The sequence below is a fragment of the Aeromonas diversa CDC 2478-85 genome, assembly GCF_000819805.1.
Taxonomy (GTDB): domain Bacteria; phylum Pseudomonadota; class Gammaproteobacteria; order Enterobacterales; family Aeromonadaceae; genus Aeromonas; species Aeromonas diversa.
In genome coordinates, this window is the sequence record NZ_CDCE01000037.1 from 283,252 (window position 1) to 339,303 (window position 56,052).

Sequence of the window (56,052 nt, forward strand, 5' to 3'; positions counted from 1 at the left end):
CCGATATCATCGGCTCGGTCGGAGCCGAAAACGTGCAGGGAGAGGTGCAACAGAAGCTCGATGTCTATGCCAACGAGCGCTTCAAGGCGGCCCTCGAGGCCCGCGGAGAGGTGTGTGGCATGGCCTCGGAAGAGGAAGAAGACTTTGTCGCCTTCGACTCGGCGCTGGCCAAGAACTCCAAGTATGTGGTGCTGATCGATCCGCTCGACGGCTCTTCCAACATCGATGTCAATGTCTCGGTCGGTACCATCTTCTCCATCTATCGCAGGGTCAGCCCGGCCGGCTCCCCCGTGGTGCTGGAGGACTTCCTGCAGCCGGGCCATCGCCAGGTGGCGGCCGGCTACGTGGTCTATGGCTCCTCGACCATGCTGGTCTACAGCACCGGCTACGGGGTGAACGGCTTCACCTATGACCCCTCCATCGGCTGCTTCTGCCTCTCTCACGAGAATCTGCGTATTCCCCAGGAGGGCAAGATCTACTCCATCAACGAGGGCAACTACATCAAGTTCCCGGACGGGGTGAAGAAGTACCTGAAATATTGTCAGGAGCTCGACGAGGCGACCCAGCGCCCCTATACCGCCCGTTACATCGGCTCCCTGGTGTCGGATTTTCACCGCAACCTGCTCAAGGGCGGCATCTATATCTATCCGTCCGGCACCAATGCTCCCAAGGGCAAGCTGCGCCTGCTTTATGAGTGCAATCCCCTGGCGTTCCTGATTGAGCAGGCTGGTGGCAAGGCCTCCGATGGCTTCCGCCGTATCCTCGACATCGAACCCACCGCCCTGCACCAGCGTACCCCTTACTTTATCGGCTCCACCAAGATGGTAGAGCGGGCGGAGGCCTTTATGCGGGAGTTCTCTTCCCACGAGGCGCCGACCGAGTAAGGCATTCACAGGGGCTTAGGCCCCTGTTGACTTGGTGAGTGAGGCAACACAAGGAGCCCCCATGCCGCTGGCCGTGACCCGTGATGGGTTGTTGGCTGACTTTGACAAGGCCAGTATCCGGCTGTCGGGGTTGGTCGATGGGATCTCTGCTCCCCGGGCTCGCCTCGGCCCACTCGGGGAGAGCCCATGCGATCGGCTCTCTTATTTGCTGGGATGGGGGGCCTTGCTGCTCTCCTGGGAGGCGACCGAGTGTGCCGGTGGCGTGGCCGTGATGCCGGCTCCGGGTTTTCGGTGGAATGAGCTGGGGCGGCTCAATCGGTCGTTTTATGAGGGCCGGGCGGCCGCAGATTATGTCGAGCTCAGAGGCCAATGGAAGGCGCAGGTTGCCACCCTTCGCGGCTGGATCCTGGAGAGCAGCGAAGAGGTCTTGTTTATGCGCCACCAGAGGGTGTGGTGCGGTGACAAGTGGCCGCTGGCCAAGTGGTTGCAAGTCAATACAATCGCCCCATATCGGCGCATCGCCACCGAGCTGGGGCGATGGACCAAAGAGTGGGGGTGATAAAAAAAGAAGGCCGCATCTGCGGCCTTTTTCTATCCGATCACAAGGTGGGGAGCAGGCCCGCCGAGACGCCTATCTGCACCACGACGATAAGACTCCCCAGGGTGGCGGCGCCGGCCAAGGCCAAGGTGCCGCCGGGGGCGCGGTAACTCCCCTGCTCGGGCACCTTGCGCGCCTGCCACACCAGCGCCACCGGCAGCAGCACGGCGAGCACGGCCAGCGCGATGGCGGCGTAGCCCAGAGCCATGATGAAGCCCTGCGGGAAGTAGAGGGCAAACAGCAGGGGCGGCACGAAGGTGATGAGGCCGGTCTGGGCCCGACCCACGGCACTCTCCTTGCGATCCAGCGCCTTGGCCATGAAATCGAACAGACCGAGAGTCACCCCGAGGAAGGAAGTGGCGAGCGCCAGATCCGCAAACAGGTGCATGGCCTGGCTGAAGGCGCCCCAGTCGATCACCTGGCCGACGCTGGCGAGCAGGCCATCCAGGGCGCCGCCGCTGGCGAGCAGGCTCTGCTGGCCGAGCAGACCGAGGATGGCCACCTGCCACAGCACGTAGAGGATGAGCGGCAGGGCCGAGCCCCATACAAACACCCGGCGCAGCTGGCGCGGATCGCGACCGAGATAGAGCATCACGCTCGGAATGGAGCCGTGGAACCCGAACGAGGTGAAGATGACCGGCAGGCCCGCCAGCAGGAGTCCCTGCTCGAGCGGCATGGCCAACAGGTGCTGCCCCTCGGTGCGCGGCAGCAGCATGGCCAGCACCGCCACCATGATCACCAGCTTGGTGGCGAACATCAGGCGATTGATGTAATCGACCGAGCGGGTGCCGACGCAGACCAGGCCGCCAAAGAGCAGGGTGAAGATCCAGGCCGCGCGCTCCTGGCTTAAGGCGAAACCCTCATCCTGTACTGCCTGGGCGAGCAGGCTGCTGCCGCCGCTGATGTAGGCCGCGGCCAGTGAGTAAAACAGCATTAGCATGCAGAAGGCGGCGATGCGCTTGCCCCAGGGGCCGAGCAGATGATCCGCCAGCTGATGCAAATGGGTGTGGCCCGTGGTGAGGCTTGCCTCGACCTGCAGCATGGCGGTGTAGGCCATCAGGGCCCACAGGATCACCATGAGCAGCAAGGTGGCAGGGCCGCCGAGGGAAGAGGCCGCCAGCGGCAGAGCCAGCATGCCGGCGCCTATGGTGGTGCCGGCGATGAGCAGGGTACAACCGAGTGTTCTGGATCGCATGAATTCGTTTCCGTAAATATTTTTATACACAAAAATAGGGATGGAATGGATGCCGCCACCAGCCTCAGGCTGGTGGCTAGAGATATCGGTTGTCGAGAAGAAGCGACATAGCATAACCCGCTGTAAGAGAGGGTTGCCACTGTAAACAAGGGAGAGGGGCCCTGGCAAGCAAAAAGGGACTGTTCGTCCACTTTTGTGGCCAGGGTGTGGAAAGAAAAGATGACGCCGGTGCGGCCGGCGTCCGGATCAGCGCCGGTGCAGGCTGCGACCGATGGCGTGCACGCCGCAAGGGTAGTGGCCTCCGATGGAGGCGATGGCCAGCTGCAACGCCTTGGCGGCGATCTCGTCGTGGCGTTGGGGCAGGGAGTGGATGGCACAGGGTAAGAAATCGAGCAGGCGATCGTCGCCGAAGGTGGCCATGGCGAGGCTGCTCATCTCGACCTCCTGCTCCAGCAGGTAGTCGAGCACCCCCTCCATCAGTATGTAGGAGGTGGTAATGAGGGCCGCCGGCAGGGCGCCGCGCTGCTCGTGCAGCTGCTTGATCAGGCGATAGCCCTCGCGCCGATCGAAGTGGGCGCCGGCACACTCCCAGACTTGGGCACCATGCCCCTCGAGCGCCTGCACGAAGCCCTCGCGGCGCTCCTCGCTGATGGTGAGCCCCGGCATGGCGGTAATGAGGGCGATGCTCGGCAGGGTTGGGGAAAGCAGGGAGCGGGTCAGCTCCTCGCATGCCTTGCGGTTCTCGCTGGCCACCGACACGAAATGAGCCGGGTCGAGCACCCGATCGATGGCGATGATGCGGGCTCCCTCGCGCTGGCGCTCGCGATACCAGGGGTCGTCCGGCGGCAGGCAGCTGGCCACCAGCAGGGCGTCCACATGGCGCGCCAGCAGCATCTGGGCCAGCTCACGTTCGGTCTGTGGCTCGTCTTCCGAGCAGACGATGAGCAGCTGATACCCCTCGGCACGGGCCCCTTGCTCGAGACGCTTGGCCAGTTTGGCGTAGCTGGCATTCTCCAGATCCGGCAGGATGAAGCCGAGGGTCTTGGTCTGCCCGCCGCGCAGGGAGGCGGCCCGGCTGTCGGGCTGGTAGTGGTGGGCCTGCACCACGGCCATCACCTTGTCGCGGGTAGCCTGGCTGATGCGGTACTGCTCGGCCTTGCCGTTGATCACATAGCTGGCCGTGGTGCGGGATACCCCCGCCAGTGCGGCAATCTCTTCGAGCTTCATTGTCTCCTCACTCGGCTCCACGTCCCCGTAAATTTGTGCGCCCGATCATACCATTGGAATGTTGCCGCTGGCGTGGGCTTGATCAAATCGCTGAAACGATTCAGTCTTGAGTGTAAGTGAAACGATTCAGCTTGTCAGCGTTCAGTATCAGAATCGATGGTGACGCCAGAAGACGAAGGGCAGGGGCGATGATATGAGTCCCTCTGCTGACGCAGAAAGCTGAAACGTTCCAGCCGCTCTTGCCTGGTGATCTACACTTGGGCGGGCACAACCAGATTGATGATGACGGAGAGTATCTATGTTGACCTTGGCACCTGAACAGATCCTGCTCGGCCAGCGCGCCGCGAGCAAAGGCGAGGCCATCGCCCTGCTGGCGGGCCGCCTCGAAGCCGCCGGTCTGGTCGAGTCCGGCTACCTGGCCGGCATGCAGGCTCGCGAAGCCCAGCACGCCACTTACCTCGGCAACGGCATCGCCATTCCCCACGGCACGACCGACACCCGCCACCTGGTGCGCCAGACCGGCGTGCAGGTGGCCCAGTTCCCGGACGGGGTGGAGTGGGACGACGGCCAGAAGGCCTATCTGGTGATCGCCATCGCGGCCAAGTCCGACGAGCACCTGGGGATCTTGCGCCAGCTCACCCACGTGCTGGGGGACGAGGCAGCCGCGCTGCAGCTGCGCGCCACCACCGACGTGGAGGACATCATCCGGGTGCTGAGCGGGCAGGGCGGTGGCACTGAGCCGGGTTTTGAGACCCTGCAACGCTTCCCTGCCAGCGGCCTCGACGAGCTGCGGCTGGGGGCGGCCGCCCGAGCCAAGTCCGCCGGTTGGCTCGACAGCGCCACCCTGGCGACCCTGCTGGATGACGTGCCCATGCACCTGGGGCAAGGGTTGTGGCTGGCGCGCACCCGCGCCGCCCAGGCCGGCTGGTTGCTGGCTACCCCCGAGCAGGCGTTCGAATCGGCCGGCAGTGCAGTCAACGCCCTGCTGCTGCTGTGTGCTAACGGCAGCGGACACGAGGTCCAGTTGACCCGTCTGGTCGAGTTGGCCGGTGCCGGTCGCCTCGGCGAGCTGGCCCAGGGCGGGCTGGCCCTGCTGCGAGGGGAGGTCGCTCAGGCCGCAGAGAGCGACGGCCACAACGCCACCTTCACCATCGTCAACCCTCACGGGCTGCACGCCCGTCCCGGCGCCATGCTGGTCAAGGTGGCCAAGGAGTATGAGGCCGACATCCGTGTCGCCAACCTCGACGGCAGCGGTGAAGAGGTCAACGCCAAGAGCCTGATGAAGGTGATCGGGCTCGGGGTGAAGTGCGGTCATCGCCTGGCGTTTCGCGCCAGCGGCAGTGACGCCGACGCCGCCCTCAAGGGGCTGGGCGAGGCCATCGCCGCCGGCTTGGGTGAAGGGGTCGCCGCATGAAGATCGCTACCATCACCCTCAACCCCGCCCTCGACCTCACCGCCCGTCTCGGCGAGCTGGTAGCCGGGGAGGTGAACATGGTGGAGCAGGCCTCCCTGCGCGCCGCCGGCAAGGGGATCAATGTGGCCATGGTGCTCAAGGATCTCGGCTGCGACGTGACCGTCACCGGCTGGCTGGGGGAGGGCAACCAGGCGCCCTTCGTCGAACTGTTTGGTCGCAAGGGGCTCACCGACGTCTTCGTACGGGTACACGGTGAGACTCGCATCAACGTCAAGGTCGCCGAGCTTTCCGGGCGCGTGACCGATCTCAACCTGCCGGGACTGAGTGTGGATGAAGAGGCCCGCGAGGCGCTGCTGGTTACCCTCGACCGGCTCTGCCTCGATCACGACTGGTTCGTGCTGGCCGGCAGCCTGCCCAAGGGGATCGAGCCCGAATTTGCGCGCGATCTCATCGTGCGTCTCAAGGCGCGCGGCAAGCAGGTGATCTTCGACTGCAGCGGCGCCGCCCTGCGTGCCGGTCTGGACGGGGCCCCGACCTTGGTCAAACCCAATCGTGAGGAGCTCGGCCAGTGGGCCGGGCGTCCCATCGAAAGTGACGCGGATCAGCAGGCCTGCGCCACCACCCTGCTGGCGCGCGGGGTCGGTCAGGTGGTCGTCTCCGACGGCAGCCGTGGCCTGCTCTGGTTCAGTCAGGAAGGGGTGCTGCGCGCGGTGCCGCCGCGCATGCAGGTGGTGAGCACGGTCGGTGCCGGTGACTCCCTGGTCGCGGGTCTGGTCTATGGGCTGGCCACCGGATTACCCAAGGAGGAGACGGTGCGCCTTGCCACCGCCGCCTCGGCCCTGGCGGTGAGCCAGGTCGCGGTTGGATTTGCCGGGCGCGAGCAGCTCGCGCCCCTGATGGAACGTGTGGTGATCACACAATTGATGACTCAAGGAGATGCCCAATGAAAGCACTCATAGTGACGGCCTGCCCGGCGGGCATCGCCACCGGTTTTCTCGCCGCACGCCGCCTCGAACAGGCGGCCAAGGCACTGGATTGGGAGGTCAAGGCCGAGGCCCGCGGCCATGCCCAGGTGGTGACTGACGCCGACGTGGCGGCCGCCGAGCTGGTGGTGGTCGCCGCCAGTAGCGACATCGACCTGGCCCGTTTTGACGGCAAGCGCCTCTATCGGGGCGAGCTGGAGCAGGCCATCCAGGCGCCGGAGGCGCTGCTGCGCGCCGCCGCCGAGCAGGCCAAGCCCTATGCCCATGTGGCCAGCACACCTGCGTCCACCGGCAAGGCCGGCAAGCGCATCGTGGCGGTCACCGCCTGCCCGACCGGGGTGGCGCACACCTTCATGTCGGCCGAGGCGCTGGAGAACACCGCGCCCCAGCTGGGTTACGGGATCCGTGTCGAGACCCAGGGCTCGGTCGGTGCACAAAATGCCCTGACCGCCGAGGAGATCGCCACCGCCGACCTGGTGCTGCTGGCCACCGACATCGAGGTGGACATGGCACGCTTTGACGGCAAGCCGGTCTATCGCACCAGCACCGGCGCCGCGCTCAAGAAGACCCGCGCCGAGATCGAGCGTGCCTGGAGCGAGGCCAAGGTCTATCGCCACAGCGGCGCCCAGAGCGAGGTCAAGAAGGCCGAGAAGGCCGGCCCCTACAAGCACCTGCTGACCGGCGTCTCCTTCATGCTGCCCATGGTAGTGGCGGGCGGCCTCATCATCGCCCTGTCGTTCGTGTTCGGCATCGAGGCGTTCAAGGTGGAAGGCACCCTGGCGGCGGCCCTGATGAAGATCGGCGGCGCCTCGGCCTTTGCCCTGATGATCCCGGTGCTGGCCGGTTACATCGCCTACTCCATCGCCGACCGCCCGGGTCTGGCCCCGGGCATGATAGGTGGCATGCTGGCCAGCTCGCTCGGCGCCGGCTTCCTCGGCGGCATAGTCGCGGGTTTCCTCGCCGGTTACAGCGCCAAGTACTTGAGTGACAAGGTGCGTCTGCCGGTGACCCTGGAGGCGCTCAAGCCCATCCTGATCATTCCGCTGGTGGCGAGCCTGTTCACGGGCCTGGTGATGATCTACGTGGTGGGCGGCCCGGTGGCAGGCATCATGAACACCATGACCGCCTTCCTCAACAACATGGGCTCGGCCAACGCCGTGCTGCTCGGGGTGATCATCGGCGCCATGATGTGCTTTGACATGGGTGGCCCTGTCAACAAGGCGGCCTACGCCTTCGGGGTTGGCCTGTTGGCCTCCAAGACCTACGCCCCCATGGCGGCGGTGATGGCCGCCGGCATGGTACCGGCGCTGGGAATGGGTATCGCCACCTTCCTGGCAAGCAAGAAGTTCATCAAGGCGGAGCAGGAAGCGGGCAAGGCCTCCTTCGTGCTGGGTCTGTGCTTCATCTCCGAGGGGGCCATCCCGTTCGCCGCCAAGGATCCGATGCGTGTCATCCCGGCCTGCATGGCGGGTGGTGCCCTGACCGGGGCCCTCTCCATGCTGTTCGGCTGTGAACTGATGGCGCCCCACGGCGGCCTGTTCGTACTCTTCATCCCGAACGCCATCAGTAACGTCATGATGTACATTGGGGCGATTGCGGCGGGGTCGCTGCTGACCGGCGCGGCCTACGCCATCCTCAAGCGCACCGAGCAGCCGGCGGCCAACCTCGCCACCGCCTGAACCCGGTAAGATGAAAAGCGGCCCCGGGGCCGCTTTTTTCTTTGCCATCGCTCACAGGCGTTAGGCAACGAGGCTAGAAATCCCATCCGTCCGCAGGCGAGGAGCCCTCCTGCGCTGGCTCCTGCGTCTTGCGTCTGGCCGCCTCGACCCGTGCCTTGCGTCCCCGGCACAGGCGCATCACCTCCTGCTGCTCGGCCGCCGTCATCATCTGCCAGTTAAAACGCTCTTCACGGCTGCGATAGCAGCCCTTGCAGTAGCCGCGATTATTGGCCTCGCATACCCCGATACAGGGGCTCTGCAGAGGAAAAAACTCGAGCTGCTCCATCATGGCCCCCGTCTATTCCTGCTCATGTTATAACCCATGGGGTAGCGCTTGTAACTTATTGATAACTACCTGCAAAAAAAGGCACCTCACGGCGCTCGGCGGGTTTGCTTTGTCACGCTCTTTTTGGCATCTTCCCGCCCATCGTGGTGTGGTGTTGAACGAGGACCAAATGAAGAGACGAGCCTGTTGGTGGTTGGCAATCCCCCTGGCACTGGGTGGCTGTGCCGGCTCGGGGGAGGCCCCGAAAAAACCGCCCAAGTCAGAGAGCTGCTTCGTTGATTGTAATCCGCAAGAGAACCTGGGCCGTCAGTATCTCGACGGGACCTTGCCCGGTGATCTCAATCATGTCACTCGGGTGAACAGCAACCGCCCCCACAACTTTCGCATGTTCGGCCCCCAGAGCCAGCTGGTGGTCGATCGCTCCAAGCGCATGGCGAGCCGCTACGGGGATCTCTACTACAAGCTCAACCGCTGGATAGCGGGCGGCGGTGATCCCGCCAGGTTGCCGAACTACGGCATCTCGCTGGCCCAGATGGGCGGGGCCGATCGCCAGGGCAACGTCCTCTTCACCGGTTACTTCTCCCCGGTGCTCGAGGTGCGCCGCCAGAAGGGCGGGGAGTTTAAATACCCCCTCTATGCCATGCCCAACTGCGGCGGACGTTGCCCGAGCCGGGCCGAGATCCATCAAGGGGTCCTGGCCAATCGCGGACTGGAACTTGGCTACAGCAAGTCGCTCATCGACAATTTCCTGATGGACGTGCAGGGCTCGGGCTTTGTGCACTATGGGGAAACGGATCAACTGCAATACCTCGGCTATGCCGGCAAGAACGGCCACTCCTACGTCAGCATCGGCCGGGTGTTGATCGACCGGGGCGAGGTCCCCAAGGAGAAGATGTCCCTCAAGGCCATCAAGGAGTGGGCGGACAGCAAGTCCGAATCCGAGGTCAAGGAGCTGGTGGAGAACAACCCCTCCTATGTCTTCTTCCAGCGCCGCCCGACCAACGACGTGATCGGCGCCGCCGGCATTCCGTTGCTCGGCATGGCGGCGGTGGCGGCCGACAAGCGGCTGCTGCCCATGGGGACGCCGATCCTGGCCGAGGTGCCCTTACTCGACAAGGAAGGTAACTGGACCGGACGCCATGAGCTGCGCCTGCTCATCGCCCTCGACACAGGCGGGGCGGTCAAGGGCGGCCACCTGGATCTCTACCACGGCATGGGAGAGAAGGCGGGGTTGGATGCGGGCCACTACAAGCACTTCGGCCGGGTCTGGAAGCTGGGGCTGCACAGCGGCCCCACCGCCGCCCCCTGGGTCTATTGATGGTTGCAGGCTGCCCTCGGGCAGCCTTTTTTATGTCATCCTGAATGCAACGAGGAGGTGGCCATGAGACGAGTGCTATTGGCGCTGCTATTGGCGGCGCTCCCTCTGCGCGCCGAGGTGATGGTGCGCGACATGTTCGATGCGCCCGGGGCCGCGCAGACCTTGCGCGAGCTCTATCCGGATCTGGGGGTGAGCCATCTGGGTAGCCAGCTGGTGGTGAGCGGCACGCCGGCGCGTCTGGCCGAGGTGAAGAGCACCCTGGATGCCCTCGACCGGCCACCGGCCATGCTCAATGTCGAGTGGCGGCTGGTGGGGGAGGCGAGCGATCAAGGGTGGCAGCTTGGCCTCGATCAGGGCAACCTCACCCTGAACGCGGGGCGGCGCAGCGCGACCACCAGCGGTCACTGGCAGGTGAGCGGTCTCTCGGGCAAGCCGGTGCGACTCACCCTCGGCACCACTCGGCCCGTGGTGCTCTATGGCTGGCGCGGTGAGCGCTGGGTGCAGCTCGCCGAGGAGCGCGAGGGCATTGCCGCCGTACCGACCCTGGTGGGGGAGCGGGTGAGCGTGGCCATCGGCGCCAGCAACAAGACGCCAGGCGGGGCCAGTCGTCAACAGCTCTCCAGCGAGGTGAGTGGTCGGCTTGGCGAGTGGATCGAGCTCGGTGCCATCACTCAGGCAGAAATCGCGAGTCAGCTGGGCACCACTCTCGGGCAGGGGAGTGAGGCCCTGCGTCAGCGGCTTCAGGTTCGGGTGACGCGGCGCTAGGCGGTGGGGACGATGAGCAAAGAGGGCGGCCAGTGGCCGCCCTCTTCGTCTGTGCGCCACTCAGTCATGAGGCACGAGGCGATCGCTGGCATAGTCGCGCAGCTGACGGCTGCGCAGCAGATACCAGATGGCCCAGAGGTTGCCTACCAGGGTGAGGGCGCTGGCCCAGTTAAAGTCCCAGCCCTGGGTGTCGAGGGTGGCGCCTTGCAAGAGCAGGCCGCCGAGGGCCGAGATGAGCAGCAGGGCGCGCGTGTGACGGCGCAGCCAGGCGCGCAGCGGGTGGGATTGCAGCCCGCCGCAGGCGAGCAGGGCGAGGGCGGCCGGCAGATCGCTGGTCATGGCCAGATAGAGGCTCGGCTTGTCGGGGTAGAGCAGGGTGAGGATCTCGCTTCCCCCCTGATGGGTGACGCCGGCCATCAGAAACAGCCAGAGAGAGCGGGTGAGCAGCAGGGCAATGGGCCAAAACCAGAAGGGAGGATTGAGCTGGCCGTGGCGATCGTATCTGTGTTCGGGATAGAGGGTCATGAGCATCTCCAGGGGCGATGACAACCATATGGGGATGCCAAGCCGCGGATGCAATGGGTTGAAGCCGACCCGGGCGCGAGATAAAAAAAGTCCCTCGCGGGGAGGGACTAACTGCACACAGATACAGGAACACAAGCCAGCAGGCTAGTGACACGAATTATGGGCTATTGAGGCAAAATGCCTAGCTGTCAGATGTGACATACGGGGCCACCATCGGGCCACAGAAAGCGAAAAGGCCCAGTCATAAGACTGGGCCTTTTGCGGGGAATGATGGTCGGCGTGAGAGGATTTGAACCTCCGACCCCTGACACCCCATGACAGTGCGCTACCTGGCTGCGCTACACGCCGACGTGGTCAGCTTGGCTGACGGGGGCAGAGTCTATGGGGATGGCCTCTGCCTGTCAACACGAAATCGGCCACCTCGGTTTGTTTGCCTGCTTTGTGATCTATTGACGATCAAAGGTTAAGCGCTTGCCTAAAAGTGCATCGGTGACCTGGCCGCCCTGATAGGCGATCTGGCCATTGACCAGGGTGGTATCGATGCTGCTGTGGAAGCGGTAGCCGTTGAACGGGGTCCAGGCGCAGTGATAGAGGATGTTGCTGTCGTTCACCACATAGGGTTTGCCCAGATCGAGCAGCACCAGATCGGCGTAGTAGCCCTCGCGAATATAGCCGCGATCTTCAATCTCGTAGCGTTCGGCCACCGCATGGGAGGTCTTTTGCACGATCTTCTCCAGGGTGAAGACGCCGTTGTGGTAGAGCTCGAGCAGCGCCAGCAGGGAGTGCTGCACCAACGGGATGCCGGAGGGGGCCTTGAAGTAGCTCTGCTGCTTCTCCTCCCAGGTGTGGGGGGCGTGGTCGGTGGCGATGATGTCGAGCACGTCGCTGCGCACCGCGTCGAGCAGGGCGTGCTGGTCGGCCACCGTCTTGACCGAGGGGTTGCACTTGATCTGGCTGCCCAGGGTCTCGTAGTCCTCCTCGTTGAAGAAGAGGTGGTGCACGCACACCTCGGCGGTGATCTGCTTGGTGCGCAGCTCTTTGACGTCCTGGCTCGGGGTGAACAGCGACAGCTCCTTGGCGGAAGTCAGGTGCAGCACGTGCAGCTTGGCGCCGTGCTCCTTGGCCAGCGCGACCGCCAGCGACGAGGAGCGATAGCAGGCCTCGTCACTGCGGATATGGGCGTGCTCGCGCATCGGCACCTGCTCGCCCCAGCGTTCGCGGGCGGCCTGCTCGTTGGCGGCGATGGTGGGGGTATCCTCGCAATGGGTCACCAGCAGCACCGGGCTTTCGCGGAAGATGGCGGCCAGGGTCTCCTGGTTGTCGACCAGCATGTTGCCGGTGGAGGAGCCCATGAAGATCTTCACCCCGCAATTGCGCTTGGGATCGAGGCGCTTGATCTCTTCCAGGTTGTCGTTGGTGGCCCCCAGATAGAAGCTGTAGTTGGCCACCGAGGAGTGCTCGGCGATGGCGTATTTGGCTTCGAGCGCGTCTATGGTGGTGGTCTGGGGATTGACGTTGGGCATCTCCATAAAGCTGGTGGTGCCCCCGGCGACGGCGGCGCGCGATTCGCTTCGAATGGTGCCCTTGTGGGTCAGTCCGGGCTCACGAAAGTGAACCTGATCGTCGATCATGCCGGGGATCAGGTGCTTGCCCCTGGCGTCGATGACGATGGCGTCGGCAGGCGCCTCGATATGAGGGGCGACACGGGCGATCCGCTCCCCCTCGATCAAGACATCGGCGGCGTAGATCTGTCCTTCATTGACGAGAGTGGCCTGGGAGATAAGCAGCTTGTTCATGGGGGTCCAGTTCCTTTGCAGAAGATCGCGCGTCATAATACCTGAAACCCGTTTACTGCTGTAGGCAAGAGATAGTGATGAAATTGTTCGTAAGAGACCTCACCGTGATTGACTCCAGCTACCTGTGTGAGCGCCGTGGCATGGTGGGCGAGAGCTGGGTAGTGGACATCGAGCTCGGCGGTGAACTCAACGAGATGAGCATGCTGCTTGACTTTGGTCGGGTTAAAAAGCTGATCAAGGCGATCATCGACCGGGAGGTGGATCACAAGCTGCTCATCCCCGCTGACAACCCCCTGCTGCGCCGCGCCGCACCTGCCGCCGGTGAGGTGTGGGTCGACTGGCTTCGACCGGGGCACACCATTCATCTGCGTAGCCCGGAGCAGGCGTTTGCCTTTATTCCCGGTCAACAGGTCGACAAGGAGAGCCTGGTCGCCTATTTGATGGAGATCCTGGCCCGTGAGTTGCCCGGCAATATCAAGGATCTCGCCCTGACCCTGCGTCACGAAAAGATTGAAGGCGCCTTTTACCACTACAGCCATGGCCTCAAGAAGCACGATGGCAACTGCCAGCGCATCGCTCACGGCCACCGCTCTCCCATCGAGCTCTATGTGGACGGGGAGCGCGCCCCCGAGTTCGAGGCCGCCTTCGCCGAGCGCTGGAGCGATATTTACCTCGGCACCCTTGAGGATGAGGTGGCGCTCGAGACGCTGGCCCTGAGCCCACAGGCCGCCCTGATCGGCCCAGATAGCCACATCGGTTTTGCCTATGAGGCCCCTCAGGGTCGCTTCGAGCTGGCCATGCCGCGTGCCGGGGTGGAGATGATCGACACCGACACCACGGTCGAGCTGCTTGCCCACTACATCGCCCGTGAGGTGAAAAAGCAGGTGGGGGAGAAGTTTCTCAAGGTGGTCGCCTATGAAGGGGTCGGCAAGGGCGCCATCGCCTGGGCCTGAGCCTTGATGCCGAAAGGCAATAAAAAAACCACCGCATGAGGCGGTGGTTTTTCTTTATGGGCAACCCGGATTAGAACAGGGTGCTGGAGAGGTTGTAGAGCTCCTGATCGAACGGGCGCTTCATGTTCTCGATGCAATCGATGATGTCATGGTGCACCAGCTCGTTTTTCTGGATCCCGATGCAGCGGCCGCCATGGCCCTCCATCAGCAGCTCGACGGCGTAGGCACCCATACGGCTCGACATGATGCGATCGCGCGCGGTCGGGGCGCCGCCACGCTGGATGTGGCCGAGGATGGTGGCACGGGTTTCACGGCCGGTCATGGCCTCGATGTCTTTGGCCAGGGCGTTGACGTCGGTGACGTGCTCGCAGATGGTGATGATGGCGTGCTTCTTGCCTTTGGCTTCACCGGCACGGATCTGCTCGAGCAGCTTCTCTTTGTCGAAGGCCACTTCCGGCACGATCACGTATTCGGCACCACCGGCGACGGCGGCAGACATGGCCAGATCGCCGCAGTGACGGCCCATGATCTCGACCACAGAGATGCGGTGGTGAGAGCTGCAGGTGTCGCGCAGACGGTCGATGGCATCCACCACTACGTTCAGGGCGGTGTCAAAGCCGATGGTGAAGTCGGTGCCGGCGATGTCGTTATCGATGGTGCCGGGCAGGCCGATGCAGGGGTAGCCCATCTCGGTCAGCTTCTTGGCGCCCATGTAGGAGCCGTCACCGCCGATCACCACCAGGGCCTCAATGCCGTGCTTTTTCAGGTTTTCGATGGCCTCGGCGCGCACTTTCTCCTCCTTGAAGGCGGGGAAGCGGGCAGAGCCGAGGAAGGTGCCGCCGCGGTTCACCACGTCGGAGACGCTGTGACGCTCGAGCTTGACGATGCGGTCCTGGTGCAGGCCCAGATATCCGTCCTGGATACCATAGACCTCGAGCCCGTGGTGCAGGCCGGCGCGCACCACGGCGCGGATGGCTGCGTTCATACCCGGGGCGTCGCCACCGCTGGTCAGTACACCAATACGCTTGATCTGTTTGGTCATTGTCTGCCTCTGGATCTGAGTTTACGAATCAGGATAGCCTGTTTTTATTGGCTTCGGCTTTCCCATGGGTCAGTGGGGGAGGCCCATGGGAAAGCCAACAAGAGGGGGCACAGGCCCCCTCTTTATATGCGCTTATTTGGCAGCGCCGGCGATGATCTGGGAGAAGTCTTCCACCTTCAGGGAAGCACCACCCACCAGGCCACCGTCGATGTCCGGCTGACCGAACAGGTCGGCGGCGGTCGCGCCAGTCACGGAGCCACCGTACAGGATCTGCACCTTGGCGGCGACGTCGGCGTCGAAACCGGCCAGGTACTGACGGATGTGGGCGTGCACGGACTGAGCGATCTCGGGGGTCGCGGTCTTGCCGGTGCCGATGGCCCATACCGGCTCATAGGCGATGACGGCGTTGGTGAAGGAAGCGATGCCGGAGCGGTCGATGACGGCCTTCAGCTGGGTCTCAACCACCTGGTTGGTGGTACCCGCTTCGAACTGCTCCAGGGTCTCGCCGATGCACAGCACCGGAATGAGGCCCACTTTCTGGATGGCTTCGTACTTGGCGGCGACCACGGCGTCGGTTTCGGCGTGCAGGGTGCGGCGCTCGCTGTGACCGACCAGGGAGTAGGTGCAGCCGAACTCTTTGAGCATGACGGGGGAGTTTTCACCGGTGAAGGCGCCGGCTTCGTGCACGTCGGCAGACTGGGCACCGTAGGCGATCCGGGTGCCGGCGGTCAGTTGCTCGACCTGGCCCAGGAAGATAACCGGGGGGCAGACGGCGACTTGAACGGAGGGGTGGGCGGCGGCAGCCGGAGCCAGACCCTTGATCAGGGCTTCGACGGAAGCCTTGGTGCCATTCAGTTTCCAGTTACCCATTACCAGATGCTGTCTCATTTCTTCTTCCTTCTGAGATGTTTGACTGCGGGTCATTATAAGAAGTGAACCGGGACCAAGATAGCCGCGTCGACGGCTATTGATGTAATTTTTTTTCGTTTTATCTGATCCAGGTCAGTTTCCAACCCCTTGATTGTTCACTCGTTGCTCTGTCCGCGCAGCCGGCTCCAGAGCTGACCGATCCACTCGTGCAGGGCCGCCTCCGAATACATCAGATAACGCCCTCTTGGCAGGTAACTATAGAGAGGCAGCGGCTCCTGGCTCTCCTTGGCGGTGTAGTCGGTGGGGGCCGGGATGGGGTTCATGCCCTGGGCCCGGTAGAGGGCCAGCGCCCGCGGCATGTGGGTGGCTGAGGTGACCAGCGCCACCTGCTGACCGGCCAGGGCGCGGCTGATGGAGACCGCCTCGTCGTGAGTGTCTTTGTTGTTTTCAAACAACTGCATCCGCGAGCGGGGGATGCCCAGGCTCTCGGCCACGCGAGCGTTCACCTCGGCGTTGGAGAGGGGGTCACCGACCGCGTAGCCGGAGAAGATCAGGGCGGCGTTGGGATACGCCCAGGCCAGACGGACCCCTTCCAGGGTGCGCGCCAGAGAGATGTTGTTCTGCCAGCTCGACAGCGGCACGGCCGGATCCGAGACATGGCCGTTGCCGAGCACCACGATGGCGTCGATACGAGGATGCGCGGCCACCACCAAGGGAGGATTGGCCTGCTCGAGGGGGCGGGCCAGCTCAAAACCGACCGGGCGCATGCCAAAGGCGGCGATCAGCAGCAGCGAGAGGGTGGCCAGCAGCTTGCCGCTCTTTTGAAAGCGGGTGAACCACAGCAGCAGCAGGGCCAGCAGCAGCAGGGAGAGGCCGAAGGGGAGGGGCATCAGCAGATGACCCAACCATTTTTTGATGGCGAACACGGGGCGGAGTCCTCGGGTTTTGACGAACCGCACGAGTATGCCAGAATAGCGCACTTTTGGAATTGGCCCGACCGGGCCCGTTTTCGAGTCAGTTTCTTGAAGCACGATCAGAGTTTCGACGGGCGCGCCGACAAGTTCGCCCGCAATATCTACGACTCCAGCAAGGGCCGCATCCGCACCACAGTGGTGTGGAGCGATCTGGAGGCCTGCCTCGCCCGCCTTGGGGACCGCCCCCTGCGCATCCTCGATGCGGGCGGCGGCTTTGGTTTTTTTGCCCGCCGTCTGGCCGCCCTCGGCCATCAGGTGACCCTGTGCGATCTCTCCGCCGAGATGCTCGCCATGGCCCGCGTCGCCATCGAGGAGGAGGGGCTGACCGACAGGATTCGTCTCATTCATTGCCCCATTCAGGATCTCAAGACCCAGGTGACCGGGCCCTTCGATCTGGTGCTCTGCCACGCCGTGCTCGAGTGGCTGGCCGAGCCGCGCCAGACCCTGCTCGGCCTGTTCCCATTCCTGGCGCCGGGCGGCATACTGTCCCTGCTTTTTTACAACCGCCATGGCCTCTTGTTCCAGAGCCTGGTGGTGGGGAATTTCGACTACGTGAAGGCGGGGCTTAGCAAGAAGCGCCAGACCGCCCTGACGCCCACCAATCCGCAAACGCCCGAGCAGGTCTACGACTGGGTCGGACGCGGCGGCTTGAAGATCATCGGCAAGACCGGGGTGCGCGTCATTCACGATTACATGCGTCACAAGGAAGATCAGACCGGCAAGTTCGAGGACCTGCTGGCCATGGAGCAGCACTACTGCCGGCAGGAGCCTTTCGTCTCCCTCGGTCGCTATATCCATGTGATGGCGCAAAAGCCGCTATGACCCGTGCATTAGCAAGATAACAACACGAGATGACCTCATGACCAGTACCACCCGCCTTTCGGCCGAGCCGGCCTATGCCGGCCGCTCCCTGCCCGACACGGTCGGCTGGGTGCGCCAGGAGGGGCTCGCCCTGCAGCTCCCGACCGACCGGCTGGCCTTTCTCGTCGCCATCAAGACCCTCGCCGAAGAGGAGTCGGATCTCGGTGAGGCGGCCCTGCACGACGCGTTCGGCTATGTGAGCCAGGCCTTCGGTCAGATGGATGAAACCGCCAGCGCCCGCGCCAACAACGCCATCAACGATCTCATCCGTCAGCAGTTGCTGGCGCGCTTTACCACGGACCCGGTGGCGGGCGAGAGCCTCTATCGCCTGTCGCGCCTTGGCATCGCCATCGTCGACTTCTTCCTGGACCAGCGCCAGGTGGACTCGATCAAGCTCTCTATTTTGCTCGAGCACCTGGCCGCCGAGCTGGACAAGGCGCGCACCGCGGCGCTTGAGACCAACACCCGCGAGCAGTGGGATGCCGAGGTGCTGCCGCGCCTGACCTTCTCTCTGGAAGAGACCATGGAGCGCATCGATCTCACCCAGCGCGCCATGGACGAGCAGCAGAATAAGGTCAAGGAGGAGATCGCCGCCCTGCTGACCCAGGACTGGATGGATGCCATCCACAGCTGCGAGAAGCTGCTGCGCGAGACCGGCCAGACCCTGCGCGAGCTGCAAGACACCCTGGACGCCGCCGGCCACCGGCTGCAAGAAGGGCTGCTCAACATCCAGGAGGCGGCCCAGGGGCGCGACGATCTGTTCCACGTCGAGGAGCTGACCCACGCCCTGCAGGGGCGCCTGGACGTCATCACCAGCTGGGGCCAGCAGTGCATCGAGCTGTGGTCACGCTATGACCGCCACGTGCACAAGTTCATCCGCACCGCCATCGACATGGACAAGAACCGCGCCTTCAGCCAGCGGCTGCGCGAATCCATCCGCCAGTTTGAGCAGCACAACTGGCTGCTGCGCATCGCCGAGGAGCCGCGCCTGCTGGAGCTGCGTGACGAGACCATCGCCATCCACGACGAGGAGGTCACCGGTGAGGTGCCCGCCGAGCTGGAGTTCCAGGAAGTGGTCGACATCAGCGCCGAGCTGGCCGAGCGCATCGAGCGCCACCTGGTGCGCTACAAGGAGGTGGGGTTGCCCCTCGATCTGGCCGAGGTGCTGCGCGAATACCTGGATGACTTCCCGGCCCACGCCCACTTCGACGTGACCCGTCTGCTGGTGGATCAGGCGGTACGCCTCGGTCACAGCAGCGACCTCACCCCCCATGCCCAGCCGAGCTGGAAACCCGTTAACCAACATGGATCCAAGGTTCAGGCCTATGTCATTGATCAATACTGATTTCCCCTTACCGGTCCGGCTGGCCGAGGCGATCGCCAACCCCTTGTTTCCGCGCCTCGACACCGCCCTGCGATCCGGTCGCCACATCAGCGCCGATGAGTTCGAGCAGCACAGCGTGCTGGTCGAGTACCACATGGAGTTCGAGCTCTTCTATGGTCGCTACCAGGTCGAGCTCATCAAGGCCCCCGAGGGCTTCTTCTACCTGCGTCCGCGCCCGAGCGCCGACATCGGCACCACAGTCCTCTCCGAGCTCGACATGCTGGTGGGCAAGGTGCTCTGTTACCTCTACTTGAGTCCCGAGCGGATCGCCTCGGAAGGGGTGTTTGCCATGGCCGAGCTGCAGGAGGAAATCCTGACCCTCTCCGACGAGAAGCAGCTGCTGCGCATGGTGAGCAGCCGCACCGGCGGCACCGATCTCGACAAGAAGAAGCTTTTGGAGAAGATCCGCACCTCCCTGCGCCGCCTGCGCCGCCTTGGCATGGTCACGGCCCTTGGCAACGGCGACAAGTTCAAGGTCAACGAGTCGGTGTTCCGCTTCGCCGCCGACGTGCGCAGCGACGAGGATCCGCGCGCCGTGCAGCTGCGCATGATCCAGGAGGGGGAGGCCATCTTCCACGACGACGAGCTGCCGAGCAGCGAGAGCCTCTTCGAGGATGTCGAGGCGGATCTCGATGAAGAACAACTGGATCTGGAGGTATAAACGGTGCGTGGTAAGTTCAAATCCCTGACCATGGTCAACTGGAACGGCTTCTTCGCCCGGACCTTCGATCTCGACCAGCTGGTCACCACCCTCTCCGGCGGTAACGGGGCGGGTAAGTCCACCACCATGGCGGCCTTCATCACGGCCCTCATCCCGGACCAGACTCTGCTTCACTTCCGTAACACCACCGAGGCGGGCTCCAGCAGCGCCTCTCGCGACAAGGGGCTCTACGGCAAGTTGCAGCGCGGCCATTGCTATTCGCTGCTGGAGGTGATGAACAGCCGCGAGCAGCGCATCTGGGTCGGCGTGCACCTGGAGCAGGTGGCCAACCGGGACAACAAGGTCAACATCACCCCGTTCGCCCTGGTGGACGTACCGGATGGCCTGGCCCCGACCGATCTGCTGCTGGAAAAGCTCGACGACGGCAAGGGCCGGGTGCGCGCGTTTGCCGATCTGAAGGCGGCGGCGGTGCAGCTGGGCTCGCTCAAGGTGGCCAAGTTCAATTCGGTGACCGACTACCACAACTTCATGTTCGAGTTCGGCATCACCCCGAAGAAGCTGCGCGATCAGAAGGATCGCAGCAAGTTCTATCGCCTGATCGAGGCCTCCCTCTACGGCGGCATCTCGTCGTCGATCAGCCGATCCTTGCGCGAATACCTGCTGCCGGAGAACTCCGGTGTGCGCAAGGCGTTCCAGGACATGGAGGCGGCCATCTACGAGAACCGCCGCACCCTGGAGGCGATCAAGGAGACCCAGGGTCAGCGGGATCTGTTCAAGAACCTCATCACCGAGACCACCCACTACGTGGCCGCCGACTATGTGCGCAACGCCGCCGAGAAGGCCCGTCTCTCCGAGCTGGCCCTCAAGGCGAGAGCCGAGCTCTCGGACAAGCGCCGCCTGCTGGCCGAAGAGAAGCAGCGTGCCATCTATCTGGCCGACGAGGTAGAGCAGCTCACCAACCGCGAGAAGCTCCTGACCGACGAGCTCGAGACCGCCGCCGAGCACCTGGGCAAGGTGATGGCCGCCGTGGCGCTCAAGAAGAAGATTGAACTCTACCGCGCCGATCTGCAGGAGCTGGTCGACAAGCTGGAGCAGCAGAGCGCCGTGGTCGAGGAGATTCAGGCCCGCTTGCTCGACGCCGAAGAGCGCCGCGAGCGCGCCCTGGCCGAGGTGGACAGCCTCAAGACCCAGTTGGCGGACTACCAGCAGGCGCTGGACATCCAGCAGACCCGCGCCATCCAGTACCGCCAGGCGGTGCAGGCGATGGAGACCGCCCGTGAGCAATGCGAGCTGGCCGATCTCGACGCCGGCAACGCCCATCAGCAGCTGGCCGCCCTGCGCGAGCGCGAGAGCCAGCTCACCCGCGCCGTGCTCGATGCCGAGCAGCAGCTGGCCCTGGCCAAGACGGCCGCCAGCGACTACGAGCAGGCCATGACCCTGCTTCTGAGCGTGGCGCCGCAGACCCAACGGGGCGATGCCTACACCGTGGCCCAGCAGCTTGGCCGTCGCCTCATCGAGGAGCGTGCCCTGCTGGCGCAAGGGGAGGGGCTGCGCGCCGCGCTCGTCCGCCTCGAGAAAGAAGTGGCCGGCGCCGAGCAGCTCGGCAAGCTGGTGGCCCAGCTCGCCGAGAGCGGCGCCCGGGTGGAGGATGGCGACGAGCTGGATCTGCTGCTCGAGGGGCTGCGTACCCGCCGTGAGGAGCTCGACGAAGAGGCCGAGGGGATCGCCCAGCGCCGCTCCGAGCGCCGTCATCAGAGCGAGCAGCTCGAGCGCGACATCAAGGCCCTCACCGCCCTGGCCCCCCGCTGGCTGCAGGCGAGCGACAAGCTCGAGCAGTTGCGCGAGCAGAGCGGCCTGCCTCTTGCCACCGCCGAGGAGATCTCTCTTGGCATGAGCCAGGTGCTGGCGGACGAGCGCCGCTTCGAGCAGGAGAGCCGCGACATCCAGGGCCGCAAGCAGGCCATCGAGCTGCAGGTCAAAAACCTGCAGCTGGGTGCCGGTGAGGCGGATTCGCGCCTGTCGCGCATCGCCGAGCAGGTGGGGGGCGTGCTGCTCTCCGACGTCTACGACGACATCTCCATCGACGACGCGCCCTACTACTCCGCCCTCTATGGCCCGGCCCGCTGCGCCCTGGTGGTGCTGGATCTGGATGGCGCCATCGAACGCCTCAAGGCCCTCGACGACTGCCCCGAGGACATCTACCTCATCCAGGGCAATCCCGACTCGTTCGATGAGGATCTGGTCGAGGCCGACGAGCTCGGCAACGCCGTGCTGGTGCGCACCAGCAAGCGCCAGGTGCGCTATTCCCGCTACCCTGAGCTGCCGCTGTTTGGCCGCGCGGCGCGGGAGAAACGCATCGAGCAACTGGAGGTCGAGCGCGATGCCCTGGTCGAGGCCTACGCCAAGGCGGCCTTCGAGCAGCAAAAATTCCACCGTCTCTATCAGCACTTCAGCGACTTCGTCGGCACGCACCTCGGCATCGCCTTCCAGGCGGATCCGGAGCTCGAGATCGAGCAAAAGCAAGCCGCCCTGCGCCAGCTGCAAGGGGTGGTGGGGGAGAGCGAGCGCGAGCTGCAATCCCTCAAGGGGGCTCAGGCCCAGGTGGCCCGCCAGCTGCAACTGGCCCAGGCCATGCTGCCGCTGGCCCACCTGTTCGGCGAACCGGTGGGTGAGCAGCTCGAGGAGGCGCGCGCCCAGGTGGCCCGCCTCGACGCGGCCCGCGACTTTGTGGCCCGCCACGGGGTCACCCTGGAAAAACTCGAGGCCATGAATCAGGCCCTGCGCCAGGATCCCCAGGGGCTCGCCGAGCTGCAGGCCACCTTCGATCGGGAGCACGGGGCGCTCTCCGAGCAGAAACGCCGCTGCTACCTGCTCGATCAGGTGGTGGCCCGTCTGCCGCACCTGGCCTATCAGGATGCCCAGGACCTGCTTGGCAAGGCCTCCGAGATGAGCGAGCACCTCAAGGCCAAGCTTAAGGCCGCCGAGGTGGACGCCCGCGCCGCCGGTGAGCAGCACAAGCAAATCAGTGCCCAGCACACCGAGGCGATGCAGGTACGCACGGCGCTCAACTCCAGCGTCGAAGCCAAGGCCGAGACCCTGCGCGAGTTCGAGCAGGAGCTCGGTGCCATGGGGTTGACCCTGTCGGACGACATGGAAGAGAAGGCCCGTGGCCACAAGAAGGAGATCGAGGAGCTGCTCATTCGCACCCGCTCCCGTCGTACCAGCGCCGAGGCCCAGCTGCAGGTGACCAAGCGCGAGATCGAATCCCTCGGCGGTCGCCTCAAGGTGGAGGGTAAGGACTACTTCGGCGCTCGCAAGGCCCTGGTCGGCCACAAGGCGAGCTGGTCGCGCGTGGTGCGCCTGGCCCGCGAGACCGACGTGGAGAAGCGCCTCAATCGCCGCGAGCTGGCCTATCTCGATGCCGACGACCTGCGCTCCATGTCGGACAAGGCCCTCGGCGCCCTGCGGGTGGCGGTGGCGCACGACGAGGACTTGCGCGACGCCCTGCGCCGTTCCGAGGGTAACCGCAGCACCGAGCAGAAGGTCGCCTTCTACGTGCAGGTCTACCGCTATCTCAAGGATCGCATCCGCAACGACATCATCCGCTCGGACGATCCGGTGGAGGCCATCGAGGAGATGGAGATCGAGCTGGCGCGCTTGGCCGACGAGCTCAAGCAGCGGGAGAATCATCTGTCGCTCTCCTCCCACGAGGTGGCGGCCAAGATCACCAACATCATCCGCCGCGAGCAGAACCGCATCCGGGTGCTCAACCAGGGTCTGCAGAACATCGCCTTCGGTCTGGTGCGCGGGGTGCGCCTCAACGTCAACGTGCGCGAGGCCCACACCCGGCTGCTGACGGCACTCGCCGATCAGAGCGCCATGCACAACGATCTGTTCGCCGACAAGGAGCTCACCTTCTCCGAGGCGATGGCCAAGCTGTTCCAGCGTCTCAACCCGCAGGTGGAGCAAGGAGAGCGCAACTACCAGGTGATGGGGGACGTGCTGCTCGATTACCGCAACTACCTGGAGCTGGAGATCGAGGTGCTGCGCGGCGCCGATGGCTGGCTGCGCGCCGAGAGCGGCGCCCTCTCCACCGGCGAGGCGATTGGGACCGGTCAGGCCATTCTGCTGATGGTGCTCATCAGTTGGGAGGAGGAGTCCCGCCGCCTGCGTGCCAAGGACATCGCTCCCTGTCGCCTCCTGTTCCTCGACGAGGCGGCGCGCCTGGATGCCAAGTCCATCGCCACCCTGTTCGAGCTGTGCGAGCGCCAGGACATGCAGCTGCTGATTGCGGCGCCGGAGAACATCAGCCCCGAGAAGGGCACCACCTACAAGCTCATCCGCAAGGTGCAGGGCAAGCACGAACACGTGCACGTGGTGGGGCTGCGCGGGTTTGGTTTCACCGACGAGGCCGCCAGGCTCAGCGCCTGACGAGAAGTGAAATGATGCGGGGGGCCTTGGCCTCCCGCATCGTTTGTATCGGCCACGAGAGAGGGAGTCGGGGATGAAGAGGGTGAGCATGGGGCTGCTGCTTGGCGCGTGCGTTTTGCTGGCGGCCTGTAGCAGCCGCTACGATGAGGCCCACGGCGGCAGCTGGCGCGGTTACAGCGAGACCGGGCTGGCGTCGTATTATGCCGATCGCTACCACAATCGGCGCACCGCCAGCGGCGAGCCCTATCGCAAGGATCGCAGCACGGCGGCGCACCAAGTGTTGCCCTTCGGCAGCCGGGTGAAGGTGACGAATCTGGCCAACGGCAAGAGCGTGGTGGTGCGCATCAACGATCGCGGGACCTTCCCCGAGGGGCGCGTCATCGATCTCTCCCGCTCGGCCTTCGCCGCCATCGCCAATCCGGCGCAGGGGCTAATCCGGGTGCGCATTGAGGTGATCGAGTAGGGCCGTCAGGTCTCTCAGGCCTGGGGTTTTAGCAATGAAATGGGAGGCCTGCGCCTCCCATCGTGTTTCTGCTCCCGTCACTGGGTGCTGCGTTTTATGGTCTCACCGGCTTTCTCGATATCCTGACCGATACCGTGCACCGTATTGCAACCGGCGAGGGCCAGCAGTAGCAAGAGCAGACCGGCACTGAGTACTCTCATCTCTTCCTCCTTCTCGTTGGCATCTGGGCTTATGAGAAAGCGTGGCATCTTTTCAATCAGGCGCTAAGCCGAAAGCGACTGACCAGCTCCTGCTGGCGCTCGGCCAGCCGATCGAGCTGCTGACTGGTGCCGGCGACCTGATCGATGCCGCGATAGTTGAGATCCGAGATGTCCGAGATGTGATTGAGGTTGGTCGCTATCTCGGCGCTGGTGGCCTGCTGCTGCTCGGCGGCGGCCGCTATCTGGCTCGCCATGTCGTTGATCTGGGTGACGATCCCCTGGATCTCCTCCATGGCGCCGTTGGCATCGGAGCTCTGTTGCACGCTCGCCTCCATCTCGCCGGAGCACTCCTCCATCTCCTTGACGGCGCGGGAGACCGCCTGTTGCAGCCCCTCTATCATGGCGTTGATCTCGCTGGTGGAGTCGCTGGTGCGCGAGGCCAGGTTGCGCACCTCGTCGGCCACCACGGCGAAGCCGCGACCCTGCTCGCCGGCCCGGGCCGCCTCGATGGCGGCGTTGAGGGCCAGCAGGTTGGTCTGCTCGGCGATGCCGCGGATCACCTCGAGGATGTTGCCTATCTTGCTGCTCATGGTGTTCACCTCGGCGATCACCTGGCCCGCGTGCTGCAGCTTCTGGGCCAGCTGATGGGTGGTGGAGATGTTGCCGGCCATCACCTTGCGCCCGACGCGTGAGGCGCGCTCGACCTCCTGCACCTGCTCCAGGCTCTGGTGGGCGGCCTGGGCCACCTCGCGCACCGAGGCCTCCATCTGGGTCATGGCGGTGGCCACAGAGGCGGTTTCGGCGCGTTGGCGCTCGAGCTCACCGCGTACCTTCTCGGCGGTGTGGCGGTTGCTGTGGGCGGTGGCGGTGAGCTGGGTCGCCGCACCGGCCAGTTGGCCCAGCACGTCGCCCATCTGGGTGATGAGCAGGTTCACCTGGCGGGCCAGTTGGCCAAATTCGTTCTGGCTCTGGAAGCGGACCCGGGCCGTCATCTCCCCTTGGGTGACGGCGCCCAAGACGCTCAGCAGCTCTTGAAGCGGGCGGCGAATGGCCTTGCCAAGGCCCCAGGCGACCAGCAGGGCCAGCACGATGGCGGCGGCGATGGCCATGCCCTGGGTGAGGCGGCTCTGGCTGAGCACGCCATCGGCGGCGGCGATGCTCTGATCCATGATCTGGCGGCTCTCCTGATCGACGCTGGCCAGGGTCTGCTGGATGGCGACGACCTGTTCGCCGGCGGCGCTGCGCTGCGCCTGCATGTCAGACTGCTCGCGCATCAGGGCGAGGTATTGCACCAGCACCCCCTCGTCGGCCGTGGTGTCACGCACGAAGGCGCGCACCTGGTGACCCAGATCGTTATCGAAGTTGGGCAGCTCGTTTTCCAGATCCTTGACCGTGGCGTTGAACCCCTGGATCTGCATCTTGTTGCGTTTGAGGGCGGCCTCAATGCTCGCGGTCGCGCTCTGGTTGAGGGCATCCATGGTGGAGAGTTCGATGGTCGAGAGCTGGGTGGTGAGCTTCTCGGCGAGCATCTTAATGAAGCTGTCATCGATAGTGATCATCATGTCGGCCAGGTTCTTCTTGAACTGAGGCAGGGTCACCTGAAACTGACCCTTGGCCCGGTTCACCTTGGTCAACCGCTCCAGCATGCTGCGCCGGGTGGCGGGCAACGGCGCGGTCTGATCCAGGTATTGGCCAACCTGGCTGGAGAGGGTCGCCAACGACGAGCTCAACTGGGTGTGGCTGGCCGCCGCCTGTTTGAGTTCGGCCAGGGCAGCCCGGGTCGCTTCGCGCTCAGTGGTGAGGTGCTTGACCTCTTCATCGAGCACCTTGAGATCCGATTCGGAAAGGGTGTCGCTGAGCCAGCGATGGGTCTCTAGCAGTACGATTTGGGTGCGAGCGCTGGCCTGCACCAGGGGCATGGACTGATCCGTGACCCGGGTCAAGGCCCCCTTGAGCTGCCCCTGACTGAAGAAGGTGAGCGACGAGGCGCCGACCATCACGAGGATCAGGATGGCAAATCCCAGATAGACTCGCTGCAAGATTGAAAGGTTGTGTACGTTCATTATTGTGTTGTCCCGCTGTCACTGTGTTCCTGTCGATGCGACTATCGGCATTTTTAACAGTAAATCGAGCAGAAGTGGCAAGGCACGTAGCAGAAAAGGGGGCCAGCTCACACTTGCCCGAAAAGGTGGCGCCACAAGGCACTTTCCTTTACCCTCACTCCACTGCCAACCCTTTGTTTTCAAGGAGTCTATCCATGGCTGAGGAAACCATTTTCAGCAAGATCATCCGCAAGGAAATCCCGGCCCAGATCCTCTATCAGGACGATCTGGTCACCGCGTTTCGCGATATCAGCCCCAAGGCACCGACCCATATTCTGCTCGTCCCCAATGTGTTGATCCCGACCGTTAACGATGTCGAGCCCGAGCATGAGGCCGCCCTCGGTCGTCTCTTCACCGTCGCCCGCAAGCTGGCCGCCGAGGCAGGTATTGCCGAGGATGGCTATCGCCTGGTCATGAACTGCAACCGTCACGGCGGACAAGAGGTCTATCACATCCATATGCATCTGCTGGGCGGCAAGCACCTGGGTGCCCTGGTGAGCTGCTAAGGCAGCTCCTGTCGTCCGGGTGCCGGTGTGGCATCGATCTTCTGCCGGGGTTTGCCCTAGCATTAGCGTTCATGGCGGGGCAGTGGCTCCGCCATCTGTCTTTTGTTGAGAGAGTAAACAAGATGAAGATGCGTCTCCTGATGCTGGCCACGGCCCTCCTGCTGGGGGGCTGTAGCGTTAATCCCTACAACTGGCCCGGCAGCGAGAGCCCGGCGCCGGTCAAGCCGGCAAAGCCGACCCCACCGCCCGTGGTGAAACCCGCCAAGCCGCAGCAGCCCGAGTCGGTCAAGCCGTCGCAGAGCACGGCCACCCTGGCCCAGGCCATGGCCGACAGCTTCGTGCAGGCCCCCGAGGTGCGTCAGCTGGCGCCTTCCGCCCCCGTCTTGCTGCTGACCCCCCCGCAGAACGGCACCGGTGAGCCGGTCGATACCCGACTCATGGCCGATATCATGAGAAAGCGCATCGCGGCCCAGGCCGGCTTTCGTTTCGTCGACTCGGGCCAGGTGGCCGCCATTACTAGCCAGCTCGAGTATCAGCAGGGGGGGATGAATCCGGCCTCTCTGGTGCGTCTGGGCCGTCAGAGTGGCGCCGGGCTCATGCTCTACGGGGATCTGGCCAGGGAAGGGGGGCGTTATCGCCTCTCCATGAGCCTGATGGACCTGCGAAGCGGGGAGCTGCTCTGGAATGGCAGTCGTGCCGCCGGCCGCTGAGCCGCAGCGGCTGATCCTGCCCGCGCCCTGGTGTGATGCCGCCGTCGACGCCGTCGCCGGCGGCCTGACCAACCGCAACCTGCGCCTGCGCGCCGCCGATGGGCGCCGGGCCTTCCTGCGCATCGGCCACCCCTCGCCGGAGCACCTTGGCATCGATCGCCACCAAGAGTGGCGCCTCTATCAGCAGGCGGCCCAGGCGGGGTTGGCGCCTCCCTGCCTGTTTGCCGACCCCGGGCGCGGCGTCTTGCTACTCGAGTGGTGTGACGAGCCGAGCTGGGCCGAGCGCCCGCCTTCGCAGGCAGAGGCCATCTCTGCCCTGGCGCACCTGCTGGCGGGTCTGCACCGGCTGCCTGTGCCTGAGGTCAGCATGGCCGTGCGTCCCCATGCGCGGCGTTATCGCCGCCAACTGCTCACTGTGCCCGACTGGCTGTCTGCCCTGGAGCGGCCGCTGCTGGCCAGCCGCGAGCCCGCTGGGGCCCTGCGGGCCTGCCATCACGATCTCAACCCGGCCAACTTGCTCGGGCCGCGCCCCTGGGTGGTGGACTGGGAGTATGGCGCAGCGGGTCATCCGGGCTTTGAGCTCGCCTCCATCTTGCGCACCCATGGCTGGTGCGAGGAGCGGGGCGACGAGTTGGAGGCTTGCTATCTGGCCGGCGGCGGGGCATGTTCAGAGTTGACGTTTCGTCCCTTCTTGCCTTGGGTCGACTACATAGCCCTGCTCTGGGCCCTGGTGCGTCAGCAAGAGGGGGAGGAGATGAGCAGTTGGATTGATAGCTATCGTCAACGACTGGAGTGATCCCATGATGCGAACCCGAGCCTGGTTGCTTGGTCTGCTCTGCCTCTTGCTGGTCGGCTGCTCGACCCGCCTCATCTACAACTGGCTCGATTGGGCCATCGTCTGGCAGCTGGACGATTACTTCTCCCTGACCCGGGATCAGCGCAGCGCCCTGGATAGGGAGGTGAGCGGTCTGATGCGCTGGCACCGCAAGTCGGAGATCCCCGCCTACGGCGCCCAGCTCAAGGGGCTGAGCGAGGCAGTGGCCAGTCCCATGACGACGGCTCAGGTCGACAAGCACCTGGCGGCTCTGGAGGGGGATCTCGATCGCCTCATCGCCGATGCCATGCCAAGGGCGGTGCGTCTGGCCGAACAGCTCACCGATGCGCAGCTACAGCGTTTTCTCAAGGAGCGGCGGCAAAAGCTGGCGCAAAAACGCGAGGAGTTTCGCCGCAACCCGCGCGAGCAGGAGCTGCGCGAGTTCACCGAGAAGATGAACACCCGGCTGACCTTTTGGATAGGCGAGGTGAAGCCGGCGCAGGCGCCACTGGTCGCCCGTTGGGTCGAATGGCAATACGAGCTCTACGGCCCCTGGCTCGACTATCAGCTGCATTGGTGGGATGAGCTCGAGCAGGTGGTCAGGCTCAAGGGCACCCCTGAGTTTGCGCCGGCCTTCGAGCGCCTGCTCGCCAGCGGCGACAGCCTGATGGGGGGGCGCTACACGGGTTACACGGCCCAGTCGCGCCAGCGAACCGTGCAGTGGTTATCGGACTTGAGCCAGAGCCTCGATCTCTCCCAGCGGGCCCATCTCTATGGCCTGCTCAAGGGATATGCCGATGACTTCATGGAGATGGCGCGCCGTTGAGGCATGCCGTCCGCGTCCTTGTGAGGGGGAGGGGGTCATGATATGGTGCCTCCTTTGCTTTTGCCCGTGAGACGACGTTTGCGCTTTTCCTGGCTTAAAACCTTCCTTCTGGGGAGCCTGCTCTCTCTGATCCTGTGCAGCTTTTGGGGTGCAGGGACAGAGGCATCTGCGCATCCGGATGGCGGTGTGGTCGCCGGGGTTAGCCAGCCGCTTCAGGACAATCTGGAGGGGATCCTCACTCATCAGACCCATCTGCTGCGCCTCGAGCAGGGACTTCGCAGCGATGACGAGCCGGGCGATACGCTTCGTCTCTTGCTGACCGAGTGGTCCCTTGCCGAGATCCAGCAGCTGCTGTTTGGTCTGCTCCTCGTCCCCGGTATCGCCTACCTCAGGTACTCCTTTCGGGATCGCTTCAGCCGAGATGATCGGCGAAGACGAGTCCGTCCCCATCTTCTCTATCGCTTCCTCCAGCGCCATCGCGCCTTGCCGCTGATGGCCTGACGCGCAGCCGCGCAGACAGGTCTTCCCTCTCGTGGGCTTCACGCCGGTGAAGCTGCCGTTTTCTCTATTGGGATGCTGTCATGACCAACCAGACCCGACGCCGTGCCAAGCATGGCGCCATCAACCGCATGAGCCGCTGGCGTTACGCCCTGCTGCTGCTCATGCTGGCGACCTTTACCTTTTATTCTCTGCCCACCTTCTTCGGTGAGCAGCCTTCCATTGGACTTCATGGCCAGACGGCACTGAGCGATGCCCAGGCGCACGCCCTGGCCGAGCGCCACATAGCGCCGAGGCTCGTCATCGCCGAGGCGGATCGACTCGAGCTGGTGTTTACCAGCCAGGATGAGCAGCAAGGGGCCAAGTTGGCACTCGATGCGCTCGGGGCCAGCACCACGCTGGAGTTTCACGCCAATGCTCCTGCCTGGCTCAAGGCTCTGGGCGCGGCCCCCATCAAGCTCGGGTTGGACTTGCGCGGGGGATCGCAGCTGCTGATCGCCGTCGACACCGACTTCGTGCTGGAGCGCCAGACCAGCAATCTGGTCGACTCACTGCGCTCGGCCCTGCGGGAGGCCCGCCTGCGCGGCGCCGTGGTGCAGCGTATCGGGCTCGACAAGGTGGCGGTGACCCTGCCTGCCGGGGAGCCTGCCGCCCCCTATCTCTCGCTTATTCGCCCCGAGCTGGGTCAGGGGCAGTGGCAGTTGGAGCGCGAGGCGGGGCGTCTGCTATTGACCCTGTCGCCCAAGGAGCGCAGCGAGCTCATCAACAATGCGGTGAGCCAAAACCAGACGATTTTGCAAAAGCGGATCCACGAGCTCGGCATCGTCGAGGCGGCGGTGCAGCGCCAGGGGCAGAGCGCCATTCGCATCGAGCTGCCCGGGGTGCACAATCCCAAACAGGCCAAGGAGGTGCTGGGGGCCACCGCCTCGCTGGCCTTCTACGAGGTGGTGCCTGAGGGGGGCGTCAAGGTGGCCGATCGCAGCGGTCGCCCGATCCCGCTCGCCCGCAAGCCGGTGCTGACCGGTGAGCACATCGTCGATGCCCGCGCCAGCATGGGAGAGAGTGGCCAACCTCAGGTCGGCATAGTGCTCGACGGGGCCGGCGGCAGCGTGATGAGCCGCTTTAGCCGCCTGCATGTGGGCAAGCCCATGGCCTCGCTCTTCACCGAGTACAAGAGCAATGGGGAGGGCAAGCTCATCGCCCGCAGCGAGGTGATCAACGTCGCCACCATCCAGACGGCGCTGGGCAGTCAGTTTCGCATCACCGGCCTTGCCAGCATGAGCGAGGCGCAAGATCTCGCCATGCTGCTGCGCGCCGGCGCCCTCACAGCCCCGCTCAAGATCCTCGAGGAGCGCTCGATAGGCCCGACCCTGGGGATGCAGAACATAGAGGCGGGCTTCAGCGCCCTGGCCTTTGGCATGGCGGGCATGGCGCTCTTCATGATCCTCTGGTACCGCAAGTTTGGCTGGGTCGCCATCACGGCCCTGGTGGCCAACCTGCTGATGCAGGTGGGCATGCTGGCCCTGCTACCCGGCGCCGTCCTGACCCTGCCCGGCATCGCCGGTCTGGTGCTGACGGTGGGCATGGCGGTGGACACCCATGTGCTCATCTTCGAGCGCATCAAGGACAGGTTGCGGGAGGGGGCGAGCCTAGCGAGCGCCATCGATTTTGGTTATCGCAGCGCGTTTCGCACGATTTTTGATGCCAATATCACCACGCTCATCAGCGCCGTCATCCTCTACTCGGTGGGCTCGGGCCCGCTGCAGGGCTTCTCCATCACCCTGATCCTGGGTCTTATCTCCAGCATGATCACCGGGATCTGGGGCACCCGTGCCATCATCAACCCACTCTGGGGGCAGAGCTCCCAGACGCTCTTGAGGGTATAAGTCATGACCAATCGTCTGATCGCCAACCTGACTCGCCTGCGCTATCTGGGGCTGCTGCTTTCTCTGTTGCTCACCGGCTACTGCGTCTGGTTGCTTGCCTCGCACGGGCTGCAACTGGGGCTCGATTTCACCGGTGGCTCCCTGCTGGAGTTTCGCATCGATACCCTGCGCTCGGCTCAGGATCTCAATGCCTTGTTGACGCCTCCCCTGAAGGGGGCCATCGAGCTCCATTCGGCCGGTGCACCGGGGGAGTGGCTCATCAAGCTGCCCGACCATGCCCTTGCCTGGAGCCCACAGGAGCTGGGCACCTTGCTGGCTGAGCAGCTGGGTGTACCCGTCGAGCTCTTGCGCACCACCCAGATGGGGCCCCAGGTGGGTGCCGAGCTGCTCGGACAGGGGATGTTGGCGTTGTTGGCTGCGTCGCTGGCCATCAGCGCCTATCTCGCCTTTCGCTTCGAGTGGCGCCAGGCGCTGGGGGTGCTTGCCTCGGTGGCGCACGATGCGTTGGTGGCGCTGGGGCTCATCGCCATGCTCGGAATCGAGTTTGATCTCAACGTGATCGCCGGGCTGATGGCGGTGATCGGATATTCGCTTAACGACAGCATCGTCATCTCGGACCGGCTGCGAGACATCCTCTGCTCGCGTCAGCCCCCTTCGATCCATGAGTGTACCGACCGGGCCGTGGTGGCTACCTTCAGCCGCACCCTGATCACCTCGGGCACCACCCTCTTTACCGTGGGGGCCCTGCTACTGCTCGGGGGGGAGGCGCTACACGGCTTCGCCTTTACCCTCTTCGCCGGGGTGCTGACGGGGACGCTCTCCTCCATCACCATCGCCACGCCCATTCAGGAGCTGCTGGGCTTGAGCCCGGCGGCGTATCAGAAGACGGAGATCCCCGAGGGCGCCTGATGGTGAGGCTGGCAGAGGGGGACCTCTGCCAGTTGCCTGATTCAGAATGACGAGCCAGGCTCGCCGAGAAAGGCCAGCTCGCTTTCGCTGCTCTCGCGGCCGAGAATGGCATTGCGATGGGGAAAACGGCCGAAGCGGGCGATGATATCCCGGTGACGGCGGGCAAAGTCAAGATAGTCCCCAAACGGGGCGTGGGGGTGGTGCTCGAAGAGCCGCTCAAACAGGGCGACGCTGAGATCTTGCAGCTCCAGGCTCTCGGCATGCTCCAGGGGCAGGTAGAAGAAGAGGCGCTCTATGGGGAGAAGATGGGTGTCATGGCCATGGGCCAACCCCTCCAGGCAGAGCTGCTGAGCGCGCCCATCCTGGGCAAACGATTCTGGCTGCCCCCGACAGGTGTTGCGCGGCAATTGATCGAGCAGCAGCAGCAGGGCGAGGCAGCTTTTCGGTTGCCAGCACCAGTCGTCGAGTTCCCCCTCGGCGGCTTGCCGCTGCAGCGTGCCAAATTGCAGCCTGAGTTGCCTGTCTACTTCCTCATCCTTACCCCACCAGAGGCCGGCCTGGCGCTGGGCCAGGGTAGCGGCATCGGCAGGTTCGCCAAACCAAGTGTCGAGCAGGGTATTCCATGGCTCCATCAGAGGCTCCTTATCGTCGTTTATCCCTGTATTAAGGGTAGCATTCGCTCCCCGCACGGGGTGGGGTGGTTGCCGTTAGGGTCACATGGGGTAGACTGTTGCCTCTTTTTTACAGTTGGAGTGCTCCGGATGGCCGGAACCAGTTTGCTGGCACTGCTCGATGATATCGCCGCCGTGCTCGATGATGTTGCCCTGATGACCAAGGTGGCTGCCAAGAAGACGGCGGGTGTGCTGGGGGATGATCTCGCCCTCAATGCCGAGCAGGTGAGCGGCGTGCGCGCCGAGCGCGAGCTGCCCGTGGTGTGGGCGGTGGCAAAGGGCTCCTTTCGTAACAAGCTGATCCTGGTGCCGGCCGCCCTGCTGATCAGTGCCCTGGTCCCCTGGCTCATCACCCCTCTGCTGATGCTGGGGGGCGCCTACCTCTGCTTCGAGGGGGCCGAGAAGCTGGCGCACAAGTTCCTCGCTCATGACGCAGAGGATCAGGGCGCCGCCGAGCCCATTCCTGACGATCTGGTCGCCTACGAGAAGGAGAAGGTCAAGGGGGCCATTCGCACCGACTTTATCCTCTCGGCCGAGATCATTGTCATCGCCCTGGGCACGGTCCAGGGGAGCGCCTTCCCGGTGCAGGTGAGCGTGGTGGCGGGGATCGCCGTGCTGATGACCATAGGGGTCTACGGCCTGGTGGGGCTCATCGTCAAGCTCGACGACATAGGCCTGCATCTGGTCAACAAGGGGGAGGGCGGCACCCTGGCGGCGCCGCGTCTGGCGCTGGGCCGCGCCCTGGTGGTGGTTGCGCCCAAGCTGATGCACCTGCTGGCGCTGGTGGGCACCATCGCCATGTTTATGGTGGGGGGCGGCATACTGGCGCACGGTTTGGCCCCCCTGCACCATTTCATCGAAGGGGCGGCCCAGAGCCTGGCCCCGCTCTCGGGCCTGGTCGCGGCCCTGGTGCCGAGCCTCTTGTCGGCCCTCTTCGGGATCGTCGCCGGCTTGGTGCTGGTCGGTGTCATGAGTGCCATCGGGCGTCTGCGCGGCTAGCCCTGAGCGGTACCGGGGAGTGCCATTCGGGAGTGGCAGAGACTGGCCACTCCCGTCATACTGACCAGCCGGCCCCACCCGGGCGCAGGAAGCAAACACCATAACAAGGAAGAATTCATGACCTATCAGACCATCTGGCGTGACGAGCACATCTTCACCGCCCCGGACGCCCCTGAGGTAGCCCAGACCCTGACCCGGTGCCGCGAAGGCATCGCAGCCCTTGCCGAGGCGGCCAAGGGGCTCGCCGCCGGCGATGAGGCAACGCTCGCCGAGCGGCTCGGCGCCCTGCGTGAGCAAGGGGATGCGCTTCATCACGCCATCGACAACCTGGGCACCTACGCCTATAACCGCCTGAGTCGCAACGGCAAGGAGAGCGTGTCTCGCGAGCTGTTGTCGCGGGTCATGCAGCTTGGCGCCGAGCTTGCCATGGCCGAAAAACCCGTTGAGCTGTTCTGGGCCCGGGCCGATCAGGCCCTGGTCGATAGTCTGCTGGCTCGTCCTGCCCTGCATACCCTCGCTTACCGCGTTTCCCATCAGCGGCTCCTCTCGGATCAGCTGCTCTCCCTCGAGAGCGAGCAACTGGTCGAGGGGCTGGGTGTCGACGGCCTGCAGGCCTGGGGCAATCTCTACGACACCCTGGTGGCCAAGCTGCAGGTGCAGGTCGGCGAGGAGACCCTGGGGCTGGCTCAGGCAGCCAACCTACTGTCACACCCCGAGCGTGCCCGCCGCTACGACGCCTGGCACGGCATCTATCAGGCCTGGGGCTCGGAGCAGGAGACGGTGGCGGCCATTCTCAACGCCATCAACGGCTGGCGTATCGAACTGGCCCGTCAGCGCGGCAGCGCTCGCCAGCTCGACGCCCTCGAGCTCTCTTGCCATCAGTCCCACATCGAGCGCGAGACCCTGGATACCCTGATGGCCCAGGCGTTCGAGCACAAAGATCTGGGGCGGCGCGCCCTGCGCGCCATGGCAAGCGTGCATGGGGTAAGCGACTTTGGCCCCTGGGATCTCTATGCCCCGGCCCCGGCCGAGCAATCCCGCCACTATGGCTTCGATGAGGCCATCGAGTTGGTGGCAAAGGCCTTTGACGGCTTCGATCCCGAGATGGGCGCCTTTGCCCGCATGATGGCCGAGAAGGGGTGGATCGATGCCGATCCCACCGAGGGGCGCCGTACCGGGGCTTACTGCACCGAGTATGCCGATCCCGCCGAGCCTCGGGTCTTTATCACCTTCGAAGGGACCATGGACAACGTCATCACCCTGGCTCACGAGTTGGGGCACGCCTGGCATAGCTGGCTGCTGCGCGATCAATGCCGTGTGCTGCGCAACTACCCCATGACCCTGGCCGAGACCGCCTCCATTTTCGCCGAGACACTGGTGCGTGAGGCCCTGATGGCGCAGGCCCAGAGCCGTGAGGAGCGCCGCGCCATCGCCTGGATGGAGGCCGACAGCGCCGCCGCCATGTTGGTCGATATCCCGTCCCGTTATGACTTCGAGAGCCGTCTGGTGGCTGCCCGCCATCAGGGCCACGTGGGGGCAGAGCGGCTTCGTGAGCTGATGCAAGGGGCGATGGAGTGCTGGTATGGGGATACCCTCTGCCGTCACAACGATCTCTTCTGGGCCAGCAAGGGGCACTTCTCCATCGCCGAGCTCGGGTTCTACAACTACCCCTATCTGTTTGGTTACCTCTTCAGCCTGGGGGTCTATGCCCAGCGCTCGCGCCTTGGCAGCGACTTTGCCGCCCGTTATCGGGCCCTGCTGGTGGACACCGGCGGCATGAGCGCCGAGGCCTTGGTGCAAAAACACCTGGGGGCCGATATTGGTCAACCCGACTTCTGGCGCGCCAGCCTCGCCCAGGTGGCGGGGCAGATCGAGCGCTTCGAGTCGCTCTTGTGATCCCGGGGCGGCATGGCCGCCCTTTTTCTTTTCCGGTGGCCGGTGCTCGGGAGTGCTGCAACGCTTATCCTTCGTATCACCCACGGGGGGCGCCTGCAGGCGGATCCGATGGCCCGTTTGTGCCCGGCTTTTGGTGATCCAAAGCAAGAAAGTATCAATCTGCAGTGGCAGGAATTGTCGTCCCTGGGGTAGGGTCGGAACATGCACTGCCCAGAAGTAAGGAAGCAAGCGATGATCATCTATCTGCATGGGTTTGACGCCACCAGCCCGGGCAACCACGAGAAGGTACTGCAATTGCAGTACATCGACGACGATGTGCGCTTCGTGCACTACAGCACGGTTCACCCCCGTCACGACATGAGCCATCTTCTCAAAGAGGTAAAAAAGCAGCTCGACATGAGCTCTGACCCCAAGCCCCTTATCTGCGGTGTTGGCCTCGGCGGCTACTGGAGCGAGCGGATCGGTTTTCTGTGCGGCATTCGCCAGGTGATCTTCAACCCCAACCTCCATCCGGAGGAGAACATGCAGGGGAAGATAGAGCGTCCCGAGGAGTACGTGGACATCGCCACCAAGTGTGTAACTGAGTTTCGTAATAAAAATTCAGGAAACTGCCTGTGCATCCTTTCAGTCCAGGACGAAGTGCGAGATAATCGGGACACTGAGCGAGAGCTGAAGAACTATTACGACATCGTCTGGGATGAGCGCGAGACCCACAAGTTCAAGAACATCTCGCACCATCTGCAGCGGATGAAGGCCTTCAAGGAGGCCTGATCCCTTATCACGCACGATTCGACTTTGGGGAGCCTCAGGCTCCCCTTTTTGCATTTTGAGATACGTTAGGAAAACACAACATGATGAATATCGTCGTCGTCGGTGGCGGTGCCGGTGGTCTGGAGCTGGCTACCCAACTGGGCCGTAAACTGGGCAAGAAGAACAAGGCCAGGGTGACCCTGGTCGATCGCAACCGTACCCACCTGTGGAAGCCCCTGCTGCACGAGGTCGCCACCGGCTCCATGGATGCGGGCATCGACGCCCTGAGCTATCAGTCCCACGCCAAGAACCACGGTTTCGACTTCCAGCTGGGGACCCTCACCGACATCAAGCGTGAAGAGAAACGCATCGTGCTGGCGCCCATCGTCGACGATAAGGGCGACATCGTGGTCAACGAGCGTGAGCTCCCCTATGACTATCTGGTGATGGCCATCGGCTCTGTCTCCAACGACTTCAACACCAAGGGGATCAAGGATCACTGCATCTTCCTCGACAGCCCCTCCCAGGCCCATCGCTTCCACAACAGCATGATGAACCGCTTCCTGCAGTTCGCCACCGAATACAAGCCGGGCGACAAGGTGAAGATCGCCATCGTCGGCGGTGGGGCCACCGGCGTCGAACTCTCAGCCGAGCTCTACAACGCCGTGGAGCAGCTCTACACCTATGGCTTTAAAAACCTCACCACCGACAGCCTCAAGGTGACCCTGGTGGAGGCGGGCCCGCGTATCCTGCCGGCTCTGCCCGAGCGTATCAGCGGCGCCGCCCATCAGGAGCTGGTCAAGCTCGGTGTGGACGTGCGTACCGGCACCATGATCACCGAGGCCACGGCCGAAGGGCTGCACACCAAGGATGGCGAGCTGATTGAGGCGGATCTGATGGTGTGGGCCGCCGGCATCAAGGCCCCGGACTTCATGAAAGATCTGGCGGGACTCGAGACCAACCGCATCAATCAGCTGGTGGTGCACGAGACCCTGCAGACCACCCGCGACGAGCACATCTTCGTCATCGGTGACTGCGCCGCCTGCCCGCAGCCGGATGGCAAGTTCGTGCCGCCGCGTGCCCAGTCTGCCCACCAGATGGCGACCCAGTGCCTCAAGAACATTCTGGCCAAGATGAGTGGCGCCGAGATGAAGCCCTATCGTTACCATGATCACGGCTCCCTGGTGTCGCTCAGTCGCTTCTCCACCGTGGGTAGCCTGATGGGTAACCTGATGCGCGGCTCCATGATGGTGGAAGGCTATATCGCTCGTCTGGTCTACATCTCCCTCTACCGGATGCACCAGATCGCCCTGCACGGCTACATCAAGACCGGCCTCATCATGCTGGTGGGTCGCATCAACCGGGTATTGCGCCCGACACTGAAGCTCCACTAAGGGCGACGGATGTGAAAGAGAGGCCAAGGGCCTCTCTTTTTTTATGGCCACGGCCTGTCGGTGAAACCGGGTGTTGCCAGTGGCAGGATTGGGGTAATCTGAAACCCGTTTTCACTCAAGGAGCCATCATGATCCTCTCAACTACTCCCACCCTGGAAGGCAAGACCATTCGTGAATACCGCGGCATCGTGGTGGGGGAGGCCATCCTCGGCGCCAACATCTTCAAGGATCTCTTCGCCGGCATCCGCGACATCATCGGTGGTCGCTCCGGCGCCTATGAAAAAGAGCTGGCGCGGGCCCGCGACATCGCCTTCAACGAGCTCAAAGAGCGTGCCGCTGCCCTGGGGGCCAACGCCGTGGTCGGCATCGATATGGACTATGAGGTGGTGGGCCAAAACGGCAGCATGCTGATGGTGAGCATCAGCGGCACCGCCGTCGTCGTCTAACCCCTTGTTCCCGCTGGCTCAAAGCGGGTAGGGTAGGGGCATGGCACTGTCGCACGGAGCACCCATGCCCCCACCTATTTTCCCCCCTCTGCTCAAGCCCGGGCAGACCATTGGCTTCTTCTCCCCCTCGAGTGCGGCCACCGCCTGGGCGCCGGCCCGCTTCGAGCGCGCGCGCACCTTTCTTGAAGGGAAGGGATTTGCCCTGCGTGCCGGCTCCCTGACCGGCAAGCGGGATCACTGGCGCTCCGGCTCCATCGCCGAGCGTGCCGAAGAGCTCAACGCCCTCATCCGCGATCCCGAGGTGCGCGCCATCATGTCGGTGATTGGTGGCAGCAACTCCAACTCCCTGCTGCCGTACCTCGATTACGAGGCGCTAAGGCGCGATCCCAAGATAATCATCGGTTACTCGGACGTGACCGCCCTGCTGCTCGGCATCCATGCCAAGACCGGGCTGATCACCTTCTACGGCCCGGCGCTGGTGGCCTCCTTCGGCGAGTTCGAGCCCCTGGTGGGGCGCACCTTCGATTATTTCTCGCGCCTCTGTGTCAGCGGCTGCGCCCCCCATGTGCTGCCAACCCCGACCGAGTGGAGCGATGAGCGTCTCGACTGGGAGAGCCAGAGCCGGGCCAAGCAGTGCCAGGATAACCAGTTGGTGAGCGTGGGTCGGGGGAGGGTGAGCGGACGCCTCATCGGCGGCAACCTCAACACCATGGCGGGAGTCTGGGGTTCCCCCTACATGCCGGCCATCGAGGCGGGGGACATCCTCTTTATCGAAGATTGCCTCAAGAGCGCCGAGGTGGTGGAGCGGTCGTTTGCTCACCTCAAGTTATGCGGTGTGTTCGACCGAATTGGTGGGCTGGTGCTGGGCAAGCACGAGCAGTTCGACAGCCAAGGCAGCGGCAAGCGGCCCCTCGATATCCTGCTCGAGGTGATTGGATCGCCAACCTTCCCCATTCTGGCGGAGTTTGACTGCGCCCATACTCACCCCATGCTGACCCTGCCCATCGGCGTACAGGCCGAGCTGGACGTGGATCGTGCCACCCTGACCCTGCAGGAGCCCTGGTGGCAGTAACGAGCGGGCCCGCACAGTGGCGGGCCCGAGGGTCAAGCGCGACAGGGTCAGGCGATATTGACCACGACGCGACCTCTTAGCTTGCCCTCCATCAGGGCGTGGGCCGTCTCAATCACCTGATCCAGGGTGATGTCACGGGCGATGAGGCCAAGGAGTTCACTGTCCACCAGGCGTGACAGCTTCTCCCAGGCCAGGATGCGGCGATCCCGCGGGCACATGACGCTGTCGACCCCGATGAGGCGTACCCCACGCAGAATAAAGGGGGCGACCGAGGCGGGCAGGTCGAGCCCCTGGGCCATGCCGCAGGCGGCCACGGCGCCGCCATAGCGCAAGCCGGCGCAGACGTTGGCCAGGGTATGGCTGCCGACCGTGTCGATGGCGGCCGCCCAGCGCTCGCGGGCCAGCGGTTTGCCCGGCTCGCTCAGCGCCTTGCGGTCGATCACCTCGCTCGCCCCCAGCGCCTTGAGATACTCCGCCTCCTCCTGCTTGCCGGTGGAGGCCACCACCTCATACCCCTTGCGCGCGAGCAGGGCCACCGCAAAGCTGCCGACACCGCCGCTGGCGCCGGTGACCAGCACAGGACCTGCCTGCGGGCGAATGCCGGCCTCTTGCAGGGCCATGACGCAGAGCATGGCGGTGTAGCCGGCGGTGCCGATGGCCATGGCATCGTGCGCGCTGAGTTCATTGGTGAGCGGGATCAGCCAGTCACCGTCCAGCCGGCACTGCTCGGCCAGGGCTCCCCAGTGCTTCTCGCCCACACCCCAGCCGTTGAGCAAAACCCGGTCCCCCACCCGGTAGGCGGGATGGTCGCTCTGGGTGACGACACCGGCGAGATCGATCCCCGGCACCATGGGGAAGCTGCGCACCACGGGGCCGCGGCCCGTGATGGCCAGGGCATCCTTGTAGTTGAGGGTGGAGCAGTGCACCGCGACGGTGACGTTTCCCTCGGGCAGGGCACTCGCCTCTACCTGGCTGAGGCTGGCTTGATAATGGCCTTCGGGTTTGTCGATGAGAATACAACGCATGAAGTGGCTCCCCAGGTGCTAGCGCACCGGCTGTTTTTCGATGACGCGGACCAGCTGATAGTGCAGGGATGAGCCATCGGCTGGCGGGTTCTTCACCTCACTGACCGCTACCTCGAGTCGATAGCGATAGCCCGGCTCGAACGCGAATCCCTCGATCTGTTGATAGAAGAGCTGCCAGGGCTCGCTGCTCTCTTCGCGCACCTGCATGCACTTCATGGGGGCGACCCCGACGCAGTGGGCCAGTTGGTCGTTGACTTCCATCACCTGGTTGGCGGGGCCTTGGGCACAGCCTGCCAACAGCAGGGCCCCCAGCAGCAGAGAGGATTTCATGAAGACTCCTTCGGGTGGAAAGGGGTTCATTAGAGCGCGAAAAAAAGGGGGCAGTCAATGGACTGCCCCCGGCTTAGCGGTGCGATCAGCGTTGATCGAGCGGCACAAACTCGCGCTGGGGCTCGCCGATGTAAAGCTGGCGAGGACGACCGATCTTGCTGTCCGGATCGGAGTGGAACTCGTTCCAGTGGGCGATCCAGCCGATGGTGCGGGAGATGGCGAAGATCACGGTGAACATGTTCATCGGGATGCCGATCGCCTTCATGATGATGCCGGAGTAGAAGTCCACGTTGGGGTAGAGCTTCTTCTCGACAAAGTAGGGGTCGGACAGCGCGATGCGCTCGAGCTCCATGGCCACGTCGAGCAGCTGATCCTTGATCTGCAGCTCTTTGAGCACCTCGTGACAGGTCTCGCGCATCACCTGGGCACGCGGGTCATAGTTCTTGTAGACACGGTGACCGAAGCCCATCAGACGGAACGAGTCGTTCTTGTCCTTGGCGCGGGCAATGTACTCGGGGATGCGATCGACCGAGCCGATCTCCTCGAGCATGCGCAGGCAGGCTTCGTTGGCACCGCCGTGGGCCGGCCCCCACAGGGAGGCGATCCCCGCGGCGATACAGGCAAACGGGTTGGCACCGGAGGAGCCAGCCAGACGCACGGTGGAGGTGGAGGCGTTCTGCTCGTGATCCGCGTGCAGGGTGAAGATGCGATCCATGGCGCGCTCAACCACGGGGTTGACCTTGTACTCCTCGGTCGGCACACCGAACATCATGTGCAGGAAGTTACCGGCATAGGAGAGGGCGTTACGCGGCTGCATGAAGGGCTGGCCGATGGAGTACTTGTAACACATGGCGGCCAGGGTCGGCATCTTGGAGAGCAGACGGAAGGCGCAGATCTCGCGGTGCTGCTCGTTGTTGATGTCGAGGGCATCGTGATAGAAGGCGGAGAGGGCGCCGACCACACCACACATGATGGCCATGGGGTGGGAGTCGCGACGGAAACCGCGGAAGAAGAAGGCGATTTGCTCGTGCACCATGGTATGACGGGTCACGGTACGCTGGAACTCGGCGAACTGGGCCTTGGTGGGGGCCTCGCCGTAGAGCAGGATATAGCAGACTTCGAGGTAGCTGGATTCCTTAGCCAGCTGCGCTATGGGGTAGCCACGGTGCAGCAGCACACCCTGATCCCCGTCGATATAGGTGATCGCCGACTTGCAGGAGCCGGTGGCCATGAAGCCGGGGTCGAAGGTGAAGTAGCCGTGGGCGCCGAGCTTGCGCACGTCGATCACGTCGGGTCCGATGGATCCGGAGAGGATAGGTAGTTCAACCGGATCCTGACCGGGTAGATGCAGGGTGGCTATCTTATCAGCCATAGCACGTCTCCTTTGCTCTTTATTTATATTTTGTTTCCAAGCCCCACTCTATCCCGAGAGAAGGGATGCTGGCAAAGGGTGAAAGACCCAACCAGGGTAACCGGGCGTTTGGAGCGCCCTATTTGAACCAGAAGCCCCCATCATTGTCAAATTTGCTGATTACTGGTTAACGAAGTGTGAAATTGGATATGAGATCTGGTTTATGGTTTTTGTAAAACTGTGTAGGCATTTGATTGTCATTGGTTAACGGCGCCGATATACTGCCGCTCGTGGGTGATGGACGTCGGTGTTTGAAACGCTTTCGGAAACTCTGGGATACACCCAATCTGCTGGATTTTGGCTTTACTGCGCAGTTTTAGTTACAAAAGCCTTACAAACCCGCCCAACGCCCATCAGCGATTGTTAAAACAATAACTAACGTGCTCAATGGAGCTGAGTGGGCAAAGCCGTGAAAAAGAAAGAGAGACCGGTCAACCTCGACCTGCAAACGATCAGCTTTCCTGTCACTGCCATCGCATCCATCCTGCACCGGGTGTCTGGGGTCATCACCTTCGTGGCCCTCTCCATCCTGCTGTGGATGCTTGGTACTTCACTCTCCTCGCCGGAAGGCTTCGAGCAGGTGATGTCCATCCTGGACAACATCCTGGTCAAGCTGGTGGTGTGGGGGATCCTGACTGCGCTGGCTTACCACATCGTCGGTGGTATTCGTCACCTGATCATGGATCTTGGCTATTGTGAAGAGCTGGAATCCGGCAACCAGAGTGCCCGTGTGGCCTTTGTCATTACCGCTGTTCTGGCTGTGCTGGCGGGAGTGCTGGTATGGTAACCAATTCTGCAACCTTCGGGCGCAGCGGCGTACACGATTTCATCCTGATCCGCGCCACCGCCCTCATCATGACCTTCTATACCCTCTATCTGGTGGGTTTCATCGCCTTCAACGACATCACCTACGAGGTGTGGGGCGAGTTCTTCGCCTCTACCTTTACCCGGGTGTTCACCCTGCTGGCCCTGCTCAGCGTGCTGATCCACGCCTGGATCGGCCTGTGGCAGGTGCTGACTGACTACATCAAGCCGGTCGGTCTGCGCGGTGCCCTGCAATTCGTAGTGGTGGTGGTTCTGCTGGCCTATCTGATGACCGGCTTCGTCGTGTTGTGGGGGGTATGATGATTCCTGTTCGTGAGTTTGATGCGGTCGTGATCGGTGCCGGCGGTGCCGGCATGCGCGCCGCCCTGCAGATTGCCCAATCCGGCAAGACCTGCGCGCTGCTTTCCAAGGTTTTCCCGACTCGCTCTCATACCGTGTCCGCTCAGGGCGGTATCACGGTCGCCCTGGGCAATGCCCACGAGGACAACTGGGAGTGGCACATGTACGACACCGTCAAGGGCTCCGACTACATCGGTGACCAGGACGCCATCGAATACATGTGCAAGACAGGCCCGGCCGCCATTCTCGAACTCGAGAACATGGGGCTGCCCTTCTCTCGTTTCGACAACGGCCGCGTCTACCAGCGCCCGTTTGGCGGTCAGTCCAAGAACTTCGGTGGTGAGCAGGCGGCCCGTACCGCAGCCGCAGCCGACCGGACCGGCCACGCCCTGCTGCATACCCTGTATCAGCAGAACGTCAAGAACCAGACCACCGTCTTCTCCGAGTGGTATGCCCTGGATCTGGTGAAGAACCAGGACGGCCACGTGGTCGGCTGCACCGCCATCGACATGGAGAGCGGTGAGGTCGTCTACTTCAAGGCCAAGGCCACCGTGCTCGCCACCGGCGGCGCCGGTCGCATCTATCAGTCCACCACCAACGCCCACATCAACACAGGTGACGGCGTCGGCATGGCCCTGCGTGCCGGTGTCGGCGTGCAGGACATGGAGATGTGGCAGTTCCACCCGACCGGTATCGCCGGCGCCGGCGTGCTGGTGACCGAAGGGTGCCGCGGTGAGGGCGGCTATCTGCTGAACAAGGACGGTGAGCGCTTCATGGAGCGTTACGCCCCCAACGCCAAGGACCTGGCCGGCCGCGACGTGGTCGCCCGCTCCATCATGATCGAGATCCGCGAAGGGCGCGGTTGCGACGGTCCCTGGGGCCCGCACATCAAGCTCAAGCTCGATCACCTGGGCAAGGACGTGCTCGAATCCCGCCTGCCGGGCATCTGCGAGCTCTCCCGTACCTTCGCCCACGTGGATCCGGTCAAAGAGCCCATCCCCATCATCCCGACCTGCCACTACATGATGGGCGGCGTGCCGACCAACGTGAATGGTCAGTGCCTGACCCAGGACAAGGACGGCAACGACGTCCCCGTGGTCGGCCTGTTCGCGGTGGGCGAGATCGCCTGCGTATCGGTGCACGGCGCCAACCGTCTGGGCGGCAACTCGCTGCTGGATCTGGTGGTCTTCGGCCGCGCCGCCGGCATGCACCTGGTCAACACCCTGGGCGAGATGGAGCACGGCCGCGAGGCCTCCGAGTCTGATCTGGACGCCGCCCTGGCCCGCTTCAACCGCTGGGAAAATACCCGTAGCGGCGAAGACCCGGTACAGATCCGCAAGGACCTGCAACGCTGCATGCAGAACAACTTCTCCGTGTTCCGCGAAGGCAAGGCGATGGCCGAAGGGCTCGAAGAGCTCAAGACCATTCGCGAGCGCCTCAAGTCTGCCCGTCTGGACGACACCTCCAGGGAGTTCAACACCCAGCGCATCGAGTGTCTGGAGCTGGATAATCTGATGGAGACCGCGTTTGCGACCGCGGTGGCGGCCAACTTCCGCACCGAGAGCCGTGGCGCCCACTGCCGCTTCGACTATCCGGACCGTGATGATGCCAACTGGCTGTGCCACAGCCTCTATCATCCGGACACCGAGTCCATGACCACGCGCAGCGTCAACATGACGCCCAAGACCCGTGAGGCGTTCCCGCCCAAGGTCCGGACCTACTGATTGCGGAGCAGCTCCAAATGAAAGTCACATTCTCGGTCTATCGCTACAACCCGGATATTGATAACGCACCGCACATGAAGGATTATCACCTTGATATTCCTGAAGGTTCCGACATGATGGTGCTCGATGCCCTGATCCTGCTCAAGGAGCAGGATCCCTCCATCGCCTTCCGCCGCTCCTGCCGCGAAGGGGTCTGTGGTTCCGACGGTATCAACATGAACGGCAAGAATGGCCTGGCCTGTATCACCCCGCTCTCGGACCTGCTTGGCAAGGGAGAAAAGGTGGTGATCCGGCCGCTGCCGGGTCTGCCGGTCATCCGGGACCTGGTCATCGACATGACCCAGTTCTACACCCAGTGGGAGAAGGTCAAACCCTTCCTCATTAACAACGACAAGCAACCGCCCGTGCGTGAGCACCTGCAATCCCCCGAGGAGCGCGCCAAGCTGGACGGCCTGTACGAGTGCATACTCTGTGCCTGCTGCTCCACCTCTTGCCCCTCCTTCTGGTGGAATCCGGACAAGTTCATCGGCCCTGCCGGTCTGCTCGCCGCCTATCGCTGGCTGGCCGACAGCCGCGACAGCGCGACCGTCGAGCGTCTGGGCAATCTGGACGACGCCTTCAGCGTCTTCCGCTGCCACGGCATCATGAACTGCGTGAACGTCTGTCCCAAGGGCCTCAACCCGACCAAGGCCATCGGCCATATCAAGTCGATGCTCCTGAATCGGGCGGTATAAGCCCAACGGGCTCTGGCCCAACCTCCGGATAGCCATTCACCGTGTAGGATGGCTATCTGTTACACCCTACAAGCTGCTAGACAGAGAAGAAGTACAAGGGATCGAAATGCATAACGGCGTGATGAAGGCCTGGTTGGAGTCATCTCACCTGGCTGGTGCGAATGCAAGCTACATAGAGGATTTGTACGAATCCTTCCTAGAAAATCCCGACTCCGTTGCCGAAGAGTGGCGCACCCTGTTTGCGGGGCTGCCTCAGGTCAATGGCCATGCAGTCGAACAACCCCACTCCCGCGTCAAGGATTATTTCCGTCGCCTTGCCAAGGATACCTCCCGCTTCAGTGCACCCGTCTCAGACCCCGAGGTGGATGCCAAGCAGGTTCGCGTCCTGCAACTCATCAACGCCTTCCGCTTCCGTGGTCACCAGAATGCCAATCTGGATCCCCTCGGTCTGTGGCAGCGCGAGCCGGTCGCCGAACTCGAACCGGCATTTCATAACCTGCAGGGGGCCGATCTCGACGCCACCTTCAACGTCGGCTCTTACGCCATCGGTCGCGAGACCATGGTGCTCGCCGATCTCTACGCCTCCCTGAAGAAGACTTACTGCGGCAGCATAGGCGCCGACTACATGCACCTCACCTCGACCGAGGAGAAGCGCTGGTTGCAGCAGCGGCTCGAGTCTATCGAAGGGAAGGGGACCTACACCCTCGAGGAGAAGACCCGCTTCCTCGAGAGCCTGACCGCCGCCGAAGGGCTGGAGAAATACCTGGGGGCCAAGTTCCCTGGCGCCAAGCGCTTCTCCCTGGAAGGGGGCGATGCCATGGTGCCCATGCTCAAAGAATTGATCCGCCGCGCCGGTGAGCAGGGCTGCAAAGAGGCCGTGATCGGCATGGCCCACCGCGGCCGCCTCAACGTGCTCATCAACGTACTGGGCAAACGCGCCCAGGAGCTGTTCGACGAGTTTGCCGGCAAGCACGGCGAGTCCTGGGGCACGGGCGACGTGAAGTACCACATGGGCTTCTCGTCCGATTTCGCCACCCCGGGCGGCAACGTTCACCTGGCACTGGCCTTCAACCCGTCTCACCTCGAGATCGTCAACCCCGTGGTCATCGGATCTGTGCGTGCCCGCATGGACCGCCGCGGTGACAAGGACGGCTCGACCGTACTGCCCATCACCATCCACGGCGATTCGGCCATGGCCGGTCAGGGGGTGGTGGCTGAAACCTTCAACATGTCTCTGACCCGTGCCTATGGCGTCGGCGGCACTGTGCGCATCGTGATCAACAACCAGGTGGGCTTCACCACCTCCTATCATCGCGATCTGCGCTCTACCGAATACTGTACCGATATCGCCAAGGCGGTGCAGGCCCCGGTGCTGCACGTCAACGGGGACGACCCGGAAGCCGTGGTGCTGGTGACCCAGATTGCCCTGGATTACCGCAACACCTTCAAGCGCGACGTGGTGATCGAACTGGTCTGCTACCGCCGTCACGGCCACAACGAGGCCGACGAGCCGAGCGCCACCCAGCCCTTGATGTACCAGAAGATCAAGCAGCACCCGACCCCGCGCAAGATCTACGCCGATCAGCTGGTGGCCGAAGGCAGCATCACCCAGGAGTTGGCCACCACCTTGGTCAACGACTATCGCGACACCCTGGATCGCGGCGATCGGGTGAGCAAGGAGTGGCGCCCGATGGAGCTGCACTCCGTCGACTGGACCCCCTACCTCGGTCATGACTGGAACATGGCCTATGACAGCTCTGTGCCGATGGATCACCTCAAGGCCCTCGGCGAGCGGGTGAGCCAGTATCCGGCGACCCATGTGCTGCAGCGCCAGGTCGAGAAGATCTACGAAGACCGTCGCCTGATGGCCGCCGGCGAGAAGCTGGTCGACTGGGGCTTCGCCGAGACCCTGGCCTACGCCACCCTGGTGGACAAGGGGTCGCGCATTCGCTTCACCGGTGAAGACTCCGGTCGTGGCACCTTCTTCCACCGCCACGCCGTGCTGCACAGCCAGACCGACGCCAGCACCTATACCCCGCTGTGCAACCTGCACGAGAAGCAGGGACCGTTCGAGATTTACGACTCTGTGCTCACCGAGAACGCGGTGCTGGCCTTCGAATACGGTTACGCCAGTGCCGAGCCGGCCGGCCTCACCATCTGGGAAGCCCAGTTCGGTGACTTCGCCAACTGTGCCCAGGTGGTCGTGGATCAGTTCCTCTCCTCCGGCGAGCAGAAGTGGGGCCGGATGTGCGGCCTGACCATGCTGCTGCCGCACGGTTATGAAGGGCAGGGCCCGGAGCACTCCTCCGCCCGTCTCGAGCGCTATCTGCAGATGTGTGCCCAGCACAACATGCAGGTGTGTGTGCCCTCCACTCCGGCTCAGGTGTTCCACATGTTGCGCCGTCAGGTAGTGCGCCCGATGCGCCGTCCGCTCATCGTGATGACGCCCAAATCCCTGCTGCGCCACCCGCTGGCGGTGAGCAAGCTCGAGGAACTCGCCGAAGGCACCTTCCAGAACGCCATCGGCGAGATCGATGCGCTGGATCCGAAGGGTGTCAAGCGCGTGGTGTTCTGCTCCGGCAAGGTCTACTACGACCTGCTCGATGCCCGTCGCAAGGCCGAGCAGCAGGACGTGGCCCTGGTGCGAATTGAGCAGCTCTACCCCTTCCCGGAAGAGGAAGTGCGCGCCATCCTGGCCGACTATGCCCACGTCACCGATTTCGTCTGGTGTCAGGAAGAGCCGCAGAACCAGGGCGCCTGGTACAGCACTCGTCACCATTACGACAGCGTGCTGCCGGCCGGCGCCACCCTGACCTACGCCGGACGTCCGGCCTCCGCCTCGCCGGCGGTGGGGTATATCTCGGTTCATATGAAGCAGCAGAAGGCGTTGGTAGATGACGCCCTGACCCTGGCCTAAGCCACAGGAAGAAGTAAAAGGAATCAAGCAAGATGACTATCGATATCAAGGTACCCGACCTGCCGGAATCTGTGGCTGATGCCACCATCGCCACCTGGCACAAGAAGCCGGGCGACATGGTGACCCGTGACGAGGTCCTGGTGGACATCGAAACCGACAAGGTCGTGCTGGAGGTGCCGGCACCGGACTCTGGCGTACTGGCCGAGATCCTCGAAGGGGAGGGCTCCACCGTCCTGGCCCGCCAGCTGATCGCCAAGATCAACCCGGCCGCCGTGGCCGGTGAAGAGACCAAGGCCAAACCGGCTGAGCCGGTCGAGAGCGATGACGCCCTGAGCCCTTCGGTGCGCCGCCTGGTGGCCGAGCACGGCATCGACGTGAGCAAGGTGACCGGCACCGGTAAGGGCGGTCGCGTCACCAAGGAAGACGTGGAAGCCTTCATCAAGGGTGGCGACAAGCCGGCTGCCGCAGCGGCGCCGGTCGCCGCGGCCACCGCCTCCGTGGCCCCGCTGGCCGGTCGCAGCGAGAAGCGCGTGCCCATGACCCGTCTGCGCAAGCGCATCGCCGAGCGTCTGCTGGAAGCGAAGAACACCACCGCCATGCTGACCACCTTCAACGAGGTCAACATGGGCCCCATCATGGCCCTGCGCAAGCAGTATGGTGAGACCTTCGAGAAGCGCCACGGCATCAAGCTCGGCTTCATGTCCTTCTACGTCAAGGCCGTGGTCGAGGCGCTCAAGCGCTACCCCGAGGTCAACGCCTCCCTGGACGGTGACGATATCGTCTATCACAACTACTTCGACGTCAGCATCGCCGTCTCCACCCCCCGTGGCCTGGTGACCCCGGTGCTGCGCGATGCCGACGTGCTGAGCCTGGCTGACATCGAGAAGGCCATCAAGGAATTGGCGGGCAAGGGCCGTGACGGCAAGCTGACCGTCGAAGAGCTGACCGGTGGCAACTTCACCATCACCAACGGTGGTGTGTTCGGCTCCCTGATGTCGACCCCCATCATCAACCCGCCCCAGAGCGCCATCCTGGGCATGCACAAGATCCAGGACAGACCCATGGCCGTCGACGGCAAGGTGGAAATCCTGCCGATGATGTACCTGGCCCTCTCCTACGATCACCGTCTCATCGACGGTCGCGAGTCGGTCGGTTTCCTGGTCTCCATCAAGGAGCTGCTGGAAGATCCGACCCGCCTGCTGCTGGACGTGTGAGCACAACGATAATGAGGGGCCGCCAAGGCCCCCTTCACGGGGATTGAGAAACACCCCATACGGAAATACCTACAAATACGGATAGAGCATCTATGAATCTGCATGAGTATCAGGCAAAACAGCTGTTTGCCGAATATGGCCTGCCGGTCTCCGAAGGCTACGCCTGCGCTACCCCGCAAGAAGCCGCCGAGGCTGCCGACAAGATTGGCGGCAATACCTGGGTTGTGAAGTGTCAGGTCCACGCCGGTGGCCGTGGCAAGGCCGGTGGCGTCAAGCTGGCCAAGAGCAAGGACGAGATCCGTGCCTTCGCCCAAAACTGGCTGGGCAAGAACCTGGTGACCTACCAGACTGACGCCAACGGTCAGCCGGTCACCAAGATCCTGGTCGAGTCCTGCACCGACATCGCCAAAGAGCTCTATCTGGGCGCCGTGGTTGACCGTGGCACCCGCCGCGTGGTCTTCATGGCCTCGACCGAGGGTGGCGTGGAGATCGAGAAAGTCGCCCACGAAACCCCGCACCTGATCCACAAGGCAACCCTGGATCCGCTGGTCGGTCCGCAGCCTTACCAGGCTCGCGAGCTGGCCTTCAAGCTGGGTCTGGTCGGCGATCAGATCAAGCAGTTCACCAAGATCTTCATGGGCCTGGGCCAGATGTTCCTGGACTGCGACTTCGCCCTGCTGGAAATCAACCCCCTGGTCATCACCGATAAGGGCAACCTGCACTGCCTGGATGGCAAGATCAACATCGACGCCAACGCCCTCTATCGCCAGCCCAAGCTGCGCGAGATGCACGATCCGTCCCAGGATGATCCCCGCGAAGCGCACGCCGCCCAGTGGGAGCTCAACTATGTGGCGCTGGATGGCAACATCGGTTGCATGGTCAACGGCGCGGGTCTGGCCATGGGCACCATGGACATCGTCAACCTGCACGGTGGTTCACCGGCCAACTTCCTGGACGTCGGCGGTGGCGCCACCAAGGAGCGCGTGACCGAGGCATTCAAGATCATCCTCTCCGACAGCAACGTCAAAGCCGTGCTGGTCAACATCTTCGGCGGTATCGTGCGTTGTGACATGATCGCCGAAGGCATCATCGGCGCCGTGAAGGAAGTGGGCGTCAAGGTCCCCGTGGTGGTGCGCCTTGAAGGCAACAACGCCGAGCTGGGCGGTATCAAGCTGGCCGAGAGTGGCCTCAACATCATTGCGGCCAAGAGTCTGACCGATGCCGCGCAGCAAGTGGTTAAAGCAGCGGAGGCCAACTGATGAGCGTTCTGATCAACAAAGACACCAAGGTGATCTGCCAGGGCTTTACCGGCGGTCAGGGCACTTTCCACTCCGAGCAGGCGCTCTCTTATGGTACCCAGCTGGTGGGCGGCGTCTCCCCGGGCAAGGGTGGTACCACCCACCTGGGCCTGCCGGTGTTCAACACCGTCCGTGACGCCGTGGACGCCACCGGTGCCACTGCCTCCGTCATCTATGTGCCGGCGCCGTTCTGCAAGGACGCCATCCTGGAAGCCATCGATGCCGGCATCAAGCTCATCGTCACCATCACCGAAGGCATCCCGACCCTGGACATGCTGGACGTGAAGGTGAAGCTGCAGGAAACCGGCGTGCGCATGATCGGCCCCAACTGCCCGGGCGTCATCACCCCGGGTGAGTGCAAGATCGGCATCATGCCCGGCCACATCCACAAGCCGGGCAAGGTGGGCATCGTCTCCCGCTCCGGCACCCTGACCTACGAAGCGGTCAAGCAGACCACTGACGAAGGTTTTGGCCAGTCCACTTGCGTGGGCATCGGTGGTGACCCCATCCCGGGCTCCAACTTCATCGACATCCTGGAGATGTTCCAGAACGACCCGCAGACCGAAGCCATCGTGATGATCGGCGAGATCGGCGGTAACGCCGAGGAAGACGCGGCCGCCTATATCAAGGCCCACGTCACCAAGCCGGTGGTCTCCTACATCGCGGGTGTCACCGCGCCTCCCGGCAAGCGGATGGGCCACGCCGGCGCCATCATCTCCGGTGGCAAGGGGACTGCCGCCGAGAAGTTTGCCGCCCTGGAAGACGCCGGTGTCAAAACCGTGCGCTCCCTGGCCGATATCGGCAAGGCCCTGCGTGAAGTGACTGGCTGGTAAGCTCGTCCGCTGATGTATCAGCACAGATGCCGACCCTGGGGTCGGCATTTTTTTTCCGAGCCGCTGCCGGTTTCACCTGCCCGTTCGGGCATGAGAGCGGCAGTGGTTCCTCTTGCTCTCTCCTCTCGCTAGAATGCGCCCCTCGCTCATCATCTGGAAACGCTCCCATGACCCAGGCTCCGGATCACTCGGTTAATCGCCTGCGCGCCGCTCGCCTTGCCCGCTCCACCCGCCCCTTTCTCGCCCGAGGCGGCAGCGTCAAGCGCTGCCCGGGCTGCCTGTTACAGCCCGGCCTCTGTGCCTGCCGGTTGCGCCCGATCATGCGCTCGCGCGCCGCGTTTTGCCTCATCATGTTCGATAGCGAGCCCCTCAAGCCGAGCAACACGGGACGCCTCATCGCCGATGTGCTGCCCGACTCGACCCATGCCTTCCTCTGGTCCCGTACCGAGCCGGATCCGGCGCTTCTGGCCCTGCTGGCCGATCCGGCCTATCAACCCTTTCTCATCTTCCCCGATTGCGAGAAGGCGCCCGAGCGGGTGATCCATACCCCGGTGCTGGAGGAGGGGAGACGGCCGCTGTTCATCCTGCTCGACGGCACCTGGCGCGAGGCGCGCCGCATGGCCAACAAGAGCCCCTATCTCGACGCTTTTCCGGTGCTCTCGGTGCGCCCAGAACAGCTCTCGACCTATGGCATGCGCGTGGCGGCCCACGACGAGCACCTGTGCACCGCCGAGGTGGCCGCCTGTGTCTTGGAGAGTGCCGGCTTTGGGCGAGAGGGGGAGGCGCTGCAGCAGTGGTTTAACCTCTTCAGTTGCCGCTATCTGGCCGGAAAGTTGCGCCGTACTCCCGAGGATGAGGCCATCTGCCGAGCCCTGGAAGGCTGGCAATCCACTCATTCCTGAGTGGAATAGGTCCGCTGCCGCCGTTTCGCTGTGCAGGGGGGATCAACCGGAGTAACATCGCGCCATTGCTGAGGATGAGGTGAACGATGGAAATGGAATTGATGACCCTGGTGATGCTGCTCGGGGTTGCCCTCTTGGCCGGCTTTATCGACTCGATCGCCGGCGGTGGTGGCCTGCTCACCGTGCCGGCCCTGCTCGCCACCGGCATGTCGCCGGCGCTGGTGCTCGGGACCAACAAATTACAGAGCAGCTTCGGCTCCTTCTCTGCCACCCTCTTCTTTGCCCGCCGTGGCATGCTCGAATGGCGCACCATTTGGCCTGCGGTGATCTGCACCTTCATCGGTGCCGCCGGGGGGGCGCTGGCGGTGCAGACCATAGACGCCGCGGTGCTCGAGCGCATCCTGCCCTTCCTGCTGGTGGCCTTCGCCTTCTATTTCTTCTTCTCGCCCAGGGTGAGCGACGCCGAGAGCCAGCGCCGTCTCGCCCCCTTGCCCTTTGCGCTGCTCGCCGGCGGGGGCGTGGGCTTCTACGATGGCTTCTTCGGGCCCGGAACCGGCTCCTTCTTCGCCATCGCCTTCATCGCTCTGGGGGGGTATGGCATGGCCCGTGCCACCGCCCACACCAAGCTGCTCAATTTTACCTCCAACATCGCCTCGCTGCTCTTCTTTGCCCTGGGGGGCAAGGTGGTGTGGAGTGTGGGGTTGGTCATGGCCGTCGGCCAGTTCCTGGGGGCCAGGCTGGGCTCTCGCCTGGTTATCAGCAAGGGGGTGAGGCTCATTCGCCCTCTGCTGGTCACCGTCTCTCTGATCATGTCCGTCAAGCTGTTGCTGGCGCACTACCCTCAGCTGCTCGCCATCTGAAGCGAGCCAAAGTGGTGGCCGATGCCCTCCAGCAGCGTGACCAGCCGCTCTCGCTTGAGGGCGTTGGGTCGATAGATGAGGTGTAGGGGACGGGTGAGTCCTGGTAGGCGACGTCGTGGCTGCGCCTCATCCCCCAGTTTGCCGAGCAGACCCGCCGGCAGCAGCACGGGCGCGACGCCGGCGCGAGCAAGCTCGATGAGAGCCAGATAGGAGTCCAGCTGCATGCGCGGGCGCAGTCCCTGCTCGTGCAGCGTGGCGGCCAGATAGGCGTTGGAGGGGTTATCCAGCTCCATGGTCAGGATACCGCCCGAGAGCGCCTGGCTCTCATCCCCGACCAGATAGAAGGGTTCATCCATCAGGCGCTGGGTGAGTAGTCCGTGGCCGCTGGGAAGACGACCGGCGCAGATCCCGAGCAGGGCATCGCCGGAGCGCACTCGCTCGATGATCACCGGCGTGTGGTGGGTCGAGAGGAGCAGGGCGCTGTCCTGGCGTTGCATATAGTGCGCGAAGAAGGGGGCCAGGTAACCGGCCAGCAGGGTCTCCGAGCAGGCCAGTGGCAGTGGCGTGTGATCGCTGAGTAGCCGATTGTCCGAGATTTCCCCTTTGAGCTCCTCGAGCAGCGGATTGACCCGGGTGAGCAGATCCCGTGCGTCGGCCGTGAGACGGATGTGACGCCCGTCCGGCTCCACCAGGCGCTTGCCAATGCGCCCCTCTAGGTTGGCGATGCGTTTGCTGACCGCCGACTGGCTGATATAGAGGCGGCTTCCCACCTTGCCCATGGTCCCTTCGCGGGCCAACAGATAGAGGGTTTCCAGTCCTTCCAGCAGCATGATGACTCCCAATATGGCGTGTTGCCGCCACGTTAGGCCTTGATGGACTGCTCGGCAAGCGCGGCGTTCGAAACACAGTGGGATCCCCTGGCTCGTCGTCACCCCTTGTGACCCTGGTTGTCGTTGATGCGCCGCGTTCTCGCGTTTGGCGCGATCATCTGACTGTCACACACAGAGGCGATAGTGGCGAGAATCACCCAAGGAGAGAGTCATGCGACATAAAAAGCGTCAACTGCGTCATCGTCAGCTCTGGTTTAGCCACTGGAATGGTCCGGTGTGGCACACGGCACCCAGCGAGACGGCGCAAAATCGCCAGATCCCTCACAGTTCCCGGTAAAGAGCCCTCTGCGCTCATAGGTTTTTGCGCCCGGCTTTGTCACTATTAGAGGAAAATGACTAGCCGGACCGCCCTTGAATGTACCTGGAACGCATCGATATCCGCAGTTTTCGCGGGATAAGCCGTCTCTCCATCGGCCTGGATCAGACCACTGTGCTGATAGGAGAGAACGCCTGGGGAAAGAGCAGTCTGCTGCGGGCACTTTGGTGCCTGCTGGGGCAAGAGGCCGAACCCTACCAGTTCACCGCAGATGACTTCTACCGTCCCGATGATCCCGAGTTGCCCCTGGCCGACCATGCCCAGATCGTCCTCACCTTCTGCGAATTTCGTCCCGATATCGCCCTGCACTCGAGCCGTCTCGCCCGCCTTGGCCCGGCCTGGGTAAAACACAAGGACAAGTTTAACCGGATCCACTACCGGGCCACGGCGGTACGACTCGAGGGAGG

General features: G+C 63.6%; 53 protein-coding genes and 1 tRNA gene (2 of these 54 cut by a window edge). 38 read left to right on the forward strand and 16 right to left on the reverse strand.

The annotated features are described in order from the left end of the window. Both fbp and BN1121_RS18530 read left to right on the forward strand, forming a co-directional pair. Window positions 1–884 carry the 3' portion of a class 1 fructose-bisphosphatase gene (gene fbp, locus BN1121_RS18525; protein WP_043157620.1) on the forward strand. The gene continues 145 nt to the left of window position 1, outside the view, so the window shows 884 of its 1,029 coding nt (coding positions 146–1,029); its start codon lies off the left edge, out of view; the stop codon is at window positions 882–884. 61 nt (window positions 885–945) lie between these two features. Then, window positions 946–1,443: a ClbS/DfsB family four-helix bundle protein gene (locus BN1121_RS18530; protein ID WP_005354031.1), complete on the forward strand. Its 498-nt coding sequence runs from the start codon at window positions 946–948 to the stop codon at window positions 1,441–1,443. Between the two features lie 40 nt (window positions 1,444–1,483). Here BN1121_RS18530 and BN1121_RS18535 read toward each other — a convergent pair whose 3' ends face one another. Both BN1121_RS18535 and cra read right to left on the reverse strand, forming a co-directional pair. After that, window positions 1,484–2,677 carry an aromatic amino acid transporter gene (locus BN1121_RS18535; protein ID WP_005354022.1) on the reverse strand — a complete coding sequence of 398 codons (1,194 nt, stop codon included), beginning with the start codon at window positions 2,675–2,677 and terminating at the stop codon, window positions 1,484–1,486. A 246-nt stretch (window positions 2,678–2,923) separates the two neighbouring features. After that, window positions 2,924–3,904, reverse strand: coding sequence for a catabolite repressor/activator (cra, locus tag BN1121_RS18540; protein ID WP_043598184.1), 981 nt, complete (start codon window positions 3,902–3,904; stop codon window positions 2,924–2,926). Between the two features lie 298 nt (window positions 3,905–4,202). Between cra and fruB the strand changes: the two genes are divergently transcribed. Genes fruB through fruA form a run of 3 tightly spaced genes read left to right on the forward strand, consistent with a single transcriptional unit; the run spans window position 4,203 to window position 7,980 of the window. Then, a complete protein-coding gene (gene fruB, locus BN1121_RS18545; protein WP_005358548.1) occupies window positions 4,203–5,318 on the forward strand; it encodes a fused PTS fructose transporter subunit IIA/HPr protein in 1,116 nt (371 codons plus the stop codon). Then, window positions 5,315–6,265: a 1-phosphofructokinase gene (gene pfkB / locus BN1121_RS18550; protein ID WP_005358550.1), complete on the forward strand. Its 951-nt coding sequence runs from the start codon at window positions 5,315–5,317 to the stop codon at window positions 6,263–6,265. The genes fruB and pfkB overlap by 4 nt, the downstream gene beginning before the upstream one ends. Continuing rightward, the gene (gene fruA, locus BN1121_RS18555; RefSeq protein ID WP_005358553.1) at window positions 6,262–7,980 is read left to right on the forward strand and encodes a PTS fructose transporter subunit IIBC; all 1,719 of its coding nucleotides are present in this window, start codon (window positions 6,262–6,264) and stop codon (window positions 7,978–7,980) included. Before pfkB ends, fruA begins: the two co-directional genes overlap by 4 nt. Before the next feature lie 73 nt (window positions 7,981–8,053). Here the strand turns inward: fruA and BN1121_RS18560 are convergent, their stop codons facing one another. Next, the gene (locus BN1121_RS18560) at window positions 8,054–8,305 is read right to left on the reverse strand and encodes a DUF1289 domain-containing protein (protein ID WP_043158013.1); all 252 of its coding nucleotides are present in this window, start codon (window positions 8,303–8,305) and stop codon (window positions 8,054–8,056) included. Window positions 8,306–8,474: 169 nt separating this feature from the next. On the opposite strand from BN1121_RS18560, the gene mltA reads away from it, so the two are divergent. Continuing rightward, on the forward strand, window positions 8,475–9,623 hold the full coding sequence (gene mltA, locus BN1121_RS18565; RefSeq protein WP_005358557.1) for a murein transglycosylase A: 1,149 nt from the start codon (window positions 8,475–8,477) through the stop codon (window positions 9,621–9,623). A 63-nt stretch (window positions 9,624–9,686) separates the two neighbouring features. Then, window positions 9,687–10,388: a hypothetical protein gene (locus BN1121_RS18570; RefSeq protein WP_043158011.1), complete on the forward strand. Its 702-nt coding sequence runs from the start codon at window positions 9,687–9,689 to the stop codon at window positions 10,386–10,388. A 60-nt stretch (window positions 10,389–10,448) separates the two neighbouring features. On the opposite strand, the gene BN1121_RS18575 is transcribed toward BN1121_RS18570, so the two are convergent. The 3 genes from BN1121_RS18575 to BN1121_RS18585 form a co-directional block, all read right to left on the reverse strand. Beyond that, window positions 10,449–10,913 carry a DUF2919 domain-containing protein gene (locus BN1121_RS18575; protein WP_005358559.1) on the reverse strand — a complete coding sequence of 155 codons (465 nt, stop codon included), beginning with the start codon at window positions 10,911–10,913 and terminating at the stop codon, window positions 10,449–10,451. 271 nt (window positions 10,914–11,184) lie between these two features. After that, a tRNA-Pro gene (locus BN1121_RS18580) sits at window positions 11,185–11,261 on the reverse strand. Window positions 11,262–11,359: 98 nt separating this feature from the next. Beyond that, on the reverse strand, window positions 11,360–12,709 hold the full coding sequence (locus BN1121_RS18585; RefSeq protein WP_005358560.1) for a dihydroorotase: 1,350 nt from the start codon (window positions 12,707–12,709) through the stop codon (window positions 11,360–11,362). A gap of 77 nt (window positions 12,710–12,786) precedes the next feature. Here BN1121_RS18585 and BN1121_RS18590 point away from each other — a divergent pair, with 77 nt between their 5' ends. Continuing rightward, the gene (locus BN1121_RS18590; protein ID WP_005358567.1) at window positions 12,787–13,662 is read left to right on the forward strand and encodes a 6-carboxytetrahydropterin synthase; all 876 of its coding nucleotides are present in this window, start codon (window positions 12,787–12,789) and stop codon (window positions 13,660–13,662) included. A gap of 70 nt (window positions 13,663–13,732) precedes the next feature. Here the strand turns inward: BN1121_RS18590 and pfkA are convergent, their stop codons facing one another. The 3 genes from pfkA to elyC form a co-directional block, all read right to left on the reverse strand. Beyond that, window positions 13,733–14,704 carry a 6-phosphofructokinase gene (gene pfkA / locus BN1121_RS18595; protein ID WP_005358570.1) on the reverse strand — a complete coding sequence of 324 codons (972 nt, stop codon included), beginning with the start codon at window positions 14,702–14,704 and terminating at the stop codon, window positions 13,733–13,735. 132 nt (window positions 14,705–14,836) lie between these two features. Further along, window positions 14,837–15,592: a triose-phosphate isomerase gene (gene tpiA / locus BN1121_RS18600; protein WP_005358573.1), complete on the reverse strand. Its 756-nt coding sequence runs from the start codon at window positions 15,590–15,592 to the stop codon at window positions 14,837–14,839. Window positions 15,593–15,729: 137 nt separating this feature from the next. Further along, on the reverse strand, window positions 15,730–16,500 hold the full coding sequence (gene elyC, locus BN1121_RS18605) for an envelope biogenesis factor ElyC (RefSeq protein WP_005358576.1): 771 nt from the start codon (window positions 16,498–16,500) through the stop codon (window positions 15,730–15,732). A 96-nt stretch (window positions 16,501–16,596) separates the two neighbouring features. Between elyC and cmoM the strand changes: the two genes are divergently transcribed. The 5 genes from cmoM to BN1121_RS18630 all read left to right on the forward strand — a co-directional run bounded on the left by cmoM (window position 16,597) and on the right by BN1121_RS18630 (window position 24,348). Further along, window positions 16,597–17,370 (forward strand): tRNA uridine 5-oxyacetic acid(34) methyltransferase CmoM, encoded by a 774-nt coding sequence (gene cmoM / locus BN1121_RS18610; RefSeq protein ID WP_005358578.1) that lies wholly within the window; start codon window positions 16,597–16,599, stop codon window positions 17,368–17,370. Window positions 17,371–17,407: 37 nt separating this feature from the next. After that, complete coding sequence (gene mukF, locus BN1121_RS18615) at window positions 17,408–18,754, forward strand: chromosome partition protein MukF (RefSeq protein WP_005358579.1); 1,347 nt, start codon at window positions 17,408–17,410, stop codon at window positions 18,752–18,754. Continuing rightward, window positions 18,735–19,454, forward strand: a complete 720-nt coding sequence (gene mukE / locus BN1121_RS18620; RefSeq protein WP_005358580.1) for a chromosome partition protein MukE — start codon at window positions 18,735–18,737, stop codon at window positions 19,452–19,454. The genes mukF and mukE overlap by 20 nt, the downstream gene beginning before the upstream one ends. A gap of 3 nt (window positions 19,455–19,457) precedes the next feature. Next, window positions 19,458–23,885: a chromosome partition protein MukB gene (gene mukB / locus BN1121_RS18625; protein WP_005358581.1), complete on the forward strand. Its 4,428-nt coding sequence runs from the start codon at window positions 19,458–19,460 to the stop codon at window positions 23,883–23,885. A 73-nt stretch (window positions 23,886–23,958) separates the two neighbouring features. Further along, window positions 23,959–24,348 (forward strand): septal ring lytic transglycosylase RlpA family protein, encoded by a 390-nt coding sequence (locus BN1121_RS18630; protein ID WP_005358582.1) that lies wholly within the window; start codon window positions 23,959–23,961, stop codon window positions 24,346–24,348. 77 nt (window positions 24,349–24,425) lie between these two features. Here BN1121_RS18630 and BN1121_RS19615 read toward each other — a convergent pair whose 3' ends face one another. After that, a complete protein-coding gene (locus BN1121_RS19615) occupies window positions 24,426–24,548 on the reverse strand; it encodes an entericidin A/B family lipoprotein (protein ID WP_005358583.1) in 123 nt (40 codons plus the stop codon). 56 nt (window positions 24,549–24,604) lie between these two features. After that, the gene (locus BN1121_RS18635) at window positions 24,605–26,611 is read right to left on the reverse strand and encodes a methyl-accepting chemotaxis protein (protein ID WP_043158012.1); all 2,007 of its coding nucleotides are present in this window, start codon (window positions 26,609–26,611) and stop codon (window positions 24,605–24,607) included. Between the two features lie 194 nt (window positions 26,612–26,805). On the opposite strand from BN1121_RS18635, the gene hinT reads away from it, so the two are divergent. From hinT to secF, 7 genes are all read left to right on the forward strand, one after another. Further along, window positions 26,806–27,156 (forward strand): purine nucleoside phosphoramidase, encoded by a 351-nt coding sequence (gene hinT, locus BN1121_RS18640; protein WP_005358585.1) that lies wholly within the window; start codon window positions 26,806–26,808, stop codon window positions 27,154–27,156. Between the two features lie 122 nt (window positions 27,157–27,278). After that, window positions 27,279–27,866, forward strand: coding sequence for an LpoB-related protein (locus BN1121_RS18645; RefSeq protein ID WP_005358587.1), 588 nt, complete (start codon window positions 27,279–27,281; stop codon window positions 27,864–27,866). Beyond that, window positions 27,841–28,662: a choline/ethanolamine kinase family protein gene (locus tag BN1121_RS18650; RefSeq protein ID WP_005358588.1), complete on the forward strand. Its 822-nt coding sequence runs from the start codon at window positions 27,841–27,843 to the stop codon at window positions 28,660–28,662. The genes BN1121_RS18645 and BN1121_RS18650 overlap by 26 nt, the downstream gene beginning before the upstream one ends. Window positions 28,663–28,666: 4 nt before the next feature. Further along, complete coding sequence (locus tag BN1121_RS18655) at window positions 28,667–29,506, forward strand: DUF6279 family lipoprotein (RefSeq protein WP_043598186.1); 840 nt, start codon at window positions 28,667–28,669, stop codon at window positions 29,504–29,506. A 186-nt stretch (window positions 29,507–29,692) separates the two neighbouring features. Beyond that, entirely contained in the window at window positions 29,693–30,007 is a 315-nt protein-coding gene (locus tag BN1121_RS18660) for a hypothetical protein (RefSeq protein ID WP_051067537.1), read from the forward strand. Between the two features lie 80 nt (window positions 30,008–30,087). Further along, a complete protein-coding gene (secD, locus tag BN1121_RS18665) occupies window positions 30,088–31,890 on the forward strand; it encodes a protein translocase subunit SecD (RefSeq protein ID WP_005358592.1) in 1,803 nt (600 codons plus the stop codon). A 3-nt stretch (window positions 31,891–31,893) separates the two neighbouring features. Continuing rightward, window positions 31,894–32,799 (forward strand): protein translocase subunit SecF, encoded by a 906-nt coding sequence (gene secF / locus BN1121_RS18670; RefSeq protein WP_043598188.1) that lies wholly within the window; start codon window positions 31,894–31,896, stop codon window positions 32,797–32,799. 41 nt (window positions 32,800–32,840) lie between these two features. Here the strand turns inward: secF and BN1121_RS18675 are convergent, their stop codons facing one another. Continuing rightward, window positions 32,841–33,431 (reverse strand): DUF924 family protein, encoded by a 591-nt coding sequence (locus BN1121_RS18675; RefSeq protein WP_005358650.1) that lies wholly within the window; start codon window positions 33,429–33,431, stop codon window positions 32,841–32,843. 129 nt (window positions 33,432–33,560) lie between these two features. Between BN1121_RS18675 and BN1121_RS18680 the strand changes: the two genes are divergently transcribed. The 6 genes from BN1121_RS18680 (at window position 33,561) to BN1121_RS18705 (ending at window position 40,027) form a co-directional block, all read left to right on the forward strand. Continuing rightward, a complete protein-coding gene (locus BN1121_RS18680; protein WP_005358651.1) occupies window positions 33,561–34,469 on the forward strand; it encodes a DUF808 domain-containing protein in 909 nt (302 codons plus the stop codon). A gap of 117 nt (window positions 34,470–34,586) precedes the next feature. Beyond that, window positions 34,587–36,365: a M3 family oligoendopeptidase gene (locus tag BN1121_RS18685; RefSeq protein ID WP_005358653.1), complete on the forward strand. Its 1,779-nt coding sequence runs from the start codon at window positions 34,587–34,589 to the stop codon at window positions 36,363–36,365. A 231-nt stretch (window positions 36,366–36,596) separates the two neighbouring features. After that, a complete protein-coding gene (gene ycfP / locus BN1121_RS18690) occupies window positions 36,597–37,136 on the forward strand; it encodes an alpha/beta hydrolase YcfP (RefSeq protein WP_005358656.1) in 540 nt (179 codons plus the stop codon). 80 nt (window positions 37,137–37,216) lie between these two features. Then, the gene (locus BN1121_RS18695; RefSeq protein ID WP_005358659.1) at window positions 37,217–38,509 is read left to right on the forward strand and encodes an NAD(P)/FAD-dependent oxidoreductase; all 1,293 of its coding nucleotides are present in this window, start codon (window positions 37,217–37,219) and stop codon (window positions 38,507–38,509) included. 128 nt (window positions 38,510–38,637) lie between these two features. Next, window positions 38,638–38,955, forward strand: a complete 318-nt coding sequence (locus BN1121_RS18700; protein ID WP_005358662.1) for a heavy metal-binding domain-containing protein — start codon at window positions 38,638–38,640, stop codon at window positions 38,953–38,955. Window positions 38,956–39,019: 64 nt separating this feature from the next. Next, the gene (locus BN1121_RS18705; RefSeq protein WP_005358663.1) at window positions 39,020–40,027 is read left to right on the forward strand and encodes a S66 family peptidase; all 1,008 of its coding nucleotides are present in this window, start codon (window positions 39,020–39,022) and stop codon (window positions 40,025–40,027) included. Window positions 40,028–40,074: 47 nt separating this feature from the next. On the opposite strand, the gene acuI is transcribed toward BN1121_RS18705, so the two are convergent. The 3 genes from acuI to BN1121_RS18720 form a co-directional block, all read right to left on the reverse strand. Continuing rightward, window positions 40,075–41,052: an acrylyl-CoA reductase (NADPH) gene (gene acuI, locus BN1121_RS18710; protein WP_043598190.1), complete on the reverse strand. Its 978-nt coding sequence runs from the start codon at window positions 41,050–41,052 to the stop codon at window positions 40,075–40,077. 18 nt (window positions 41,053–41,070) lie between these two features. Beyond that, window positions 41,071–41,382, reverse strand: a complete 312-nt coding sequence (locus BN1121_RS18715; protein ID WP_005358668.1) for a DUF4377 domain-containing protein — start codon at window positions 41,380–41,382, stop codon at window positions 41,071–41,073. Between the two features lie 85 nt (window positions 41,383–41,467). Then, on the reverse strand, window positions 41,468–42,754 hold the full coding sequence (locus tag BN1121_RS18720; RefSeq protein WP_005358670.1) for a citrate synthase: 1,287 nt from the start codon (window positions 42,752–42,754) through the stop codon (window positions 41,468–41,470). 436 nt (window positions 42,755–43,190) lie between these two features. Here BN1121_RS18720 and sdhC point away from each other — a divergent pair, with 436 nt between their 5' ends. From sdhC to BN1121_RS18770, 10 genes are all read left to right on the forward strand, one after another. Continuing rightward, complete coding sequence (sdhC, locus tag BN1121_RS18725) at window positions 43,191–43,580, forward strand: succinate dehydrogenase cytochrome b556 subunit (protein WP_005358674.1); 390 nt, start codon at window positions 43,191–43,193, stop codon at window positions 43,578–43,580. Further along, window positions 43,574–43,918: a succinate dehydrogenase, hydrophobic membrane anchor protein gene (sdhD, locus tag BN1121_RS18730; RefSeq protein WP_005358676.1), complete on the forward strand. Its 345-nt coding sequence runs from the start codon at window positions 43,574–43,576 to the stop codon at window positions 43,916–43,918. Before sdhC ends, sdhD begins: the two co-directional genes overlap by 7 nt. After that, window positions 43,915–45,681, forward strand: a complete 1,767-nt coding sequence (gene sdhA / locus BN1121_RS18735; protein WP_043158021.1) for a succinate dehydrogenase flavoprotein subunit — start codon at window positions 43,915–43,917, stop codon at window positions 45,679–45,681. Before sdhD ends, sdhA begins: the two co-directional genes overlap by 4 nt. 17 nt (window positions 45,682–45,698) lie before the next feature. Then, complete coding sequence (locus tag BN1121_RS18740) at window positions 45,699–46,415, forward strand: succinate dehydrogenase iron-sulfur subunit (protein ID WP_005358682.1); 717 nt, start codon at window positions 45,699–45,701, stop codon at window positions 46,413–46,415. Window positions 46,416–46,521: 106 nt separating this feature from the next. Further along, on the forward strand, window positions 46,522–49,332 hold the full coding sequence (gene sucA / locus BN1121_RS18745) for a 2-oxoglutarate dehydrogenase E1 component (protein WP_005358685.1): 2,811 nt from the start codon (window positions 46,522–46,524) through the stop codon (window positions 49,330–49,332). A gap of 32 nt (window positions 49,333–49,364) precedes the next feature. Then, entirely contained in the window at window positions 49,365–50,546 is a 1,182-nt protein-coding gene (gene odhB, locus BN1121_RS18750) for a 2-oxoglutarate dehydrogenase complex dihydrolipoyllysine-residue succinyltransferase (RefSeq protein ID WP_005358687.1), read from the forward strand. Between the two features lie 92 nt (window positions 50,547–50,638). Next, on the forward strand, window positions 50,639–51,805 hold the full coding sequence (gene sucC, locus BN1121_RS18755; protein ID WP_005358689.1) for an ADP-forming succinate--CoA ligase subunit beta: 1,167 nt from the start codon (window positions 50,639–50,641) through the stop codon (window positions 51,803–51,805). Then, the gene (sucD, locus tag BN1121_RS18760; protein WP_005358691.1) at window positions 51,805–52,677 is read left to right on the forward strand and encodes a succinate--CoA ligase subunit alpha; all 873 of its coding nucleotides are present in this window, start codon (window positions 51,805–51,807) and stop codon (window positions 52,675–52,677) included. Before sucC ends, sucD begins: the two co-directional genes overlap by 1 nt. Before the next feature lie 167 nt (window positions 52,678–52,844). Then, entirely contained in the window at window positions 52,845–53,579 is a 735-nt protein-coding gene (locus BN1121_RS18765; RefSeq protein ID WP_005358693.1) for a tRNA-uridine aminocarboxypropyltransferase, read from the forward strand. 86 nt (window positions 53,580–53,665) lie between these two features. Next, complete coding sequence (locus BN1121_RS18770) at window positions 53,666–54,439, forward strand: TSUP family transporter (RefSeq protein ID WP_005358695.1); 774 nt, start codon at window positions 53,666–53,668, stop codon at window positions 54,437–54,439. Here the strand turns inward: BN1121_RS18770 and BN1121_RS18775 are convergent. Next, on the reverse strand, window positions 54,421–55,269 hold the full coding sequence (locus BN1121_RS18775) for a LysR family transcriptional regulator (RefSeq protein WP_005358697.1): 849 nt from the start codon (window positions 55,267–55,269) through the stop codon (window positions 54,421–54,423). The genes BN1121_RS18770 and BN1121_RS18775 overlap by 19 nt on opposite strands. A 211-nt stretch (window positions 55,270–55,480) precedes the next feature. Here BN1121_RS18775 and BN1121_RS20285 point away from each other — a divergent pair, with 211 nt between their 5' ends. Both BN1121_RS20285 and BN1121_RS18780 read left to right on the forward strand, forming a co-directional pair. Continuing rightward, window positions 55,481–55,606, forward strand: a complete 126-nt coding sequence (locus BN1121_RS20285; protein ID WP_268744129.1) for a hypothetical protein — start codon at window positions 55,481–55,483, stop codon at window positions 55,604–55,606. Window positions 55,607–55,684: 78 nt separating this feature from the next. Continuing rightward, window positions 55,685–56,052, forward strand: the 5' portion of a protein-coding gene (locus tag BN1121_RS18780) for a DUF2813 domain-containing protein (protein ID WP_005358700.1). Its footprint extends 1,261 nt past the window's final position; 368 of the gene's 1,629 nt are visible here — the first part of the coding sequence; the start codon lies at window positions 55,685–55,687; the stop codon falls past the right edge of the window.

What these genes read in the sequence shown, in the direction of transcription:
- sucA (WP_005358685.1), top strand. Translation starts at nt 46,522, where the DNA reads ATGCATAACGGCGTGATGAAGGCCTGGTTGGAGTCATCTCACCTGGCT.
- BN1121_RS18695 (WP_005358659.1), top strand. Translation starts at nt 37,217, where the DNA reads ATGATGAATATCGTCGTCGTCGGTGGCGGTGCCGGTGGTCTGGAGCTG.
- BN1121_RS18705 (WP_005358663.1), top strand. Translation starts at nt 39,020, where the DNA reads ATGCCCCCACCTATTTTCCCCCCTCTGCTCAAGCCCGGGCAGACCATT.
- BN1121_RS18570 (WP_043158011.1), top strand. Translation starts at nt 9,687, where the DNA reads ATGAGACGAGTGCTATTGGCGCTGCTATTGGCGGCGCTCCCTCTGCGC.
- BN1121_RS18575 (WP_005358559.1), bottom strand. Translation starts at nt 10,913, where the DNA reads ATGACCCTCTATCCCGAACACAGATACGATCGCCACGGCCAGCTCAAT.
- BN1121_RS18655 (WP_043598186.1), top strand. Translation starts at nt 28,667, where the DNA reads ATGATGCGAACCCGAGCCTGGTTGCTTGGTCTGCTCTGCCTCTTGCTG.
- mltA (WP_005358557.1), top strand. Translation starts at nt 8,475, where the DNA reads ATGAAGAGACGAGCCTGTTGGTGGTTGGCAATCCCCCTGGCACTGGGT.
- secD (WP_005358592.1), top strand. Translation starts at nt 30,088, where the DNA reads ATGACCAACCAGACCCGACGCCGTGCCAAGCATGGCGCCATCAACCGC.
- BN1121_RS18645 (WP_005358587.1), top strand. Translation starts at nt 27,279, where the DNA reads ATGAAGATGCGTCTCCTGATGCTGGCCACGGCCCTCCTGCTGGGGGGC.
- BN1121_RS18715 (WP_005358668.1), bottom strand. Translation starts at nt 41,382, where the DNA reads ATGAAATCCTCTCTGCTGCTGGGGGCCCTGCTGTTGGCAGGCTGTGCC.
- BN1121_RS18675 (WP_005358650.1), bottom strand. Translation starts at nt 33,431, where the DNA reads ATGGAGCCATGGAATACCCTGCTCGACACTTGGTTTGGCGAACCTGCC.
- acuI (WP_043598190.1), bottom strand. Translation starts at nt 41,052, where the DNA reads ATGCGTTGTATTCTCATCGACAAACCCGAAGGCCATTATCAAGCCAGC.
- sucD (WP_005358691.1), top strand. Translation starts at nt 51,805, where the DNA reads ATGAGCGTTCTGATCAACAAAGACACCAAGGTGATCTGCCAGGGCTTT.
- pfkA (WP_005358570.1), bottom strand. Translation starts at nt 14,704, where the DNA reads ATGACCAAACAGATCAAGCGTATTGGTGTACTGACCAGCGGTGGCGAC.
- BN1121_RS18765 (WP_005358693.1), top strand. Translation starts at nt 52,845, where the DNA reads ATGACCCAGGCTCCGGATCACTCGGTTAATCGCCTGCGCGCCGCTCGC.
- BN1121_RS18590 (WP_005358567.1), top strand. Translation starts at nt 12,787, where the DNA reads ATGAAATTGTTCGTAAGAGACCTCACCGTGATTGACTCCAGCTACCTG.
- BN1121_RS18775 (WP_005358697.1), bottom strand. Translation starts at nt 55,269, where the DNA reads ATGCTGCTGGAAGGACTGGAAACCCTCTATCTGTTGGCCCGCGAAGGG.
- sdhD (WP_005358676.1), top strand. Translation starts at nt 43,574, where the DNA reads ATGGTAACCAATTCTGCAACCTTCGGGCGCAGCGGCGTACACGATTTC.
- BN1121_RS18635 (WP_043158012.1), bottom strand. Translation starts at nt 26,611, where the DNA reads ATGAACGTACACAACCTTTCAATCTTGCAGCGAGTCTATCTGGGATTT.
- odhB (WP_005358687.1), top strand. Translation starts at nt 49,365, where the DNA reads ATGACTATCGATATCAAGGTACCCGACCTGCCGGAATCTGTGGCTGAT.
- mukF (WP_005358579.1), top strand. Translation starts at nt 17,408, where the DNA reads ATGACCAGTACCACCCGCCTTTCGGCCGAGCCGGCCTATGCCGGCCGC.
- sdhA (WP_043158021.1), top strand. Translation starts at nt 43,915, where the DNA reads ATGATGATTCCTGTTCGTGAGTTTGATGCGGTCGTGATCGGTGCCGGC.
- BN1121_RS18680 (WP_005358651.1), top strand. Translation starts at nt 33,561, where the DNA reads ATGGCCGGAACCAGTTTGCTGGCACTGCTCGATGATATCGCCGCCGTG.
- BN1121_RS18650 (WP_005358588.1), top strand. Translation starts at nt 27,841, where the DNA reads ATGGCAGTCGTGCCGCCGGCCGCTGAGCCGCAGCGGCTGATCCTGCCC.
- pfkB (WP_005358550.1), top strand. Translation starts at nt 5,315, where the DNA reads ATGAAGATCGCTACCATCACCCTCAACCCCGCCCTCGACCTCACCGCC.
- BN1121_RS18530 (WP_005354031.1), top strand. Translation starts at nt 946, where the DNA reads ATGCCGCTGGCCGTGACCCGTGATGGGTTGTTGGCTGACTTTGACAAG.
- BN1121_RS18720 (WP_005358670.1), bottom strand. Translation starts at nt 42,754, where the DNA reads ATGGCTGATAAGATAGCCACCCTGCATCTACCCGGTCAGGATCCGGTT.
- BN1121_RS19615 (WP_005358583.1), bottom strand. Translation starts at nt 24,548, where the DNA reads ATGAGAGTACTCAGTGCCGGTCTGCTCTTGCTACTGCTGGCCCTCGCC.
- BN1121_RS18560 (WP_043158013.1), bottom strand. Translation starts at nt 8,305, where the DNA reads ATGGAGCAGCTCGAGTTTTTTCCTCTGCAGAGCCCCTGTATCGGGGTA.
- BN1121_RS18740 (WP_005358682.1), top strand. Translation starts at nt 45,699, where the DNA reads ATGAAAGTCACATTCTCGGTCTATCGCTACAACCCGGATATTGATAAC.
- sucC (WP_005358689.1), top strand. Translation starts at nt 50,639, where the DNA reads ATGAATCTGCATGAGTATCAGGCAAAACAGCTGTTTGCCGAATATGGC.
- secF (WP_043598188.1), top strand. Translation starts at nt 31,894, where the DNA reads ATGACCAATCGTCTGATCGCCAACCTGACTCGCCTGCGCTATCTGGGG.
- ycfP (WP_005358656.1), top strand. Translation starts at nt 36,597, where the DNA reads ATGATCATCTATCTGCATGGGTTTGACGCCACCAGCCCGGGCAACCAC.
- BN1121_RS18535 (WP_005354022.1), bottom strand. Translation starts at nt 2,677, where the DNA reads ATGCGATCCAGAACACTCGGTTGTACCCTGCTCATCGCCGGCACCACC.
- BN1121_RS20285 (WP_268744129.1), top strand. Translation starts at nt 55,481, where the DNA reads ATGCGACATAAAAAGCGTCAACTGCGTCATCGTCAGCTCTGGTTTAGC.
- BN1121_RS18630 (WP_005358582.1), top strand. Translation starts at nt 23,959, where the DNA reads ATGAAGAGGGTGAGCATGGGGCTGCTGCTTGGCGCGTGCGTTTTGCTG.
- hinT (WP_005358585.1), top strand. Translation starts at nt 26,806, where the DNA reads ATGGCTGAGGAAACCATTTTCAGCAAGATCATCCGCAAGGAAATCCCG.
- BN1121_RS18770 (WP_005358695.1), top strand. Translation starts at nt 53,666, where the DNA reads ATGGAAATGGAATTGATGACCCTGGTGATGCTGCTCGGGGTTGCCCTC.
- BN1121_RS18585 (WP_005358560.1), bottom strand. Translation starts at nt 12,709, where the DNA reads ATGAACAAGCTGCTTATCTCCCAGGCCACTCTCGTCAATGAAGGACAG.
- mukE (WP_005358580.1), top strand. Translation starts at nt 18,735, where the DNA reads ATGTCATTGATCAATACTGATTTCCCCTTACCGGTCCGGCTGGCCGAG.
- BN1121_RS18700 (WP_005358662.1), top strand. Translation starts at nt 38,638, where the DNA reads ATGATCCTCTCAACTACTCCCACCCTGGAAGGCAAGACCATTCGTGAA.
- cra (WP_043598184.1), bottom strand. Translation starts at nt 3,904, where the DNA reads ATGAAGCTCGAAGAGATTGCCGCACTGGCGGGGGTATCCCGCACCACG.
- tpiA (WP_005358573.1), bottom strand. Translation starts at nt 15,592, where the DNA reads ATGAGACAGCATCTGGTAATGGGTAACTGGAAACTGAATGGCACCAAG.
- BN1121_RS18685 (WP_005358653.1), top strand. Translation starts at nt 34,587, where the DNA reads ATGACCTATCAGACCATCTGGCGTGACGAGCACATCTTCACCGCCCCG.
- fruB (WP_005358548.1), top strand. Translation starts at nt 4,203, where the DNA reads ATGTTGACCTTGGCACCTGAACAGATCCTGCTCGGCCAGCGCGCCGCG.
- fruA (WP_005358553.1), top strand. Translation starts at nt 6,262, where the DNA reads ATGAAAGCACTCATAGTGACGGCCTGCCCGGCGGGCATCGCCACCGGT.